Annotated in this window: 48 protein-coding genes, 1 other RNA gene and 1 pseudogene (2 of these 50 only partly in view); 21 read left to right on the top strand and 29 right to left on the bottom strand. The window is 61.5% G+C overall.

The genetic code is table 11. The features are described 5' to 3' along the window. On the bottom strand, positions 1 to 341 hold the beginning of the coding sequence (gene dnaX / locus NR164_RS10180) for a DNA polymerase III subunit gamma/tau (protein WP_046489423.1). Its footprint begins 1714 nt before the window's first position; the window shows 341 of its 2055 coding nt (coding positions 1-341); its start codon is at positions 339 to 341; its stop codon lies beyond the left edge, outside the window. Positions 342 to 474: 133 nt separating this feature from the next. On the opposite strand from dnaX, the gene NR164_RS10175 reads away from it, so the two are divergent. Next, on the top strand, positions 475 to 1236 hold the full coding sequence (locus tag NR164_RS10175) for an ABC transporter substrate-binding protein (RefSeq protein WP_256822712.1): 762 nt from the start codon (positions 475 to 477) through the stop codon (positions 1234 to 1236). Between the two features lie 51 nt (positions 1237 to 1287). Next, positions 1288 to 1659, top strand: coding sequence for a VOC family protein (locus NR164_RS10170; RefSeq protein WP_256822745.1), 372 nt, complete (start codon positions 1288 to 1290; stop codon positions 1657 to 1659). On the opposite strand, the pseudogene NR164_RS10165 reads toward NR164_RS10170, so the two are convergent. After that, a pseudogene (locus NR164_RS10165) lies at positions 1576 to 2538 on the bottom strand (DMT family transporter); the annotation flags it as partial. The gene NR164_RS10170 and the pseudogene NR164_RS10165 overlap by 84 nt on opposite strands. 102 nt (positions 2539 to 2640) lie before the next feature. Here NR164_RS10165 and NR164_RS10160 point away from each other — a divergent pair. Beyond that, positions 2641 to 3510, top strand: a complete 870-nt coding sequence (locus tag NR164_RS10160) for a LysR family transcriptional regulator (RefSeq protein WP_017845241.1) — start codon at positions 2641 to 2643, stop codon at positions 3508 to 3510. A gap of 7 nt (positions 3511 to 3517) precedes the next feature. Here NR164_RS10160 and NR164_RS10155 read toward each other — a convergent pair whose 3' ends face one another. The 8 genes from NR164_RS10155 to NR164_RS10120 all read right to left on the bottom strand — a co-directional run bounded on the left by NR164_RS10155 (position 3518) and on the right by NR164_RS10120 (position 14641). Continuing rightward, positions 3518 to 4108 carry a hypothetical protein gene (locus tag NR164_RS10155; RefSeq protein WP_017845240.1) on the bottom strand — a complete coding sequence of 197 codons (591 nt, stop codon included), beginning with the start codon at positions 4106 to 4108 and terminating at the stop codon, positions 3518 to 3520. Between the two features lies 1 nt (position 4109). Beyond that, the gene (locus tag NR164_RS10150; protein ID WP_046382448.1) at positions 4110 to 5156 is read right to left on the bottom strand and encodes an N-acetylmuramidase family protein; all 1047 of its coding nucleotides are present in this window, start codon (positions 5154 to 5156) and stop codon (positions 4110 to 4112) included. 244 nt (positions 5157 to 5400) lie between these two features. Continuing rightward, positions 5401 to 5497, bottom strand: an RNA gene (gene ffs / locus NR164_RS10145) — signal recognition particle sRNA small type. 133 nt (positions 5498 to 5630) lie between these two features. Then, positions 5631 to 6800, bottom strand: coding sequence for a putative zinc-binding metallopeptidase (locus tag NR164_RS10140; RefSeq protein ID WP_256822711.1), 1170 nt, complete (start codon positions 6798 to 6800; stop codon positions 5631 to 5633). A 117-nt stretch (positions 6801 to 6917) separates the two neighbouring features. Then, positions 6918 to 9284, bottom strand: coding sequence for an NAD-dependent DNA ligase LigA (ligA, locus tag NR164_RS10135; RefSeq protein WP_256822710.1), 2367 nt, complete (start codon positions 9282 to 9284; stop codon positions 6918 to 6920). A gap of 86 nt (positions 9285 to 9370) precedes the next feature. Further along, on the bottom strand, positions 9371 to 10231 hold the full coding sequence (zipA, locus tag NR164_RS10130; protein ID WP_256822709.1) for a cell division protein ZipA: 861 nt from the start codon (positions 10229 to 10231) through the stop codon (positions 9371 to 9373). Between the two features lie 259 nt (positions 10232 to 10490). After that, positions 10491 to 13979: a chromosome segregation protein SMC gene (smc, locus tag NR164_RS10125; RefSeq protein ID WP_046489415.1), complete on the bottom strand. Its 3489-nt coding sequence runs from the start codon at positions 13977 to 13979 to the stop codon at positions 10491 to 10493. A 2-nt stretch (positions 13980 to 13981) separates the two neighbouring features. Further along, a complete protein-coding gene (locus NR164_RS10120) occupies positions 13982 to 14641 on the bottom strand; it encodes a GntR family transcriptional regulator (protein ID WP_017845232.1) in 660 nt (219 codons plus the stop codon). A 280-nt stretch (positions 14642 to 14921) separates the two neighbouring features. On the opposite strand from NR164_RS10120, the gene xdhA reads away from it, so the two are divergent. The 4 genes from xdhA to guaD all read left to right on the top strand — a co-directional run bounded on the left by xdhA (position 14922) and on the right by guaD (position 21158). Further along, the gene (gene xdhA / locus NR164_RS10115) at positions 14922 to 16367 is read left to right on the top strand and encodes a xanthine dehydrogenase small subunit (RefSeq protein ID WP_256822707.1); all 1446 of its coding nucleotides are present in this window, start codon (positions 14922 to 14924) and stop codon (positions 16365 to 16367) included. Continuing rightward, entirely contained in the window at positions 16360 to 18759 is a 2400-nt protein-coding gene (gene xdhB, locus NR164_RS10110; protein WP_177029519.1) for a xanthine dehydrogenase molybdopterin binding subunit, read from the top strand. Before xdhA ends, xdhB begins: the two co-directional genes overlap by 8 nt. Before the next feature lie 242 nt (positions 18760 to 19001). Further along, positions 19002 to 19841, top strand: a complete 840-nt coding sequence (gene xdhC, locus NR164_RS10105; RefSeq protein WP_108524751.1) for a xanthine dehydrogenase accessory protein XdhC — start codon at positions 19002 to 19004, stop codon at positions 19839 to 19841. Positions 19842 to 19853: 12 nt separating this feature from the next. Beyond that, positions 19854 to 21158, top strand: a complete 1305-nt coding sequence (guaD, locus tag NR164_RS10100; RefSeq protein ID WP_057003812.1) for a guanine deaminase — start codon at positions 19854 to 19856, stop codon at positions 21156 to 21158. A gap of 66 nt (positions 21159 to 21224) precedes the next feature. Here the strand turns inward: guaD and NR164_RS10095 are convergent, their stop codons facing one another. Continuing rightward, positions 21225 to 21989 carry a GntR family transcriptional regulator gene (locus NR164_RS10095; protein WP_046382440.1) on the bottom strand — a complete coding sequence of 255 codons (765 nt, stop codon included), beginning with the start codon at positions 21987 to 21989 and terminating at the stop codon, positions 21225 to 21227. A gap of 226 nt (positions 21990 to 22215) precedes the next feature. Between NR164_RS10095 and NR164_RS10090 the strand changes: the two genes are divergently transcribed. Next, on the top strand, positions 22216 to 23406 hold the full coding sequence (locus tag NR164_RS10090; RefSeq protein ID WP_046489409.1) for a benzoate/H(+) symporter BenE family transporter: 1191 nt from the start codon (positions 22216 to 22218) through the stop codon (positions 23404 to 23406). A 37-nt stretch (positions 23407 to 23443) separates the two neighbouring features. Here the strand turns inward: NR164_RS10090 and NR164_RS10085 are convergent, their stop codons facing one another. Beyond that, positions 23444 to 23788: a YggL family protein gene (locus NR164_RS10085; protein WP_046382438.1), complete on the bottom strand. Its 345-nt coding sequence runs from the start codon at positions 23786 to 23788 to the stop codon at positions 23444 to 23446. Between the two features lie 237 nt (positions 23789 to 24025). Here NR164_RS10085 and dacB point away from each other — a divergent pair, with 237 nt between their 5' ends. After that, positions 24026 to 25486 (top strand): D-alanyl-D-alanine carboxypeptidase/D-alanyl-D-alanine-endopeptidase, encoded by a 1461-nt coding sequence (gene dacB, locus NR164_RS10080; RefSeq protein ID WP_046382437.1) that lies wholly within the window; start codon positions 24026 to 24028, stop codon positions 25484 to 25486. 57 nt (positions 25487 to 25543) lie between these two features. On the opposite strand, the gene NR164_RS10075 is transcribed toward dacB, so the two are convergent. Further along, positions 25544 to 27928 carry a diguanylate cyclase gene (locus tag NR164_RS10075; RefSeq protein WP_256822705.1) on the bottom strand — a complete coding sequence of 795 codons (2385 nt, stop codon included), beginning with the start codon at positions 27926 to 27928 and terminating at the stop codon, positions 25544 to 25546. A gap of 139 nt (positions 27929 to 28067) precedes the next feature. Continuing rightward, a complete protein-coding gene (rlmKL, locus tag NR164_RS10070; protein WP_017845222.1) occupies positions 28068 to 30338 on the bottom strand; it encodes a bifunctional 23S rRNA (guanine(2069)-N(7))-methyltransferase RlmK/23S rRNA (guanine(2445)-N(2))-methyltransferase RlmL in 2271 nt (756 codons plus the stop codon). A 530-nt stretch (positions 30339 to 30868) separates the two neighbouring features. Between rlmKL and rmf the strand changes: the two genes are divergently transcribed. Next, entirely contained in the window at positions 30869 to 31084 is a 216-nt protein-coding gene (gene rmf / locus NR164_RS10065; protein ID WP_002553055.1) for a ribosome modulation factor, read from the top strand. A 125-nt stretch (positions 31085 to 31209) separates the two neighbouring features. Here rmf and NR164_RS10060 read toward each other — a convergent pair whose 3' ends face one another. The 5 genes from NR164_RS10060 to sctC form a co-directional block, all read right to left on the bottom strand. Next, positions 31210 to 32238, bottom strand: a complete 1029-nt coding sequence (locus NR164_RS10060) for a quinone-dependent dihydroorotate dehydrogenase (RefSeq protein WP_256822704.1) — start codon at positions 32236 to 32238, stop codon at positions 31210 to 31212. Between the two features lie 86 nt (positions 32239 to 32324). Next, a complete protein-coding gene (locus NR164_RS10055) occupies positions 32325 to 32786 on the bottom strand; it encodes a transglycosylase SLT domain-containing protein (protein WP_256822703.1) in 462 nt (153 codons plus the stop codon). Positions 32787 to 32793: 7 nt separating this feature from the next. Then, positions 32794 to 33171, bottom strand: coding sequence for a winged helix-turn-helix domain-containing protein (locus NR164_RS10050; RefSeq protein WP_046382432.1), 378 nt, complete (start codon positions 33169 to 33171; stop codon positions 32794 to 32796). A gap of 168 nt (positions 33172 to 33339) precedes the next feature. Continuing rightward, complete coding sequence (locus NR164_RS10045) at positions 33340 to 33555, bottom strand: FliM/FliN family flagellar motor switch protein (RefSeq protein WP_017845218.1); 216 nt, start codon at positions 33553 to 33555, stop codon at positions 33340 to 33342. 14 nt (positions 33556 to 33569) lie between these two features. Further along, positions 33570 to 35036 (bottom strand): type III secretion system outer membrane ring subunit SctC, encoded by a 1467-nt coding sequence (sctC, locus tag NR164_RS10040; RefSeq protein WP_079444504.1) that lies wholly within the window; start codon positions 35034 to 35036, stop codon positions 33570 to 33572. A 273-nt stretch (positions 35037 to 35309) separates the two neighbouring features. On the opposite strand from sctC, the gene NR164_RS10035 reads away from it, so the two are divergent. The 5 genes from NR164_RS10035 (at position 35310) to cobA (ending at position 41012) form a co-directional block, all read left to right on the top strand. Next, positions 35310 to 36536 (top strand): CmpA/NrtA family ABC transporter substrate-binding protein, encoded by a 1227-nt coding sequence (locus tag NR164_RS10035; RefSeq protein ID WP_108524763.1) that lies wholly within the window; start codon positions 35310 to 35312, stop codon positions 36534 to 36536. 13 nt (positions 36537 to 36549) lie between these two features. Next, positions 36550 to 37125 (top strand): ANTAR domain-containing response regulator, encoded by a 576-nt coding sequence (locus NR164_RS10030; protein ID WP_046382429.1) that lies wholly within the window; start codon positions 36550 to 36552, stop codon positions 37123 to 37125. A 235-nt stretch (positions 37126 to 37360) separates the two neighbouring features. Then, positions 37361 to 38572 carry a NarK/NasA family nitrate transporter gene (locus NR164_RS10025; protein WP_017845214.1) on the top strand — a complete coding sequence of 404 codons (1212 nt, stop codon included), beginning with the start codon at positions 37361 to 37363 and terminating at the stop codon, positions 38570 to 38572. After that, positions 38572 to 40242 carry a bifunctional protein-serine/threonine kinase/phosphatase gene (locus tag NR164_RS10020; protein ID WP_079444506.1) on the top strand — a complete coding sequence of 557 codons (1671 nt, stop codon included), beginning with the start codon at positions 38572 to 38574 and terminating at the stop codon, positions 40240 to 40242. The genes NR164_RS10025 and NR164_RS10020 overlap by 1 nt, the downstream gene beginning before the upstream one ends. A gap of 26 nt (positions 40243 to 40268) precedes the next feature. Beyond that, positions 40269 to 41012 carry a uroporphyrinogen-III C-methyltransferase gene (gene cobA, locus NR164_RS10015; protein WP_256822702.1) on the top strand — a complete coding sequence of 248 codons (744 nt, stop codon included), beginning with the start codon at positions 40269 to 40271 and terminating at the stop codon, positions 41010 to 41012. A gap of 60 nt (positions 41013 to 41072) precedes the next feature. On the opposite strand, the gene NR164_RS10010 is transcribed toward cobA, so the two are convergent. The 8 genes from NR164_RS10010 to ppsA form a co-directional block, all read right to left on the bottom strand. Continuing rightward, positions 41073 to 42056 carry an OmpA family protein gene (locus tag NR164_RS10010; RefSeq protein ID WP_079444508.1) on the bottom strand — a complete coding sequence of 328 codons (984 nt, stop codon included), beginning with the start codon at positions 42054 to 42056 and terminating at the stop codon, positions 41073 to 41075. 107 nt (positions 42057 to 42163) lie between these two features. Further along, positions 42164 to 42754 carry an RNA polymerase sigma factor SigX gene (gene sigX / locus NR164_RS10005; RefSeq protein WP_046382425.1) on the bottom strand — a complete coding sequence of 197 codons (591 nt, stop codon included), beginning with the start codon at positions 42752 to 42754 and terminating at the stop codon, positions 42164 to 42166. Positions 42755 to 42841: 87 nt separating this feature from the next. Next, positions 42842 to 43666 carry a mechanosensitive ion channel domain-containing protein gene (locus NR164_RS10000; protein ID WP_017845209.1) on the bottom strand — a complete coding sequence of 275 codons (825 nt, stop codon included), beginning with the start codon at positions 43664 to 43666 and terminating at the stop codon, positions 42842 to 42844. 2 nt (positions 43667 to 43668) lie between these two features. After that, positions 43669 to 43914 carry a hypothetical protein gene (locus tag NR164_RS09995; protein ID WP_005790375.1) on the bottom strand — a complete coding sequence of 82 codons (246 nt, stop codon included), beginning with the start codon at positions 43912 to 43914 and terminating at the stop codon, positions 43669 to 43671. An 86-nt stretch (positions 43915 to 44000) separates the two neighbouring features. Then, a complete protein-coding gene (locus tag NR164_RS09990) occupies positions 44001 to 44996 on the bottom strand; it encodes a zinc transporter ZntB (protein WP_017845208.1) in 996 nt (331 codons plus the stop codon). 25 nt (positions 44997 to 45021) lie between these two features. Then, on the bottom strand, positions 45022 to 45513 hold the full coding sequence (gene rraA / locus NR164_RS09985; protein WP_017845207.1) for a ribonuclease E activity regulator RraA: 492 nt from the start codon (positions 45511 to 45513) through the stop codon (positions 45022 to 45024). Positions 45514 to 45701: 188 nt separating this feature from the next. Continuing rightward, positions 45702 to 46691 carry an alpha/beta fold hydrolase gene (locus tag NR164_RS09980; protein WP_046382424.1) on the bottom strand — a complete coding sequence of 330 codons (990 nt, stop codon included), beginning with the start codon at positions 46689 to 46691 and terminating at the stop codon, positions 45702 to 45704. A gap of 105 nt (positions 46692 to 46796) precedes the next feature. Beyond that, entirely contained in the window at positions 46797 to 49172 is a 2376-nt protein-coding gene (ppsA, locus tag NR164_RS09975) for a phosphoenolpyruvate synthase (RefSeq protein ID WP_026139809.1), read from the bottom strand. Between the two features lie 178 nt (positions 49173 to 49350). Between ppsA and NR164_RS09970 the strand changes: the two genes are divergently transcribed. Continuing rightward, on the top strand, positions 49351 to 50169 hold the full coding sequence (locus NR164_RS09970; protein WP_046382423.1) for a pyruvate, water dikinase regulatory protein: 819 nt from the start codon (positions 49351 to 49353) through the stop codon (positions 50167 to 50169). Positions 50170 to 50279: 110 nt separating this feature from the next. Here the strand turns inward: NR164_RS09970 and NR164_RS09965 are convergent, their stop codons facing one another. Next, the gene (locus tag NR164_RS09965; RefSeq protein WP_079444509.1) at positions 50280 to 51704 is read right to left on the bottom strand and encodes a PLP-dependent aminotransferase family protein; all 1425 of its coding nucleotides are present in this window, start codon (positions 51702 to 51704) and stop codon (positions 50280 to 50282) included. Positions 51705 to 51864: 160 nt separating this feature from the next. Here NR164_RS09965 and NR164_RS09960 point away from each other — a divergent pair, with 160 nt between their 5' ends. The 5 genes from NR164_RS09960 to NR164_RS09940 are packed head-to-tail and all read left to right on the top strand — an operon-like array spanning position 51865 to position 57343. Continuing rightward, the gene (locus NR164_RS09960) at positions 51865 to 52758 is read left to right on the top strand and encodes a DMT family transporter (RefSeq protein WP_256822744.1); all 894 of its coding nucleotides are present in this window, start codon (positions 51865 to 51867) and stop codon (positions 52756 to 52758) included. 23 nt (positions 52759 to 52781) lie between these two features. Further along, positions 52782 to 54644, top strand: coding sequence for a molybdopterin-synthase adenylyltransferase MoeB (gene moeB / locus NR164_RS09955; RefSeq protein ID WP_177031331.1), 1863 nt, complete (start codon positions 52782 to 52784; stop codon positions 54642 to 54644). A gap of 23 nt (positions 54645 to 54667) precedes the next feature. Then, positions 54668 to 55582 (top strand): PLP-dependent cysteine synthase family protein, encoded by a 915-nt coding sequence (locus NR164_RS09950; RefSeq protein ID WP_017845200.1) that lies wholly within the window; start codon positions 54668 to 54670, stop codon positions 55580 to 55582. A 37-nt stretch (positions 55583 to 55619) separates the two neighbouring features. Further along, entirely contained in the window at positions 55620 to 56612 is a 993-nt protein-coding gene (locus NR164_RS09945) for a serine O-acetyltransferase (RefSeq protein ID WP_046382420.1), read from the top strand. 2 nt (positions 56613 to 56614) lie between these two features. Then, on the top strand, positions 56615 to 57343 hold the full coding sequence (locus tag NR164_RS09940; RefSeq protein ID WP_046382419.1) for an alanyl-tRNA editing protein: 729 nt from the start codon (positions 56615 to 56617) through the stop codon (positions 57341 to 57343). Between the two features lie 73 nt (positions 57344 to 57416). On the opposite strand, the gene NR164_RS09935 is transcribed toward NR164_RS09940, so the two are convergent. Continuing rightward, positions 57417 to 57671 carry the 3' portion of a hypothetical protein gene (locus NR164_RS09935; protein WP_256822699.1) on the bottom strand. The gene runs 819 nt beyond the window's last position, so 255 of the gene's 1074 nt are visible here — the last part of the coding sequence; its start codon lies off the right edge, out of view; it ends in the stop codon at positions 57417 to 57419.

The raw sequence follows: 57671 nt of genomic DNA, 5'->3' as shown, positions 1-57671 counted from the left end.
GCGTACTGCACGTTATCGAGCAGCTCGCGGGTGTCTTCGACCTTGGTGCGGCTCGCGGCGTCGATCTCGATCAGGTCGACGAAACGCCCTTCGTCGATCTCGCGGCATACCGAGCAGGTACCGCAGGGCGTCGAGGTGATGCCCGTCTCACAGTTCAGGCACTTGGCAATGATTCGGGCAATGGTAGTCTTGCCGACACCGCGAGTACCGGTAAACAGGTAGGCGTGGTGCAGCCGTTGGCTGTCCAAGGCATTGATCAGAGCCTTGAGCACATGGGTCTGGCCGACCATTTCGCGGAACGAGCGCGGGCGCCATTTACGTGCAAGAACCTGATAACTCATCGAAAACCGTCGCAACTGAGAAGCGGAAGCCGGTAATGCTAGCGGAGCAAGGGGGAAATTGCATCCGGCACGCTTGCCTTATCTGCCTAAGATTGCCTGAGCGGCCCCGAAAAGGCCTGAACCCGGAGAGTGTATGCGCGTAGTCCTGGGCGCCTTATGGATGCTCACCACCGCCAGCCTTGCGGCGCCCGCGCCGTTGCGTTTCTCGGTTTCCGACAGTTGGGCGATGCCTATGGTGCAAGTGGAGGACGGCCAGCCCACCCAGGGTATTTTGTATGACCTGATGTCGAGCCTGGCCACCCAGGTCGGCCGCCCGGCCGAGTTCCACGTACTGGCGCGGGCACGCATTGCCGCAGCCATGGCCCATGGCGACATCGATGTGCGCTGTTATGTCGCCCAGGCCTGGCTCGACAACCTGTCTGGCGACTACCTCTGGAGCCTGCCGTTGCTGGTCCAGCGCAACGTATTGGTCAGCGTCCGCAACCAGCCGGTGCAATTGGCCCGGCTGGCGCCGCAGTCGATCGGAACGGTGCTCAATTACCGCTACCCCACGCTCGACCCATTGTTCGCCAAAGGCCAACTGAGGCGCGACGACGCCCGCAGCGAAGAACAAGTGCTGCACAAACTGGTGGCCGGGCGCTTCAAGTATGCGGTGAGCAATGAATGGATCGTCGACCGCTTCAACCAGCACCTGCCGATAGAACAGCGACTGCACAAAGTCGCCATCATCGAGGAGCAAAGCCTGGGCTGCGCCGTGCGCAACGACCCGGACCTGCCGGTGCAACAAATCCTGCGCACTCTGCTGCGGATGAAGATGTCAGGCGAAATCGACGACATCATCCAGCTGTACACCGGCGAAAACGCCGTGCCCCTGCACGCTCCTGACAAGAACTGACAGCGCCGCCTTTTAGACTGGGCTCAACCACCCCGTCCTCAAGGAGCCTCCATGAACGCCGTCGCCCAATACTTCCTGCTGTATGTCGACAGCCCCGCCACCAGCGCCAACTTCTACAGCCGCCTGCTGAACAAGCCACCGGTTGAATTGAACCCGACCTTTGCCCTGTTCATTCTCGATAATGGCGTCAAGCTCGGCCTGTGGTCGCGCCACAGCGTAGAGCCGGCCACCCAGGTCACGGGCGGTGGCGGCGAATTGGGTTTCCCCCTGCCCGACAACGCCGCCGTGGATGCCCTGCATGCCCAATGGCTGGCGCGGGGCGCCACGATCATCCAGTCTCCGACCGTCCTGGACTTTGGCTACACCTTTGTCGCCCAGGACCTCGACGGTCATCGGTTGCGCGCGTTCTGCATGAGCAACTGAGCCGCGCCGCCAACGGCCTTCGAGGCTGATGGCCGCCACACTGGCGAGCACGATCATCGCGCCGAGCATCACCTGCCCGGCGACGTGCTCGCCCAGCAATATCGCCGCCATCGCCATGGCCACCGGCGGAATCAAGTACATCGCCACCGATGCACGGCTGACCTCGATATGCTTCAACACATAAGCCCAGGCCAGGTACGCCAAGGCACTGGGGAAAATGCCCAGCACCAGCACCGCCAGGTTTTCCGGCCAGGGCGCCTGCGCCACGGCGGCGGGCAGGCCTGGCAGGTTCACGCAGAGCATCAAGGTGCCCGACCACACCATGTAGCACGCCAGGGTCAGCGGGCTGTAGCGGTGGGCACAGTGTTTCTGGATGGCGAAATACACGCTCCATGACACCGCCGCCAGCAGGATCAACAGGCCACGCGGGTCGATGTCGCCCACGCCCTGCTCACCCCAGATCACCACCAGCACGCCAAGCAACCCCAGCAACACACAGCTCCAGCGCCAGACACTGACCCGCTCCCTCAAGCAAAAAAACGCGATCAGCACACTGAACAGCGGCGCCGACTGCGCCAATACACTGGACGCCGCCGCCGTGACCCATTGCTGCCCATAGTTGAGGCAAGTGTGATGCAGGAACACCCCGAAAAAACCCAGCACCAGCAACCACGGCACATCTCGCAGGCGCGGCCGACCGATATCCAGCACCAACGCGACGCCGCCCATAAACACCGAGGCGATCAAAAATCGCAGCAACGCCAGTTGACCCGGACTGTAGCTGCGCAGCCCCATGTGTACGCCAATCGGCGAATAGGCCCAGCAGAGGATCACGCTGGCGATGACTAGCGTAAGCTTTAGGCGTGACGGGGAATTCATCAACGGCATCCAGAAACAGAGAAGGAATGCCGCCAGTCTTGGCCGGGTCACGTCGTAGGACAATTAAGCGTTTCTGACTTCTGAAATCAGTGGAACTGAGCAATGGAAATGGCCCAACTGAAGATGGTGCGAGCCGTGGCGCAAACCGGCAGCGTGGCTCAGGCCGCGGCGCAATTGCATTGCGTGCCGTCGAACATCACCACGCGCATCAAACAGCTGGAAAGCGAATTGGGCACGCCGCTGTTCATCCGTGCCGGACGCGGGCTGGCGATCAGCGCCGCCGGTGAAATCTTCCTCGATTACTGCGAACGCATCCTGGCCCTGGTGGACGAATCCAAACGCGCGGTGGACGCCAACGCTATCCCGCGGGGCACCTTGCGGATCGGCGCGGTAGAGTCCAGCGCCAGCGGCCGCCTGCCACCGCTGCTGGCGGAATACCATCGACGCTACCCCGACGTCAGCCTCGAACTGGTGACCGGCGCCTGGGGCCAACTGCTCGACGACCTGCAACACCACCGCCTGGACGTGGCGCTGGTGGCCGCCGGCAACAAACGCTCCAAGCTCGAACACAGCGTGGTCTACAGCGAACGCCTGGTGCTGATCGCCAGCGCCTGCAGCGCACCGATCAAGCGTGCCGAGGACCTGGCAGGGCGTACCCTGCTCGTCTGGCCGCCCGGCTGCCCTTATCGCGCCGCCTTGGAAAACTGGGTCAAGCCCCATGACTTCAAGCCGACCATCGCCAGCTATGCCAGTTGGGGCACGATCATCGGCTGCGTCAGCGCGGGGATCGGCGTGGCGCTGGCGCCGGAGGGCATTCTGGCGCGCTATGAGCAGGCCAATCAGCTGGCGTCATACCGGTTCGAAGAACTGGCGGCCGTGGATAACCTGCTGTTCTGGCACAAGGACACCCAGCGACATCTGGCCCGGGATGCATTCGCCGGGCTGCTGCGCGAAACCTTCGGCCAACCCTGAGCTAACATCAGCTTTTCGGGGCAGCCAATCGCGCGTACTGATCCTGGCTGATCCAGCCGATGAACGACCGATCCTGAGCATTGACGAACTCGACCTGGGCCCAGCCGTCCTTGAACGCCAGCACGCCGACCACATCCCCTTTGACGATATACGCACGCTTGGCCGCCTTGGCGCCCGGGGTCTTCAGCAAGTAGGCCTTGTCGGCGGACACGGTCACCAGGCCGATCCATGGCTTGTTGGCAGTCTGGCTCAGGTCCAGGCCGGTGGCGATTTCCGGCATCAACACACTGATGCAACCGGGATGCTGACGACCCTGTTCGACGGTCAGGGTCACACCGTCGGACGAAGGCGCCACGCTGCCGGGGTAGGCATCGTCAAGCCAGGTGGTCAACGCGTCGGGCTGGCCTTGCAGGTAGAACGCACAACCACGGGTCACGCCCTCGCCCAGTTCTTCGGCGTAGAAACCTTCGACCTGATGCTCGGGCGTCACCGCCAGCATCAACCCTTCGTACTTGCCCGAATGCAACACAGCGGAACCGGCGAATACCGGCGCCACGGCACACCACGACAACACACCCATCGCGAGATAACGGATCATCTTATTTTTTCCTCTCAAGTGCGTCGTAGGCTTTTTTCATGAGGTCATCATAGTTGCCGTAGTCCTCGCCGTTATAGTTACGGGCCATGGCGGTAAAGTCTTTGGCTTTCATGGCTTTCATCAATGCCGGGCTGTGGCTGCACAAGGCGAGGAAAGCCTTTAGTTGATTACCGGCATTAACTTTTAATGCGGCAACGAACTCAAATACGCTTGTGTAACCGCATGCCGCGAAATTGAACCCCATGATCTGAAACATGCCCCATGACGCCGACATCAAGGCAGCTTCCTGATTCAGCGCAAATGCGGTGGCCATGGTTTCCCAGGCCTTGATCTGATCCTTGTTATTGACCTGCCACTGCGGCCCGGCCTTTCTGACGTAGGGGTACGACAGCAACGGGTGCGCCTGGTCGTAGATACGCTTGGTGTACTTGCGAAACTGGTGCCCCTCAAAGGCGATCACCGGCAACTTGGCCGGGCCGAACCCGGAACGCCCACCCGATTCCACGGTGGCAAAGGCCCTGATGATATTGACGGAAATACCATTGCCCAACTGCGTAGCGGCGTTCTGGAAGTCGCTATCGCTCAGGGTAATGCCCCCGTCGCACGTGGCCTGAAGTATCAACTGCCGATTGCGCCGCTCGGCCTCGACCATCGCGCGCATGCGGTCCAGGTACACATTGACCGTGGCCTGTACCGCATCGCCGCTGTTGTTGCCGAACACATTGAGAAAGCTCGGGATACGCATCGTCGGGAAGGCCTTCACCGGCACCTTCACCGCTTCCTCGATCAGGCTGTTGAACGTGCGGCCGGTGGGGTCGATCACGCCATCGGGATGGGCGTACTTGAGATGGCGGAACTGATACTGGCTGATGCACTGCACCAATTGGCCGTCGCACTTGCCGTTTTCAGCCAACGGAAACCCCATCTTGGGGATGATCAAATTGAATAAATACTGAATGCACTGAACATCGGCGGGCAAGTTACGGGCTTTACCGGGCGCGCCAACTGAAGCACTGATAAGACGGGGTAACCCTTGCAGGCTTTTCATCACAGACATCCTTGTTAGTTAAAGAAGTGATAGCACTTCAATATCAAATCAGCGCCATTGTCATACTCTGAAACAAGTGGCCGGCGGAAACTAACAAGGTGGTTTGAGGTTGTCCAGCAGGGCTTTTTAACGGTGTGAAATAGCCGTCATACGCTGCGCAGTAAAACAACGGCAGATGACTGAAAAGAAGCTGGAAGGATGTGAAACAGAAGAGGTACGGCAAGGAGGAGCGTTATGGAGGCAACCCCACCAGCCACACCCCGGCACACAATGTTCCCGCTGTGGCTGCTGCCTTCCGGCTCTGACCAGGTTCACGGGTAATCGTTGCGGGGGGACCGATGGGGTCACCATAACGACGCTGGCCTCTCGGCAAGCCGCGCCATTGTACCGATCTGATCGGAAGTTACAACCGTTAGTGCGGGATTAAAAAATGAAGAGGTTCAAGCACTTGCCCTAACCGCCCGGATCTCTCCTTCATGCCTGTGCCTGCAGGGCCTCATCCGCCCTGCCGCCCTCTTCCTGGATGACCAGGTGAATGAAGTGCAGCTTGGCGATCACTGCCGGTGGCAGTACGAAGGGGTAGAAATCCGGCTGGCCCATGGCGCGGGACAGTTCGTTGAGCATGCCGGCCAGTTCGATCCAGGCGTTGACGAATGACAGGAACGCCGCGCCGCCGGGGTGTTCGGGGTCGTAGAGGGTGGTGCGGGGGAACGGCTGGTAATCCAGGTCCATTTCGCGGGCGCTCATGCCGAAGCCCAGGGCGGTGTCGACGGCGTCCATCATGTGCAGATAATGCGCCCAGGTTTCGGCCCAGTCTTCCCAGGGGTGCATGGTGGCGTAGGCGCTGACGCAGGTGTGGTGCCAATCCGCGCGCGGGCCGTTCTGGTAGTGCTGGTCGAGGGCGTCGGCGTAACTGGCGCGTTCGTCGCCGAACAGGTGGCGAAACGCTGGAAGCCAGTGGCTGTTGGCGATCAGCCGATCCCAATAGTAATGGCCGACTTCATGGCGAAAGTGGCCGAGCAAGGTGCGGTACGGTTCGCGCATCTGCACACGGATTTTTTCGCGGTGGGCGTCGTCGGCTTCCTTGATGTCGAGGGTGATCAGGCCGTTGGCATGGCCGGTGGTCGGCGCATTGCCTTCCAGGTCGATGCCAACGAAGTCGAAGGCCAGGCCGTTGTCTTCGTCGACGCTTTTGGGCACGACCTGCAAACCCAGGCTGATCAGTTGCGCCACCAGCCGGCGCTTGGCCGTCTCGACCTTGCCCCAGCGCTCGGGGTTTTCTGCGATCGACAGGTCGGGAATGGTGCGATTCAGGCTGCACGCCACGCACAGCGCGGCGGTGCTGTGGGCGGGAATCAGCCAGTTGCAGGCGGCCGGGCTGTCGAGGTTGGCGCAGCGGCGGAAAGCGCCGGCGTCGGGGTTGTCGTCCAGCAGCCAAGTGTCGACGACCGGGCCCGCCTGCAATGAAGACAGGCGGCTTTGTTGCGGTGGGTAGCCGAGCAGCGCCGAGCAGGCCAGGCATTGGCTGTTGCGAAAGAACAGCGACTGGCCACACCGGCACTGCCAGACCTTGCTGTTGCGCGAGGATTCGGCCATGAACGGTGCGGCGATGCGCGAACTGAGTTGCTCGAAGAAGCGGTACATGGCGATCTCTCCCGGGGTGACGAAGACTAGATCATTTCGCGCCCGGGATCGTTCCACTTTCTTCGAAGGGCCGCTTCGCAGCCCAGCGGGAGCAAGCGCCCGCGCCACAAGAAGTTGTCAGACAGTGATGTTGTGCCGAGCCAGAAAGTCCACGAAGGCGTCTTCGTCCAGAACCTTCAGGCCCAGCTCGCTGGCCTTGGCCAACTTCGAACCGGCACCCGGCCCGGCCACCACGCAATAGGTTTTCGCCGACACCGAACCGGCCACCTTGGCGCCGAGGCTTTCGAGCTTGTCCTTGGCCACGTCGCGGCTCATCCGCTCCAGCGAGCCGGTCAGCACCCAGGTGTGCCCCGCCTCCGGCAAACCTTCGATCACTTTTTTCGCGCTCTGCCAGTGCATGCCGAATTCCTCGAGTTGCTGCTCGATGGCCAGGGCACGCTGGGCGTGGTCGGGGTTATCGAAGAACTCGCGCACGGCCTTGGCCTGCTTCTCGGGCAGCGCCTGGCGCATATCGAGCCAGTCGGCCTTGATCACGCCTTCGAGGGAGCCGAACTTGTCCGCCAGTTTCTGCGCGGCGCCGGGGCCGACGCTGGGCACGTTGAGTTTGTCGAGCAAACCGCCGAGGGTGGTGCTGGCGGCGAACTCCGCGCTCAGGTCGCCTTGGTCCTGCAGTTGCAGGCCGCACTTTTCCGGCGCCAACAGCGCGCCGATCACGTCCTGGTTGTGGCGGTCTTCAAAGAAGCTGTGGATCTCGTGCGCCACTTCCAGGCCCACGTCCGGCAGGTACGTCAGCACTTCCGGCAAAGCGCGCTGCACGCGCTCCAGGGACGCCAGGGAGCGCGCCAGCACCTTGGCGGTCTCCTCGCCCACGTCGGGAATGCCCAGGGCGTAGATGAAACGTGCCAGGGTCGGCGTCTTGCTGTGTTCGATGGCGCTGATCAGCTTTTTGCTGGAGACATCGGCGAAGCCTTCCAGGTCGATGATCTGTTCGTACTTGAGCATGTACAGATCCGCCGGCGAGGCGATGAGTTTTTCGTCGACCAATTGCTCGATGGTCTTGTCGCCCAGGCCGTCGATGTCCATCGCCCGGCGCGAGACGAAATGGATGATCGCCTGCTTGAGCTGCGCCCCGCAGGCCAGGCGACCGACGCAGCGGTACACTGCGCCTTCGCTGACGGTTTCCTTGCCCTTGCTGCGCTTGACCAGTTGCGTGCGCTCGACGTGGGAGCCGCACACCGGGCAGCTTTCCGGGATATGCACCGCGCGGGCGTGTGCCGGGCGGCGCTCGGTGACCACTGAGACGACCTGCGGGATCACGTCCCCGGCGCGGCGGATGATCACCGTGTCGCCGATCATCAGGCCCAGGCGCGCCACTTCATCCATGTTGTGCAGGGTGGCGTTGGACACGGTCACACCCGCGACCTTGACCGGTTTCAGACGCGCCACCGGGGTGACGGCGCCGGTGCGGCCGACCTGGAATTCCACGTCGAGCAGCTCGGTCAACTCTTCCATGGCCGGGAATTTGTGCGCGATCGCCCACCGCGGCTCACGAGCGCGGAAACCCAGTTCGCGCTGGGAGGCAATGCTGTTGACCTTGAACACCACACCGTCGATTTCATAGGGCAGGTTACTACGCCGCTCGCCGATATCGCGGTAGTAGTCCAGGCATTCCTGGATGCCCTTGGCCAGTTTCAGCTCATGACTGATCGGCATGCCCCACTTCTGCAACTGCTGCAAATTGCCGATGTGGGTGTCGCTGATATCCGCCGTCACCTGGCCAATGCCGTAGCAGCAGAACTCCAGCGGGCGGCTGGCGGTGATTTTCGAATCCAGCTGGCGCAGGCTGCCGGCGGCGGCGTTGCGCGGGTTGGCGAAGGTCTTGCCGCCGACTTCCAGTTGCGAGGCGTTCAGGCGCTCGAAACCGGCCTTGGACATGAACACCTCGCCGCGCACTTCCAGGGTCGCCGGCCAGCCGCTGCCGTGCAGCTTCAACGGGATATTGCGCACGGTACGCACATTCACGCTGATGTCTTCGCCGGTGGTGCCGTCGCCCCGGGTGGCGCCGCGCACCAGTTCGCCGTTCAGATACAGCAGGCTGACCGCCAGGCCATCCAACTTCGGCTCGCAGCTGTATTCCACCGCGGCACCGCCGCCAAACAGGTCGCCGGCCGGCAGGTCGAGGCCTTCGGTCACCCGGCGATCGAACTCGAGCATGGTGGTTTCATCGAAGGCGTTGCCCAGGCTGAGCATCGGAATCTCATGCTTGACCTGGGTGAACGCCGACAACGCCGCACCGCCGACCCGCTGCGTCGGCGAATCACGCGTGACCAGCTCCGGATGCTCGGCCTCCAGGGCCTTGAGTTCCTGGAACAAGCGATCGTACTCGGCGTCCGGGATGCTCGGCTCGTCGAGGACGTAATAACGGTAGTCGTGCTGATCCAGTTCAGCGCGCAATTCGAGGATGCGGGTGTGGGCGGCGGTCATGGGTGTTCTCTCATAAAGCAAAAGAGCAGCCGAAGCTGCTCAAATGTTGGTGCGCTTATTCTATCGACAACGCTTGAGGCCAAACCTCAGCGTTTCTGTGTCAGGGCGCGACGCTCGAACTCGACGATGCGCTGACGGTAGTGTTCGATGGTCTGGGCGGTCAGGACGCTGCGCTGATCGTCCTTCAGTTCGCCGTTGAGCTCCTGGGACAGCTTGCGCGCTGCGGCAACCATCACGTCGAAGGCCTGTTTCGGATGACGCGGACCCGGCAGGCCGAGGAAGAAGCTCACGGCCGGGGTGCTGAACAGGTCGATGTCGTCCAGGTCGAAGGTGCCCGGCTTGACGGCGTTGGCCATCGAGAACAGCACTTCGCCATTACCGGCCATGCTTTCGTGGCGGTGGGAGATATCCATCTCGCCAAAGCGCAGGCCGCTTTCCAGGATGTTCTGCAACAGTGCCGGGCCCTTGAAGCCAGCGGCGTCGCGGCAGATCACGCTGATCACCAGGACTTCTTCGGCGGCCGGCTGATCGTTCACCGACTGGCGCGGCGCACTCTTGGCCGGGCTCTCGTCAGGGAAATCGTCATCGCGGCTGCTGAAGCTCGGGCCGTCGTCCACGCCCAGGTTCAGGTCGCCCTGATGCGGCTCGGCGGCGGCACTGCCACGTTTGCCACGCTTGGAAGACGGCTCGCGGGCTTCGCGCACAGGGGCGCTCATGGACGGCAAGTCATGTTCGTCCAGTTGCGGTTCCTTGTGGGTATCCAGCACACGGGGCGGCCCCAGCAGCTCGGCGCTGCCGTCGTCGTCGGGCAAGTTGGACAGGTTGCGGTCCAGACGGAACTTGAGCTTGCCCTTGCCGCCGCGCATACGGCGCCAGCCATCAAAAAGAATACCGGCAATGACAATAATGCCGATGACGATCAGCCACTCGCGCAGACCGATTTCCATGTAATCCCGTGCCTCTAATAAAAAATGCTGAAAAATAAGGGGTTTAGCACCGTGCAAACCGCTTTAAAACGTGGCGCCAACTCTATGTTCTGACTGACGTTTTGCCCACGCATACGAAAAATTGACATTAAACTAGCACGACCAAAGATAACTTTACACCGTCTGTCAAAATGCCTTGAACAAATATGCCAATTTGCCACTTTCGTCAGACCGGTAAACCGCCCTACATCGCGCTGATAATCTTCGTTGCCGGCATGGCTCAGGAATCCACCATCGCCATCGCCTCTTCGACATCCACCGCCACCAATCGCGAACAGCCCGGCTCGTGCATCGTCACCCCCATCAACTGATCCGCCATTTCCATGGCGATCTTGTTGTGGGTGATATAGATGAACTGCACGGTCTGGGACATCTCTTTGACCAGGCGTGCGTAACGTCCAACGTTAGCGTCATCCAGTGGCGCGTCAACTTCATCGAGCATGCAGAACGGCGCCGGGTTCAACTTGAAGATGGCAAACACCAGGGCCAATGCGGTCAGGGCTTTTTCGCCGCCGGACAACAAATGGATGGTGCTGTTCTTCTTGCCCGGAGGCCGCGCCATGATCGTTACCCCTGTATCGAGTAGATCTTCGCCCGTCAGTTCCAAGTAAGCGCTGCCGCCACCGAAAACTTTTGGGAATAACGCCTGTAAACCGCCGTTAATCTGATCAAAGGTATCTTTGAAGCGGTTGCGGGTTTCCTTGTCGATCTTGCGGATCACGTTTTCCAGGGTGTCCAGGGCTTCCACCAGATCGGCGTCCTGAGCGTCCAGATAACGTTTACGCTCGGACTGTTGCTGGTATTCGTCGATGGCGGCGAGGTTGATCGCACCGAGTCGCTGGATACGCGCGGCAATCCGCTCAAGTTCTTCTTCGGCGTCTTTCTCGTTGGCCTGGGCGGTCAGGGTGTTGAGCACGCCGTGCAGGTCGTAGCCGTCTTCGAGCAGTTGGTCCTGCAGGGTTTTGCGCCGCACGGTCAGGGCCTGCCATTCCATGCGCTGTTGCTCGAGCTGGCCGCGAATCAGTTGGGATTGCTGCTCGGCCTGGGTGCGGCGTTTTTCCGCGTCGCGCAGTTCGCGGTCGGCGTCTTCCAGGGCGATTTGCGCGGTCTTGAGTTCTTCGTCGACGGTCATGCGCTTGTCGAGCAGTTCTTCGAGCTTGAGCCGCAACTCTTCCAGGGGCGCTTCGCCCTCCTCCAGGTTGAGGCTCAGTTGCTCACGCTTTTCGGTCAGGCGCTCGGACTGCATCTCCAGGCGCTCCAGGGCCTGGCGCGTGGAATCGTGCTGGGCGCGCAGGGAGCCGAGGCGTACCGCCAACTGGTGGGCGTGGTCCTTGTGCTGGCGCGCTTCCTGGCGGACCCGGTCGAGGCGTTCGCGCAGGCTGTCGCGCTGGGCCAGCAGCAATTCGCGCTGCTCGGTGTCGACGGCCATGCTGTCGAGGGCTTCCTGCAATTGCAGGCGCGCCTCGCCGATCTGTTCGTGTTCGAGGGCGCGCTGCTCGCCCATCTCGGCCACTTCTTCGTCGAGGCGAGTGCGGCGCAGGGTCAGTTGCTCGACCTTGGCCTTGCTCGCCGACAACTGGGCTTTCAATTCGCCCTGCTGGCGCGCTTCGTCCTGCAACAGGCGGCGCAGGTGTTCGCGGCCGGTCTCTTGCTGGCGCTGGGTGGCGCGCAGGGTCTGCAGTTCGGTTTCCAGGCTTTCCAGGGTGGCTTCGCGCTCTTCACGCTCGGCGATCAGCTTGACGATTTCCTGGCCACGGGCCAATACGCCACTTTCCGCCTCACTGGCGCGGCGCACCCGCAGGAAGTGGCGGCCGACCCAATAACCGTCGCGGCTGATCAGGCTTTCGCCGGCGCCCAGTTGACCGCGCTGGGCCAGCGCCTGCTCGAGGGATTCCACCGGTTTGACCTGGCCCAGCCACGGCGCCAGGTCAAGCGCGGCCTCGACTTTATCCAGCAGGCTGCCCGGCACACGCGCGCCATCGGCGGCGGGGCTGAGCAAGCGCAGATCGCCCTGGGCAAAACCGGCCAGGTCGAAGCCGGCAAAATCATCCACCAGCACCGCTTGCAGGTCGGCGCCGAGCACGGTTTCCACCGCCAACTCCCAACCGGCCTCGACCTTCAAGCCCTCCGCCAGACGCGGGCGTTCGGCCAAGTGCTGGTCACGCAGCCATTCGGCGGTGCCGGTGCCAGGGTCCAACGCGGCCTGCTGCAAGGCTTCGAGGGACGCCAGGCGCCCGTTGAGCCGCTGCAGATCGCCCTGGGCCTGTTGCTGGGCCTGGGTCGCCTGTTGCAGTTGCTGACGCAATTGCTCCAGGCGCTCCACTTGCTGTTCTTCGCTGGCTTCCAGCTCTTCGAGGGTCATTTCGCTTTCGGCGAGTTGCTCGCTCAGCTCCAGGATCGCCGCGTCTTCCGGGTCGGCGGCGAGCAGCACGCGCTCTTCCTGCAAGCGACGCTGGCGCTCGGCCAGGCGCTCCATGCTGGTTTCCAGTTGCTGGATGCGCGACTGCTGCACCTCAGCCTGGCGGCGCGGTTCGGCGGAGCGCAGGTTGAAGGTGTCCCACTGCTCCTGCCAGCCGTGCATGGTGGTCTCGGATTCTTCCAGAGTGGCGGCGGCTTCTTCGGCAGCAGCGCTGGTGATTTCCTGTTCGGGGGTGAGCATGTCCAGCTCTTCGCCGAGGGTCAGCAGCAAGGTGCGGTCGTGGCCGAGGTGGGACTCGGTCTCCAGGCGCGCGCGCTCGGCTTCCTTCAGATCGTCCTGCAACTGGCGCAGACGTTGCTGGCCGTGCTGGATGCTCTGCTCAACCCGGGCGATGTCGCCGCCCACCGAATAGAAGCGGCCCTGCACCAGATTGAAGCGCTCGGACAGGTCATGATGCCCGTCGCGCAGGCGCTCGATGCTGGCGTCGGCGTTGCGTTGTTCGGCCACCAGGGCTTCGAAGCTGATTTCCTGGGTGCCGATGATCGCTTCGCGCTGGCCGACCTGATCGTTCAGCGCCTGCCAGCGCAGGGCCGACAGTTGTGCCTTGAGCTGACGCTCTTCGCCCTTGTATTCCTGATACTTCTCGGCGGCCTGGGCCTGGCGGTGCAGGCGCTCCAACTGGCGCTCCAGCTCTTCGCGCAGGTCGGTCAGGCGGGCGAGGTTTTCATGGGTGCGGCGGATACGGTTTTCGGTCTCGCGACGGCGCTCCTTGTACTTGGAGATGCCGGCAGCTTCTTCGATAAAGTTACGCAGGTCTTCGGGCTTGGCTTCGATCAGCTTGGAGATCATGCCCTGTTCGATGATCGAGTAGCTGCGCGGGCCAAGGCCGGTGCCGAGGAAGATATCGGTGATGTCCCGACGGCGACACTTGGTGCCGTTGAGGAAGTAACTGTTCTGGCTGTCGCGCGTCACTTTGCGGCGGATGGAAATTTCCGCGTAGGCCGCGTATTCGCCGACCAGGGTGCCGTCAGAGTTGTCGAACACCAGTTCGATGCTGGCCTGGCTCACCGGCTTGCGACTGGTGGAGCCGTTGAAGATGACGTCGGTCATCGACTCGCCACGCAGGTTTTTTGCCGAGCTCTCGCCCATCACCCAGCGCACGGCATCGATGATGTTCGACTTGCCGCAGCCATTGGGCCCGACCACCGCCGCCATGTTACTGGGGAAGTTCACCGTGGTCGGGTCGACGAAGGATTTGAACCCCGCCAGTTTGATGCACTTGAGCCGCACGCTTAGGCGTCCGCCAACGCAGCGATCACCAGCGAGCAACTGCGCTGGCCGTAGGCCGACAGCACCAGGCGAATCTGCGGCAGGTCACGGGCGAGCACGGCGGCGAGCAATTGCTCGAACAGCGCGAGGTATTCGCTCATGGAAGCCTTGCGTTGATCCAGGGCCAGGTAATAGGCGCGGTTCATCGCCGGCTGCAGGTTCTCGACGGTTTCCTGCAAATACGGATTGTTGGCGAAGGGGTACGCGGCACGCATCACATTGAAGCTTTCTGCGACGAAGGCGCGGATGTCCTGGCGTTCGAAATTGCTCACCAGGCGCTGCTGGATCTGCACGAACGGCGCCATGTCGGCCTGGGTCTGCCAGCCCTGCGCCACCGCATTGCCGAGCAGGATGTACAGCTCGGCCATCAACGTACACAGGCTCTGCACCTTGTGCGCGGTGAGTTCGGTGACGTGGGCGCCACGGCGCGGCAGGATCGCGATCAGGTGGCGACGTTCGAGGATCAGCAAGGCTTCACGCACGGAACCGCGGCTGACATTGAGTGCCAGCGTAACCTTCTGTTCCTGGATCCGTTCCCCAGGCTTGAGATCGCCGCGAATGATACGTTCGGCGAGGTGGTGAGCGATTTGCTCGGCGAGACTGTCCGGCGCCTTGAACGTCATGTTTTCCCTTCAAAATCTTCTATCGATACAAGCGCGCCAGTGTAGCGCAAATGCCCGCTGATGGCGCTCGGCCCACCTTCAAGAATTTGGCATGAAATAAGCAACGATGAACCGCCAGAAGCCCCCAAAAACGCCGGTTCCAGAAGACTGGACCATAATTGATAGGGTTGTGACCGCATTTTCTTGACCTTTAGGTCAGAAAATCATTGACCGAAAAGTCAGACATGACTAGATTCGGCGCAAAGCGGTTAACAACAATAATGAGTCTGCGAGGCCTTCCGTGATCCAGTTTTTACTTAACCAGGAACTCCGTAGCGAGCACGCCCTGGACCCCAACCTGACCGTGCTCAACTACCTGCGCGAGCATGTGGGCAAACCCGGCACCAAGGAAGGCTGTGCCAGCGGCGATTGCGGCGCCTGCACCGTGGTGGTCGGCGAACTGCACAGCGATGAGCAGGGCGAGCGGATTCGCTATCGCAGCCTGAATGCGTGCCTGACGTTCGTGTCGTCGTTGCACGGCAAACAGTTGATCAGCGTCGAAGACCTCAAGCACCAGGGCCAACTGCACAGCGTGCAACAGGCGATGGTGGAGTGTCACGGTTCGCAATGCGGCTTCTGCACCCCCGGTTTTGTGATGTCGTTGTTCGCCCTGCAAAAAAACAGCGACGCGCCCGACCGCGACAAAGCCCATGAAGCCCTGGCCGGCAACCTGTGCCGCTGCACCGGCTATCGCCCGATCCTCGCCGCCGCCGAACAGGCCTGCTGCAACAAACCCCAGGATCAGTTCGACAGCCGCGAGGCCCAGACCATCGCCCGCCTCAAGGCTATCGCGCCGACGCACACCGCTGAACTCAACAGCGGCGACAAACGCTGCCTGGTGCCGCTGACCGTCGCCGACCTGGCCGACCTCTACGACGCCTACCCCCAGGCCCGCCTGCTGGCCGGTGGCACCGACCTGGCGCTGGAAGTCACGCAGTTCCACCGCACGCTGCCGGTGATGATCTACGTCGGCAATATCGACGAGATGAAGCGCATCGAGACGTTCGACGATCGCCTGGAAATCGGCGCTGCCGCCGCCCTCTCCGATTGCTACACCGCGCTGCGCCACGAATACCCGGACTTCGGCGAACTGCTGCAGCGCTTCGCCTCCCTGCAAATCCGCAACCAGGGCACCCTGGGCGGCAACATCGGCAACGCCTCGCCGATCGGCGATTCGCCGCCGCTGCTGATCGCCCTCGGCGCGCAGATCGTGCTGTGCAAGGGCAACGTCCGTCGCACCCTGGCGCTGGAAGATTACTTCATCGACTACCGCGTCACCGCACGCCAGGACAGCGAGTTCATCGAGAAGATCATCGTGCCCAAGGGGCACTCGGGGTTCCGGGCGTACAAGGTATCCAAGCGCCTGGACGACGATATTTCCGCGGTGTGCGCGGCGTTCAACCTGAAGATCGACGACGGTGTGATCAGCGACGCCCGCGTCGCCTTCGGCGGTATGGCCGCCACGCCCAAACGCGCACAGCACTGCGAAACCGTGCTGATCGGCGCGCCCTGGAATGCCGCCACCGTGGAGCAAGCCTGCGCCGCCCTGGCCGAGGATTTCACCCCGCTGTCGGACTTTCGCGCCAGCAAGGAATACCGCCTGCTCAGCGCGCAGAACCTGCTGCGCAAATACTTCATCGAGCTGCAAACGCCGCACATCGAAACTCGGGTGACCGCTTATGTCTAACCATCACGCCGTGGCAAAAACCCAGGCCGAACTGGCCGAGCTGTTTTCTCAGGACCTGACCTCCGGCGTCGGCCGCAGCGTCAAGCACGACAGCGCCGCCAAGCACGTATCCGGCGAAGCGCAGTACATCGACGACCGCCTGGAATTCCCCAACCAGTTGCACCTGTATGCGCGCCTGTCCGACCGCGCCCACGCCAAAATCCTCAACATCGATACCGCGCCCTGCTACGCCTTCGACGGCGTGCGTATCGTCATCACCCACGAAGACGTGCCGGGGCTCAAAGACATCGGCCCGCTGCTGCCGGGTGATCCGCTGCTGGCCATCGACACCGTGCAGTTCGTCGGCCAGGTGGTGCTGGCCGTGGCCGCCCGCGACCTGGAAACCGCGCGCAAAGCGGCGCTGGCCGCAGTGATCGAATACGAAGACCTGGAGCCGGTGCTGGACGTGGTCGAGGCCTACCGCAACCAGCATTTCGTGCTGGACAGCCACACCCATCAACGCGGCGATTCGGCGACAGCGCTGGCGGCCGCGAAGCATCGCATCCAGGGCACGCTGCATATCGGCGGCCAGGAACACTTCTACCTGGAAACCCAGATTTCCTCGGTGATGCCCACCGAAGACGGCGGCATGATCGTCTACTGCTCCACGCAAAACCCCACCGAGGTGCAGAAGCTGGTGGCCGAAGTGCTCGACGTGTCGATGAACAAGATCGTCGTCGACATGCGCCGCATGGGCGGCGGTTTCGGCGGCAAGGAGACTCAGGCCGCCAGCCCGGCGTGCCTGTGTGCGGTGGTCGCGCGCCTTACCGGGCAGCCGACCAAGATGCGTCTGCCGCGCGTCGAAGACATGCTGATGACCGGCAAGCGCCACCCCTTCTATATCGAATACGACGTCGGCTTCGACGACAGCGGGCGCTTGCACGGCATCCAGTTGGAGCTGGCGGGTAACTGCGGCTGCTCGCCGGACCTGTCGAACTCGATTGTCGACCGCGCCATGTTCCACGCCGACAACGCGTATTACCTGGGCGACGCCACGGTCAACGGCCATCGCTGCAAGACCAACACCGCGTCCAACACCGCGTACCGCGGCTTCGGCGGCCCGCAAGGGATGGTCGCCATCGAAGAAGTGATGGACGCCATCGCCCGTCATCTGGCCCTCGACCCGTTGGCGGTGCGCAAGGCCAACTATTACGGCAAGACCGAGCGCAACGTCACCCACTACTATCAGACCGTCGAGCACAACCTGCTCGAAGAGATGACTGCCGAGCTTGAGGCCAGCAGCCAATACGCCGAGCGCCGCGAAGCGATCCGCCGCTACAACGCGCACAGCCCGATCCTGAAAAAAGGCCTGGCGCTGACCCCGGTGAAATTCGGCATTTCCTTCACCGCCAGCTTCCTCAACCAGGCCGGTGCGCTGATCCATATCTACACCGATGGCAGCATCCACCTGAACCACGGCGGCACCGAGATGGGCCAGGGCTTGAACACCAAGGTTGCGCAAGTGGTGGCCGAGGTGTTCCAGGTGGACATCGACCGCGTGCAGATCACCGCCACCAACACCGACAAGGTGCCCAACACCTCGCCGACCGCCGCCTCCAGCGGTGCCGACCTGAACGGCAAGGCCGCGCAGAACGCCGCCGAAACCATCAAGCAACGCCTGGTGGAATTTGCCGCGCGCCACTACGCGGTGAGCGAAGCGGACGTGGCATTCCACAATGGCCATGTGCGCGTGCGCGAGCAGATACTGAGCTTTGAAAGCCTGATCCAGCAGGCGTATTTCGCCCAGGTGTCGTTGTCGAGCACCGGCTTCTACAAGACCCCGAAAATCTTCTACGACCGCAGCCAGGCACGCGGTCGGCCGTTCTACTACTTCGCGTTCGGCGCGGCCTGCTGCGAAGTGATCGTCGACACCCTGACCGGCGAATACAAGATGCTGCGCACCGACATCCTCCACGACGTCGGCGCTTCGCTGAACCCGGCCATCGACACTGGCCAGGTCGAAGGCGGCTTTATCCAGGGCATGGGCTGGCTGACCATGGAAGAGCTGGTGTGGAACGACAAGGGCAAGCTGATGACGAACGGTCCGGCCAGCTACAAGATTCCGGCCGTGGCCGACATGCCCTTGGATTTGCGCGTGAAGCTGGTGGAAAACCGTAAGAACCCGGAAGACACGGTGTTCCATTCCAAGGCCGTGGGTGAGCCGCCGTTCATGCTCGGGATTGCCTCGTGGTGCGCGATCAAGGATGCGGTGGCGAGCCTGGGTGACTATCGCCACCAGCCGAACATCGATGCGCCGGCGACGCCTGAGCGGGTGTTGTGGGGGTGTGAGCAGATGCGGCAGTTGGCTGCTGCGAAGGCGGTTGAGGCTGAAACCGAGATGGCTTCGCTGTAAATCGAGGTGCTGCCATCGGGGGCAAGTCGAATCGTCGCACCGCCCCTCCCACATTTTTCACCTGTGAATACATTCAAGTATGGGAAGGGGCTTGCCCCTCCCACATTTTTGATCTGTGAATACATTCAAGTGTGAGAAGGGGCTTGCCCCTCCCACATTTTTGATCTGTGAATACATTCAAGTGTGGGAGGGGGCTTGCCCCCGATGACGGTAGAACTGACAACAGAAATGTTGAGGTAGACATGAACAACTGGATCAGCGCCCTCGCCAACCTGCAAAACCAGGGCGAGCCCTGCGTACTGGTCACCATCATCGAAGAGCTCGGCTCCACGCCGCGCAATGCCGGTTCGAAGATGGTCATCAGTGCCGCACACACGTTCGACACCATCGGCGGCGGGCACCTGGAATACAAAGCGATGCAGATCGCCCGCGACATGCTCGCCCGCGGCCAGCAACACACCCATCTGGAGCGCTTCAGCCTCGGCGCGAGCCTGGGCCAGTGCTGCGGCGGCGCGACCGTGCTGCTGTTCGAACCCATGGGCCAGGTGCAGGCACAGATCGCCGTATTTGGCGCCGGCCACGTCGGCCGCGCCCTGGTGCCGTTGCTGGCGAGCCTGCCGTGCCGGGTGCGCTGGATCGATTCGCGCGAGCAAGAGTTCCCGGAATACATCCCACAAGGCGTGCGCAAAATCGTCAGCGAAGAACCGGTCGACGAAATTGCCGACCTGCCCGTAGGCAGTTACTGCATCGTGATGACCCACAATCACGCGCTGGACCTGGAACTCAGCGCCGCCCTGCTCAAGCGCAATGACTTTGCCTACTTCGGCCTGATCGGTTCAAAGACCAAGCGCGTCAAGTTCGAACACCGCCTGCGGGATCGCGGCGTCGACGCCGCACAACTGCAACGCATGCGCTGTCCCATGGGCCTTAGCGAAGTGAAGGGCAAATTGCCGGTGGAAATCGCCATCTCCATCGCCGGCGAAATCATCGCCACCTATAACGCCCATTTCGGCCAGCACACCGCGAGCGCCGAACCCATTGCCCAACTGCTGCCGGCTTCGCGTCGCAGCCAAGCTATCTAAATTGAGATCACCATGCCTTCGACTCGCAAAGCCTACCGCGCCGCCATCCTGCACAGCCTCGCCGACCCCGCCGAAGTGGGGATCGAGGCGTCCTATGAGTATTTCGAAGACGGCCTGCTGGTCATCGACAACGGCCGGATCAGCGCCCTGGGCCACGCCCACGACCTGCTGCCGCACCTGCCCGCCGAGGTCGAAATCACCCACTACCAGGACGCGCTGATCACCCCCGGGCTGATCGATACGCATATCCACCTGCCGCAAACCGGCATGGTCGGCGCTTATGGCGAACAGTTGCTGGACTGGCTCAACACCTACACCTTCCCCTGCGAGCGCCAGTTCGCCGACAAGGCCCATGCCGAGGACGTCGCGGAGATTTTCATCAAGGAACTGCTGCGCAACGGCACCACCACCGCGCTGGTGTTCGGCAGCGTGCATCCGCAATCGGTGCAGGCATTCTTCGAGGCCGCCGAAAAACTCGACCTGCGCATGATCGCCGGCAAGGTGATGATGGACCGCAACGCCCCCGACTACCTGACCGACACCGCCGAATCCGGCTACCAGGAGAGCAAGGCGCTGATCGAACGCTGGCACGGCAAGGGCCGCCTGCACTATGCGGTGACGCCGCGCTTCGCACCTACCAGCACGCCGCAGCAATTGGCGCTGGCCGGGCAACTGCTGGGCGAATACCCCGACCTGTACATGCAGACGCACATCAGTGAGAACAAGCAGGAAGTCGAGTGGGTCAACGAGCTGTTCCCCGAGCGCAGCGGCTACCTGGATGTGTACGACCACTACCAACTATTGGGCGAACGCTCGGTGTTTGCCCACGGCGTGCATCTGTGCGATGACGAATGCGCGCGGTTGGCGCAGACCGGCTCGGCAGTCGCATTCTGCCCGACCTCGAACCTGTTCCTCGGCAGCGGGCTGTTCAACCTGCCGATGGCCGAGAAGCACAAACTCAACGTGGGCCTGGGCACTGACGTCGGCGGCGGCACCAGCTTCTCGTTGCTGCAGACGTTGAACGAAGCCTACAAGGTCATGCAACTGCAAGGCGCGCGACTGAGCCCGTTCAAGTCGCTGTACCTGGCCACCCTGGGCGGTGCGCGGGCGCTGCGGTTGGAGGACAAGATCGGCACGTTGCAGCCGGGTACCGATGCGGACTTCCTGGTGCTGGATTACAACGCCACGCCACTGCTCAGCTATCGCATGAAGCAGGCCAAGGACATTGCCGAGAGGTTGTTTGTATTGATGACGTTGGGGGATGACCGGGCGGTGTTGCAGACCTATGCGGCCGGTAATCTGGTCCACCAACGCTAATTTCAGATATGCCACAAACCCAAATGTGGGAGGGGGCTTGCCCCCTCCCACATTTTTTGATCGGGCTTAGAGTTTGACCGACGAACGCCCCGGCTTCTTGCTCTGCAACAAATGCGAGAACACCGCATGCAAATCATCCGACGCGCTTTCCTCGTCGAGGTTGAGCTTGCTGTCGATATGATCCATGTGATGCATCATCAAATTCACTGCCAGCGCCGCGTCCCGGGCTTCGATCGCATCGATCAACTGGCTGTGTTCATCGTAGGAACAGTGCGAGCGGTTGCCGCTTTCGTACTGCGCGATGATCAATGAGGTCTGGGACACCAGGCTGCGCTGGAAGCTGATCAGCGGCGCGTTCTTCGCCGCTTCGGCCAGCTTCAGATGGAATTCGCCGGAAAGGCGGATACCGGCACCGCGATCGCCGCGGGAGAAGCTGTCGCGTTCGTCGTTGACCATCTGCCGCAACTCGGCCAACTGCTCCGCCGTGGCGTGCTGCACCGCCAGCTCCGTGATCGCCCGCTCGACCAGGCGCCGGGCCAGGAACACCTGGCGCGCTTCTTCGACACTCGGGCTGGCCACCACCGCGCCGCGATTGGGCCGCAGCAGTACCACGCCTTCATGGGCCAGGCGCGACAGCGCGCGGCGAATGATGGTGCGGCTCACGCCAAAGATTTCGCCGAGTGCCTCTTCGCTCAATTTGGTACCGGGTGCCAGGCGTTGTTCGAGAATCGCCTCGAAGATATGCGCGTAGACGATATCGTCCTGGGTTCCGCTGCGGCCGGTCTTGCTGGCTCGCGGTTGTTTCTTGAGAGGTTGCAACTGTTCGTTCATGGGCACTCGGATCGGGAGAACGGCGGCGAATTAACGGTAATACGGCAACAAAGAGGCGCTGGCAAGTATCAGCTAAAATCAGCGCACATTGTACACAACCCCATGCGCCAACACACTGTACGGCTGTTTGCGAGCCCGGCTGTATTGCAATGAGTCGTTACGTTTGAGTTTAGGCTTGAATCTGCGCCTTCACTGGCAAACTCCCAGGTAAAAGGAACACCTCGCCATGACCGACGCCACCCAAGCGCCCTTGCGCCCACTGGCCGACACTTCTCCCTCGGCCATCGTCGCCGGTTTCATCGCCATGATGACCGGCTATACCAGCTCCCTGGTGCTCATGTTCCAGGCCGGCCAAGCCGCCGGTTTGACCAGCGCGCAGATTTCCTCGTGGATCTGGGCGATTTCCATCGGCATGGCGGTGTGCAGCATCGGCCTGTCCCTGCGCTACCGCACACCGATCACCATTGCCTGGTCGACACCCGGCGCAGCGCTGTTGATCACCAGCCTCGGCGGCGTCAGTTACGGCGAAGCCATCGGCGCCTACATCACCTGCGCGGTGCTGGTGACGCTCTGCGGGCTGACCGGCAGCTTCGAAAAACTGGTCAGACGCATCCCGGCGTCGCTGGCGGCGGCCTTGCTGGCGGGGATTCTGTTCAAGATCGGCAGCGAGATTTTCGTCGCCGCGCAGCATCGCACCGGCCTGGTGCTGGGGATGTTTTTCACCTACCTGCTCATCAAACGCCTGTCGCCGCGGTATGCGGTACTCGCCGCGCTGGTGATCGGCAGCGTGCTGTCCGGGCTGATGGGGCTCCTGGATTTCAGCGGCTTTCACCTGGAAGTGGCAACGCCGGTCTGGACCACACCGCACTTCTCGCTGGCGGCGACCATCAGCATCGGCATCCCGCTGTTCGTGGTAGCGATGACCTCGCAGAACATGCCGGGTGTCGCAGTGTTGCGCGCCGACGGCTATAACGTGCCAGCGTCGCCGCTGATCACCGCCACCGGCCTGGCCTCGCTGGTGTTGGCGCCGTTCGGCTCCCACGGCATCAACCTGGCGGCGATCAGTGCGGCGATCTGCACCGGGCCCCACGCCCATGAAGACCGTAACAAGCGCTACACGGCGGCAGTCTGGTGTGGCGTGTTCTACGGCATTGCCGGGGTGTTCGGCGCCACATTGGCGGCCTTGTTCGCAGCGCTGCCCAAGGAACTGGTGCTGTCGATTGCGGCGTTGGCGTTGTTTGGCTCGATCATCAATGGCTTGAGCATCGCCATGAATGAGCCGAAGGAACGGGAAGCGGCGCTGATCACCTTTATGGTCACCGCGTCAGGCTTGACGTTGTTTTCCATCGGGTCGGCGTTCTGGGGGATCGTGGCGGGGGTGTTGACGCTGCTGATTCTGAACTGGCGCAAGGCATAAAAAAACGGCGACCCTCAGGTCGCCGTTTTGTTTAGTATCACTTAGCCGCGTTGATCGGCTTTTCCGGATACCACACGTCCATCAACGGGCTGACTTCAGCCTTGGTCAGCTCGGAACGGGTTTTCAGCCAGGCGTCAACGGCAGCACGCTGCGCTTCGGAGACCGAGCCACGCTTCTGCAGGCAAACCAGACCGTAGTCATCGCCGCCGACATAGCCCAGACCGTTGGCTTCCATGGCTTCTTTGATGAATGCTTCGAGGAAAGCGTCGATAGCTTCTTCACTCAGGCCTTCGTTGAAGTCCAGGTTCAGTTCGAAACCCAGCTCTTGAAATTCATCAACGCACAGTTTTTTGCGCAGACGCTGGGAACGGTTAGTCGCCATTGGAACAATCCTCATAAGTAATAACGGGCGGCACTTTAGCAGCTTAAGGCAGCGATTGCCCGACTCTCTGGGACAGGCGGCGAAATGCCTGGAAAAAAAACCCCGATTAGCAGCTATCGTTCAGCTACAAGTGGTTCCAGCTTGGGGCATAATGCCGACACTTTCATGACTACTGAGGGATTTTCTTACATACCCCTCGCCTTTTTCACCCTCCTCAGCAGTAGGGTTTTATTCCTTATGATCAAATCTTTGCGTCCATTGCTCCTTGCCGGCGTTCTCCTGCCGCTGGCTTTTTCCGCCACCGCCGCCCCGATCAATAACACCCTGCCACCCAACGTTGCACAGGCCCTGCAGAAGGCCAAGTTGCAGAACACCGCATTGTCCCTGGTGATGCTGCCGTTGAACGGCCCCGGCACCCCCACCGTCTTCAATGCCGACGTCTCGGTGAACCCGGCCTCCACCATGAAGCTGGTCACCACCTACGCAGCCCTGGAAATGCTCGGCCCCAACCACCAGTGGAAGACCGAGTTCTACACCGACGGCACCCTCAGCGGTGGTGTATTGCGCGGCAACCTGTACCTCAAGGGCGGCGGCGATCCCAAGCTGAACATGGAAAAACTCTGGCTGCTGATGCGCGACCTGCGGGCCAATGGCGTGCAGCAAGTCACCGGCGATCTGGTGCTGGACCGTAGCTTCTTTATCCCGCCGCAACTGCCGGAATTCAATGACGACGGCAATGACGAGAACAAACCGTTCCTGGTCAAGCCCGATGCCTTGCTGGTCAACCTCAAGGCCCTGCGCTTCGTGACCCGCAACGATTCGGGACGCGTGATCGTGTCGGTCGAGCCGCCGATCGCCAGCATTCGCATCGACAATCAGGTCAAGGCGTCCAACGCCAAGCAATGTACCGGCGACGTGCGCTACAACCCGGTGACGGCGGCGGATGGCAGCATCACCGTGACCGTCAGCGGCCAGTTGGGCGATGGCTGCAGCTCGCAGACCTACTTGTCGTTGCTCGACCACGCCACGTACACCGCCGGCGCCGTGCGGGCGATCTGGCAGGAATTGGGCGGCACCATCCAGGGCCGTGACATCCAGGCACCGGTGCCCAAGGACGCCAAGGTACTGGCGCGGGCCTTCTCGCCGGACCTGGCGGAAATCATCCGCGACATCAACAAATACAGTAACAACACCATGGCCCAGCAGTTGTTCCTGAGCCTGGGCGCGCAGTTCCGCAACGACGCCGACGGCGACGATGCCAAGGCCGCGCAACGCGTGGTACGCCAGTGGCTGGCGAAAAAAGGCATCACCTCACCGCACCTGGTGATGGAGAACGGTTCGGGCCTGTCCCGTGCCGAACGCGTCAGCGCGCGTGAGATGGCGGCCATGTTGCAAGCCGCGTGGAGAAGCCCCTACGCCGCGGAATACATCAGCTCGATGCCAATCGCCGGCACCGACGGCACCATGCGTAAACGCCTGAAGACCACCGCCATGCGCGGTGAAGCCCACGTCAAGACCGGTACCTTGAACACCGTGCGCGCCATCGCCGGGTTCAGCCGCGACAACAACGGCAATACCTGGGTGGTGGTGGCGATCCTCAACGATCCGAAGCCGTGGGGTGCGTCGTCGGTGCTCGACCAGGTGCTGCTGGACCTGTACCGCCAGCCAAAGCTGGCGGCAGCGGCGCCAGTCCTCTAGACACCGCCACAACCTGTGGGCAAACCCGCGCCCACAGGTTGTGTACGACGTCGACATTCACACCGGCAAGCGTTCCGCTTCGACCCGATCCCTGCCCGCCTGCTTGGCCACGTACACCGCCGAATCCGCGCGCAGCAGTAACCCGTCGATCCCCTCATCGACTCGCCAACTGGCCACCCCGAAGCTGGCGGTGACGACTCCCACCGTCCCCATCGGCGCATCGCGCAGCGCCCGCCAAAGCTCCATCGCCAAACCGTAGGCCTGGGCGCCGTCGGTGTTGGGGCACAACACCATGAACTCCTCGCCACCCAGGCGACAGAACACATCGGTGCGGCGCAAGCGCTGGCTGATGCGCTTGCACAGTTCCTGCAACACCGCGTCGCCAACCGCATGGCCGTACTGGTCGTTGATACGCTTGAAGTGATCGATATCCAGCATGATCACCGACAACGCCCCCGAGGTGCGATTGAGGCGGACCATCTCAGCCTTGAGACGATCCTGGAAATACCGACGGTTATGGATTCCGGTGAGGGCATCGGTGATGGACAGCGCGCGCAGTTCTTCTTCCACGCGCTTGAGATCGGAAATGTCCGACACATAGCCATGCCACAGCGTACCGCCGCCCGGCAGTTCTTCCGGCGTGGCCTCACCGCGAATCCAGCGCAGGCCCCGTTGCGGCAGTTGCACGCGGTACTCTTCGCGCCAGTGGCTCAATTGCAGCGCGGATAAGCGGATCGACGCACGCACCCGCTCGACATCCAGCGGGTGGATGCGCTCCAAGACCTGCGTTGCATCCCGTTGCAGCACCCCTGTGTCGATCTCATAGATATCGCGCATGCCATCACTGGCGTAGACAAACCGCCACTTGTCCTGGGGTTCCAGAGTGAATTGGAAGATCCCGCCCGGGACATGGGCGCTGAGCTTTTTCAGCAGACGGTCGCGCACGGCCAGGGCCTCATAGGCGCGTTTTTGCTCGGTGACATCCAGGTACATCGCCAGGTGCCCGACCCATAAGCCATGGTCATCCAGCAACACGGTGCCCAACATATTCACCGTCAACCGGCTGCCATCCTCGCGCACCAAGGTCCACTCGCGCGCCTCGTGCGAGCTGCCCGGACTCTCCACCAGCATCGCCTGGCTCGGCGGGATTCGCCGGCCCAACGCAATGCTCAGACTCGCCGCACGCACATCCAGCTCCGCCGCCACATGCAGGCTCTCCAGGGTCGAGCGGCCGAGTATGTGCTCGGCCTTGAACCCCAGCATCTGCTCGGCACCGGCGTTGAAGGTGTTGATCACGCCGTGCAAGTCGGTGGCAATGATCGCAACCTGCGTCGCGGCGTTCAGCACACTGCGTAACTGGCCATGGGCGCTGCGCAGTTCCTGCTCGCGCAGGCGTAGCTGCACGGTACGCTGCTCCACCAGTTTCAAGGCGCGCTGACGCTGGCTGACCAACATATAGAGCAAGACACTGAGCAACAGGCTGAAGAGCCCGCCCACGGCCAGGATCGGGACCAACGACGAGCCGTTGCCCTGTTCGAACACCTGGCTGGGGCGCAGGTTCAGGGCGTAGACATGATCGCCGAGGGTGAGGCGACGCGCGGCGACCAGATCGCTGTCGGCCAGGGCATTGCTGGATTCGTACAACAGGCGCCCTTGCTGGTCGGAAGTGTCGACGATCTGCGTCACCAGATTATCGCGATCCGACTTGGGCAAGCCGTCGGCCATCAACTGGCGCATGCTGATCACGGCCATCACAAAGCCGTAGGGTTCTGTTCCGCCCGGGGAGACGACCGGCGCGACCAATAACACCCCGGTGGCATAGGCCGGTTCCACCCCCACCAACTGCATGGGCTGGGACACGGCCAGCTTGCCGCTCGCTTGTGCGCGCTCCAGGGTCGAGCGCCGCAGCGGCTGGGCCAGCAGGTCAAAGCCCAGCGGCGAACCGAGCAGGCTTCGGGTCTGGCTGTACAGGACCGGCACGTATTCATCGCGCTCCACCGCCGGGGCCAACTCACCGTGTGAATTCAGTTCCCGTATGCTGAACGGCAGACCGCGCTGACGCGATACGTCCTGTTCAAACTGAGCGCGCTGATCACGCATAACCCGCGGCGCCCAGGCATAGGCCCGGGAACGCAGCAGCAAAGGCTGGGCGAAACCGTCGAACTCGTCGCGGGACACATCATTGGAATTGACGAAGAAGCGTTGCAGGCTGGTCAGGCGTTGCTCCTGGTCCTCGAAACGCTCCTGCAGACGGGTGAATCGCTCATTGACCAACAGCTGGAAACGCTGGCGCCCTTGCTGTTGATAGAGGTCGGATGTCGCCCAGGCGACGATGATCGTCAAGGCGCTACCGCCCAGAAACACCACCAATGCCATCAACCAAGCCGATACCTGCTCATTGATAAAACCTAGGATCTTCGGGCGAACGGCTTGCAACGGCATAGGCAACACTCACAACGCCAGCGTGTGGGGGGATCACTTTGGCCGGACATTTAGTTATAGCGAGCGGCCCTCCGTTTGACCAGCGTAAAAAAGCCGCAAGACCGGATAATTCCAGGCTTGCGGCTGATGAGTGGAGCAATCAGCGAGCAGTGATTTTCCAGGCCCGATGGATCTTCGCGTTACGCGCAAAATCCGGGTCGAGGGTCTTGTCGCTGATCTCCTCGACCGCGTAGCGTTCGCTGAGGTTGTCCTCAAGCACGAACTTGCGGAAGTTGTTCGAGAAGTACAGCACGCCGCCCGGTGCCAGGCGCGCCATGGCGAGGTCGAGCAGTTGCACGTGGTCGCGCTGCACGTCGAAGATCCCTTCCATGCGCTTGGAGTTGGAGAAGGTCGGCGGGTCGATGAAGATCAGGTCGAACTCATCGCGACTGGCTTCCAGCCACGCCATCACATCACCCTGCTCCAGGCGGTTCTTGTCGGAGAAACCGTTGAGGGAGAAGTTGCGGCGCGCCCAGTCCAGGTAGGTCTTGGACAGGTCGACGCTGGTCGTGGTGCGCGCGCCGCCCTTGGCCGCATGCACGCTGGCGGTGGCGGTATAGCAATACAGGTTGAGGAAACGCTTGCCGGCCGCCTCTTTCTGGATACGCATACGCATCGGCCGGTGGTCGAGGAACAGGCCAGTGTCGAGGTAGTCGGTGAGGTTGACCAGCAGCTTCACGCCGCCTTCGCTGACCTCGGTGAACTTGCCCTGGGCGCTCTGGCGTTCGTACTGCTTGGTGCCGCTCTGACGCTCGCGGCGCTTGACCACCACGCGGCTCTTGTCGATGTTCAGCGCCTGGGGAATGGCCGCCAATGCGTCGAACATGCGCGCGGAGGCTTTTTCCGGGTCGATGGATTTCGGCGCGGCATATTCCTGCACGTGGACCCAATCGTGATACAGGTCGATGGCCATGGAATATTCCGGCATGTCGGCATCGTAGACGCGGTAGCAATCCACGCCCTCACGCTTGGCCCACTTGCCCAGTTGCTTGAGGTTCTTTTGCAGGCGGTTGGCAAACATCTGCCCGCCTTCGCTCAGGCGCGCCTGTTCGACCACAGGGGCCGGCGCCGGTGCAGGTTTGATCGGGTTGCCGTTCTTGTTGTACTGACGCTCTTGCGGCTCGGTCGGGGCCTGGTCGTAGGCGGCTTGTTCACGTTCGGCCTGGCGCTGCTCCGGGGTGCGGCGCTCGCCGGTGACGAACTGGTCCGGGTTGACCTTGATCAGCAGCAATTTGCACGGCAAAGCGCCGTTCCAGAACGAATATTGCTTGTGACTGCGGATGCCCATGCGCTTGCCCAGGTCCGGCGCGCCGGTGAACACCGCCGCCTCCCAGCCCATGCACGCCTGGCGCAGACGCTCGCCGAGGTTCTGGTAGAGGTACAACAGGCTCGCTTCGTCGCCCAGCCGCTCGCCGTAGGGCGGGTTGCAGATCACCAGGCCTTTCTGGTTCTGGTCCGGGCGCGGCTCGAACGTGCCGACTTCGCCCTGGTACACCTTGATCCAATGGCTGAGACCGGCACGCTCGATGTTGTTGCGAGCAGGCTGGATCAAGCGCGGATCGGCTTCGTAGCCACGAATCCACAACGGCGGCTTGTTCATGCCGATGGCAGCGCGCTCGCTGGCCTCGGTGTGCAGTTTCTTCCACAACGCCGGGACGTGACCGAGCCAGGTGGTGAAACCCCACAGTTCGCGATTGAGGTTGGGCGCCATATCGGCGGCGATCATCGCGCCTTCCACCAGGAAGGTGCCGACGCCGCACATCGGGTCGGTCAACGCGCCGCCTTCCGCGGCGATGCGCGGCCAGCCGGCACGGATCAGGATGGCTGCAGCGAGGTTTTCCTTCAACGGTGCGGCGCCCTGCTGCAGGCGGTAACCGCGCTGGTGCAGGCTGTGGCCGGACAGGTCGAGGGAGAGGATCGCTTCGCCACGGTCCAGGCGCAGGTGGATGCGCAGGTCCGGGTTGATCTTGTCGATGGACGGACGCTCGCCGGTCGGGGTGCGCAGCTTGTCGACAATCGCATCCTTGACCTTCAGCGCGCCGAAGTGGGTGTTGTCGATGCCCGAGCCGTGACCGCTGAACTCCACCGCCAGGCTGCCGTCCGGGACCATGTGATCGGCCCAGTCGATATCCAGCACGCCATGGTAGAGGTCTTCGGCGTCCTTCATCGGGAAGCGCTTGAGGACCAGCAACACGCGGTTGGCCAGGCGCGACCAGAGGCACAGGCGGTAGGCGGTTTCCATGTCGGCCATGCCGCGCACGGCCGAGGTGTGCTCGCGGGCTTCCTCAAGGCCAAGCCCGACGGCTTCCTCGATCAGCAGGCCTTCGAGGCCCTTGGGGCAGGTGAGGAAGAGTTCAAAACGGTCCGACATGGGCAATCCAGGCTTTTCAGCAATAAATGAACGGGCGACGCATCGCCGGCTCGGTTTTCAATCAAGCACTTTTCTTGAAGAGTGCCCGCGTGGCACGAATGTGCCGTCCCACCCCGTCTGGCGGGCCTGTGGGCCTTGATTGACGGGGCAGAGAGATAAGTGATGCAACAAAAAGAAATATTCAGACCCTTCGTCGAATAATAACCGACTGCAACGGGCGGGCTTTTTCAGCAAGGGATTAAGCCATTCTCTTCGTAAGGCACATCATAGCCGGCTTTGCCCAATAAAAGGGGCGAAAAGCCATCCCAGCTTATGGCTATAACATCGTTATTGTTACGTGCTTATGACAAAACGATCATTGAATCCATGTGACCTATTGGTTAGAACTCAACACAGGTCAGCGCCACAACGGCACTGGCACATTGGCTCGCCACGCCGGCAGCGGGCCGCACCAACGGCAGAAAAACTCTGCCCGGCCTCAGACGAGGCCGAAGGATATCAAGACAGTCAACAAGTGAGGGAAACACCCTATGAGAAGACTTAAGCGTGATCCGTTGGAAAGAGCATTTTTACGCGGATATCAATACGGCGTTCATGGCAAATCCCGTGAGCTTTGCCCATTTACTCTACCGTCGGTACGCCAAGCCTGGATCAACGGCTGGCGAGAAGGACGCGGCGACAACTGGGACGGTATGACAGGCACTGCGGGCATCCACAGACTCAACGAACTTCACGCGGTCGGCTAATCAAGGGCATTCAATTCCGACACCAGCACGAATATAGCTAACGACTTAACCACGCACGCCCTATCCAGGCGGCGGGCTTCGGCCCAGGGGCTCCTCTTGAGGAGCCCTTTTTATTGGGCGTGTGTTCAGGCCTTTTTGGGCAATGCCGCAATCGCGTCCACCGCCTCGCGAATCAGCGCCGGGCCTTTGTAGATAAAGCCGGAATACAGCTGCACCAGGCTCGCGCCAGCGGCGATCTTCTCGGCCGCGTGCTTGCCTTCGGTGATACCGCCGACCGCGATGATCGGCAAGCGCCCGGCCAGCTCGGCGGCCAGCACCTTGACGATGTGCGTGCTCTTGTCACGCACTGGAGCGCCCGACAAGCCGCCCGCTTCGTCGCCATGGGCCAGGCCTTCAACGCCGACACGGCTGAGGGTGGTGTTGGTGGCAATCACCGCATCCATGCCTGACTCCACCAGCGCCTGGGCAACCAGCACGGTTTCTTCATCCGTCATGTCCGGGGCGATCTTGATCGCCAACGGCACACGCTTGCCATGGCGCACGGCGAGGTCTTCCTGGCGCAGGCGCAAGGCTTCGAGCAATTGCTTGAGGGAATCACCGAACTGCAGGCTGCGCAGGCCCGGGGTGTTGGGCGAGCTGACGTTCACCGTGACGTAGCTGGCGTGGGCATAGACCTTTTCCAGGCAGATCAGGTAGTCATCCACCGCGCGCTCCACCGGCGTATCGAAATTCTTGCCGATATTGATCCCGAGGACGCCCTTGTACTTCGCCGCCTGGACCCGCGACAGCAGGTGATCGACACCGAGGTTGTTGAAGCCCATGCGGTTGATGATCGCCTCAGCCTCCGGCAGGCGAAAGATGCGCGGCTTGGGGTTGCCCGGTTGAGGGCGCGGGGTCACGGTGCCGATTTCGACGAAACCGAAACCCAACTGCGCAAAGCCATCGATGGCCGTACCGTTCTTGTCCAGGCCGGCAGCCAGCCCGACCGGGTTGGGAAAGTCGAGCCCCATCACCGAAACCGGCATTTTCGCCGGTGCCTTGCATACCAGGCCATTGAGCCCCAGGCGGCCACCGGCACCGATCAGGTCCAGGGACAGATCATGGGAAGTCTCCGGGGAGAGTTTGAACAACAGCTGGCGGGCCAGGGTATACATGGGCGGGCTAGACTCGGATGGCGGCGATAAGTGGCGGCGATTATAGCCGGGCTGGCGGCCTGCGTGCGAGGCGTGCCGCCCAATCGTCAGTAGCGATGCGCGACCAACGCTTCATAGCGGGCCCAGACCTTCTGTGCGTACTGCAAGCGCAACGCCTCACGCTGTGGACCCGGCCCCGGGCCTGCGTTGTAGGCGCCGATGGCCGTCCAGTTATAGCCGAAGCGCTGAACGAACTCGGCAAGAATCGAGGCCCCGACCTCTATAGACAGGCACGGCTCACTCAACAGCCGGTCTTCGGTGATGCCTAATTTGAGCAAGCGTGGCAAGTGAACGCTGTTGATCTGCATCAGGCCGATATCGCGGGAGCCGTTGCGATTGTTGTAATTCATCGCGCCCGCACGGTAACCCGACTCTACGGCAGCAATGGCCTGCAGCAATTCCGGCTCAAGATCGTAGCGACTGGCCACCTCGTCCCAGCAATACGCCAGCGCCTTATTGCTGCCCATCAGCACCACCAGCAACAGGCCCTTGCGCCACGCCTTGCGCATCCCGAGGCTACCTGCCACAGGCCGAACAAACATCGATGGGCTGCAACGAGGCGCGCTCGGCTGGCCGCACCGGGCATGTAAAGCGATAGCCCCTGCCATAGATCGTCTTGATAAACCCTTTGTCGGCGCGCAGATGTTTACGCAACGAATAAATGCAGCGTGTCAGCGATTCCTCCGACACCTCCCCCTGGCGCCAAGCCATTTCAAGCAAACAGTCTTTGGTCATCAGCGCACCACCGGACACCAACAACAAGCGCAGCACTTGCCATTCCTTGGGCGGCAACTGGATATCCACGCCCTCGCCGGTCAAGCGTCCATCGCCATGCAGGGTCCAGCGGCCAAAGACCAGGGAAATCGTCATCCCTCCATCATTCACCACGGCCATACACACCTCTGCATCCAACCACTGACATTGAAATCCTGATTTCCAGAAATGGCGCATACGCCGACTGCACGACTATAAAAAAAGCCTCCCCGAGCCACCCTAGGAGAAAGCCCATATCAGCAGGGCTTTCCGGAATCGCCTTGTAAGAAATCTCACTGGAACTGATAACTAAGGCGATACCCACTCCTGGTAGACCTCAAGCAGCTCAACCCCCAGGCGGTCTTCCAACTGCACCAGTTCGCCCAGAGCCAGTAACTGACCGTTGACGCGCACTTCCACGCAATGGATGACCTCCGGTGCCAGCGGCAGCACTTTCCCCGGTGCAAACAACGCCAGCCGCTTGCGCGTGATCAGTTGTTCCTGCAAAAGAATTTCCAGATGCATGACGAGCGCCTACCTCATTGATCGACATCGCGAATCGACCGCACAAACGCACGGTGCACCCGTTCGTATTGCGGCTGAGTCAGCGGTGGCGGCCCGACGGTGCCATCCAGGGTCTTGAGCTCGTTGCCCACGGCCCGGGCCTGAATCACAAACAGCCGTACTTCGGCACGCTGGCCACGCGCAGTGGCACGCCCCTGCGCATCAACATCCCGGCGAAACCCGCCCAACCACAGGCGTTTCCCCTGCGGCATCCGAACGACACTGCTGACGCTGACCCGCCCGACTGCGGTCATTTTCTGACGCCGCCCCGCCTCGCCCATCTGGCGGTCATCCTCAAGGCTCAGCAGCATCTCGATCTCGTTCGCCTCGGCAAACCGCGGCAACGCGCTGACCTGGGTGCCATAGCGTATGGGTTTCCAGTCGGTGCGAGCGACGGCGGGCCCCGGCACGTAGAGTGTGTGGTTATCCTGGAACACCGCAGGAACGTTCTCCTGGGTGAGAATCACCGGCAGTGTCACCACCCGCGCGCGCCGTCGTCGCTCCAGCACGGCGATCTGCGCCATCAGGCGATTGTCCTCCAACGGCTCCAACACCCGGGTCGCCGAAGTTGATGTGTGGGTTTCCTCGGCCCAGGCCTGGTCGATTTTCTTCAGTTCGTCACGGTCCACGTCCACCAGCCACAGCGAAACCTCGATCGCGCGCTTGGGCACATCCAGCTCCGCCACCAATTGTTCGATAAAACGCACCTGGGCAGGCTTGCCCTTGATCAGCAGGCTGTTGGTATCCGGGTAAGGAATCACGGCCAGGCTCTTGTCGGCCAGCAAGCCGGGCGGCCGTTGCGCGGGCGCCTGTTGTTCGCGGGAAAGCACGGTCTCGATCAGCGACGCCATGCCCGGCACATTGACCTTTTCCTCGCCCATGACGTACTCGCGGTCCGCCACATGGGTATTGAGCACCTGCACCACGCCAAACGCCTGCTGGCCCACACGGAGCGCGGCCCGCTGGCGGTCCATCAATTGCGTAAGGTGCAGCACCTGGTCGACATAGTTCGCCGGCCCGGACACATAGAACATCCGGCCCCCGCTCTCCCGCAGCGGGTAGCGGGACTCATCGAGCCCCGAGCGACGCATGAACTCGCGCAGCCTTGAGACGGAAATATGCCGCAGCGTCACCGCCGAGCTCTTCGCTTCATCTGCTGCGTAGAGGTAGAGCACCTGCCCGTCGCTGTACCAGATCAGGTGATGCTGCTCGGCTACCGCCTCCAGCACCTGCTGTGCCCGGCTGAAATCGTAGGTTCCGTCAACGCGTTGCCGAGCCGCCGCCCGGCTGACAACGACCGGCAGGCCGAGAGGCAGCGACAACGCGCTGAAAAACGTGTGCAGGCTTTCGTCCCGCGCCTGGTAAGTCTCACCCCGGGCAGACGCACAGCCCAGCATCAACACCGCGTAAAACAGCCAGCGGCACAGCCGATGGGCGGCCATCGTTGTCGGAGAATCAGCGTACACCGTGGGGTTTCCTGGGCAGTCTGGCATAGGGAAGCGGCCATACTGAAAGCCTGTGGCGTTTCAATCTTGATGGAAAGTTGACGGCGTAACACGCCGTTCCGCCCGTGGCATGTGCCTTGCTATGCACTCTGTATCAGAGCGCGCGCCAACGTCGGAGCGGGCTTACGGACAAAGGCGTCGTTACCCGCAATGGCTCGCGCCGCCATCTGAGGGAGCGACGCTTTTTTTTGAACGAAAAGGTAGGTGTTGATGAACGATTCGGACGGCAACAGCCCGATAAACGACCCGCTGGCCTGGGTCAACGGCAGTGACGCCCCGGAAAAGAGCAGCCTCGACCTGGGCTTCATGGCCTTGAGCGATTGCGCCTCGCTGGTGGTCGCGGCCACCCAGGGCTTCGCGCAACCCTATGGCTTGACACTGAACCTCAAGCGTCAGTCGTCGTGGGCCAACCTGCGCGACAAACTGGTCAGCGGCGAACTGGATGCCGCCCACAGCCTGTATGGGCTGATCTACGCCGTACACCTGGGCATCGGCGGCGTGGCCGCCACCGATATGGCGGTACTGATGGGGCTGAACCAGAACGGGCAGAGCATCAACCTGTCCCACGACCTGCAACAGCAAGGGGTGGTCACTCCTGAGGCACTGGATCGCCACGTGCACCAAAGCCGAACAAAACTGACCTTCGCCCAGACGTTTCCCACAGGTACCCACGCCATGTGGCTGTATTACTGGCTGGCGAGCCAAGGTATCCATCCATTGCAGGATGTGAACAGTGTGGTGGTACCGCCGCCGCAAATGGTGGCGCACCTATTGGCCGGGCGCATCGACGGTTTTTGTGTCGGCGAACCCTGGAGCGCCAGTGCGGTGAAGCAGAACCAGGGCTTCACCCTGGCGACCAGCCAGGCGATCTGGCCGGACCACCCGGAAAAGGTGCTCGGCTGCACCCAAGCGTTCGTCGACCAATACCCCAACACCGCCCGCGTACTGGTGATGGCGATTCTGGAGGCCAGCCGCTTTATCGAGGCGAGCCAAGAAAACCGCCGTTCCACCGCGCAGCTGCTCAGCGCCCGCGAGTACCTCGACGCGCCACTCGACTGCATCGAGCCGCGTCTGCTCGGGACTTACGACGATGGGCTTGGCAACCAGTGGCAAGATCCCCACGCACTGCGCTTTTTCGCCGATGGCGAGGTGAACGTGCCCTACCTCTCCGACGGCATGTGGTTCATGACCCAGTTTCGCCGCTGGGGCCTGTTGCGCGAAGACCCGGACTACCTCGGCATTGCCCGCCAAGTGCAGCAGCTGGAGCTGTATCGCCAGGCAGCCGATGCCGTCGGCGTCACCGCGAACGCCCAGGACATGCGCAGCAGCCAACTGATCGACGGCAAGATCTGGGATGGCTCCGCCCCCGCCGCCTACGCCCGCAGCTTCCGCCTGCATGCCCTGGCCGACCACACCAGCCGCCACGCCTTGCGCTGACAGGAGGACCGATATGTTGCGAATCCTGTTGATCAACGACACACCGCGCAAGGTCGGGCGCCTCAAGGCGGCACTGACCGAGGCCGGGTTTGAGGTGATCGATGAGTCGGGCCTGACCATCGATCTGCCTGCGCGCGTCGAAACGGTGCGGCCGGACGTAATCCTGATCGATACCGAGTCACCCGGCCGCGATGTGATGGAGCAAGTGGTGCTGGTCAGCCGCGACCGACCGCATCCGATCGTGATGTTTACCGACGAGCACGACCCGGACGTCATGCGCCAGGCCATCAAATCCGGCGTCAGCGCCTACATTGTCGAAGGTATCCAGGCCCAACGCCTGCAGCCGATCCTCGACGTGGCCATGGCCCGCTTCGAAAGCGACCAGGCCCTGCGCGCCCAGCTGCAGGCCCGCGATCAACAGCTGGCCGAGCGCAAGCGCATCGAACTGGCCAAAGGCATGCTGATGAAAATGAAGAACTGCAACGAGGAAGAGGCCTACACCCTGATGCGCCGCCAGGCCATGAGCCGCCAGCAGAAACTGATCCAGGTGGCGGAGCAGATCATCGCCATGAGCGAGTTGCTGGGCTAACCCTCCTCGACAGCGGCTACGGCAGATTGGCCCAGGACTTGCTAAGTATTCAACACAGGTAACCAACGGCGGTTGCCCCTTCACGACAAAGACGTCGCACACCCGGTTTGCCCTCGCGGACCCGGTGGCGGCGTTTTTTTGTTTTGGCCCTTTGACACGGGGCCGGTGGGGCGGCCGTAGCCGGCTGTTCCATCACCAGGCCTTCTTACAAGACTCCCAACCGTTGAGGTGCGTGATGAAATCAAGCTTCTGGAAATCCGGGCACACCCCGACCCTGTTTGCCGCGTTCCTGTATTTCGACCTGAGCTTCATGGTCTGGTACCTACTGGGCCCGCTGGCGGTGCAGATCGCCGCCGACCTGCACCTGACCACGCAACAACGCGGCCTGGTGGTGGCGACCCCCATCCTGGCAGGCGCAGTGCTGCGTTTTCTGATGGGCATGCTGGCGGACAGACTCTCGCCCAAGACCGCCGGGCTGATCGGCCAGGTGATTGTGATCGCCGCACTCTTCGGCGCCTGGAAACTCGGCATCCACAGCTATGAACAAGCCCTGTTGCTGGGGCTGTGCCTGGGGATGGCCGGAGCGTCCTTCGCGGTCGCCCTACCGTTGGCGTCCCAGTGGTATCCCGCGGAGCACCAGGGCAAAGCCATGGGCATCGCCGGCGCCGGCAACTCGGGCACTGTGTTCGCAGCCATATTGGCACCGGTGCTTGCAGCGGCGTTCGGCTGGAGCAATGTGTTCGGTTTCGCCCTGATTCCGTTGATCCTGACCCTGATCATCTTCGCCTGGCTTGCGCGCAATGCCCCCGAACGCCCGAAGGCCAAATCCATGGCCGATTACTTCAAGGCCCTCGGCGACCGTGACAGCTGGTGGTTCATGTTTTTCTACAGCGTGACCTTCGGCGGCTTTATCGGCCTGGCCAGCGCCCTGCCCGGCTACTTCAACGACCAATACGGCCTGAGCCCGGTGACCGCCGGCTACTACACCGCCGCCTGCGTGTTCGGCGGTAGCCTGATGCGCCCACTCGGCGGCGCCCTGGCCGACCGATTCGGCGGGATTCGCACGTTGCTGGGCATGTACAGCGTGGCGGCGATCTGCATCGCTGCGGTGGGTTTCAACTTGCCCAGCTCCTACGCGGCCCTGGCACTGTTCGTCTGCACCATGCTCGGCCTTGGCGCCGGTAATGGCGCGGTGTTCCAGTTGGTGCCCCAGCGTTTCCGCCGTGAGATCGGCGTAATGACCGGCCTGATCGGCATGGCCGGCGGTATCGGCGGCTTCGCCCTGGCGGCGGGTATGGGTGCGATCAAACAAAGTACCGGCAGCTATCAACTGGCCCTGTGGTTGTTCGCCAGCCTCGGCGTACTGGCCTGGTTCGGCCTGCACGGCGTCAAGCGCCGCTGGAGAACCACCTGGGGCTCGGCTGCCGTGACCGCCGCGCGCGTCTGATGAGCCTGCACCTGAGCGTCGCCCAGGCCAGCACCATCGGCCCGCGCGCCGAGAACCAGGACGCCCTGCGCGTGGTCACGCCCCTGGCGGAGCTGGCCGCGAGCAAGGGTTACCTGTGCGCCATCGCCGACGGTGTCAGCCAATGCGCCGACGGCGGTCTGGCCGCACGCTCGACCTTGCAGGCGCTGGCCCTGGACTATTACGCCACGCCGCAAACCTGGGGTGTGGCCCAGGCGCTCGAACGTCTGTTGCTGGCGCAGAATCGCTGGCTGCGGGCCAATGGCGGTGGCCAGCCGTTGCTGACCACCCTCAGTGCCCTGGTGTTTCGCGGGCAACGCTTCACCTTGGCCCACGTCGGCGATTGCCGGGCGTATCGCTGGCTGGACGGCGAATTGCAGCGCATCAGCGAAGATCATGTATGGGAACAGCCGGGCATGCAGCATGTGCTCAAGCGCGCGCTCGGCCTGGATCAACACCTGGTGCTGGATTTTCTCGACGGCCAATTGCGCGAGGGCGAATGCTTCCTGCTGCTCAGCGACGGTGTGTGGGCGACTTTGGGTGATCACAGCATCAGTGCGATCCTGCGCGAGCAGACCGACCTCGATCTGGCGGTACACACCCTGGTCACCACCGCACACCTGGCTGGCAGCCAGGACAACGCCAGTGCCCTGCTGGTACGCATCGACAAACTCGGCGCCGCGACCCTGGGCGACGCGCTGGTGCAATTGCAGCAATGGCCGCTGCCACCCGCGCTGAAAGCCGGGCAACAGTTCGAAGGCTGGCAGGTGGAAAGCGTATTGGCGCAGAGCCGCCAGTCGTTGCTGTACCGGGTCCGCGATGCCCAGCAGCAACCCTGGTTGCTGAAAACCCTGCCCCTCAGCCGTGACGATGACAACGACGCCGGTCAAGCCTTGCTGTCGGAGGAATGGTTTCTGCGGCGGGTGGCCGGGCGCGCGTTTCCTGAAGTCCACGCGGCCAGCGGGCGTCAGCACTTGTACTACGTGATGCGTGAATATCCGGGGCAAACCCTGGCGCAATTATTCCTGCAACAGGGCCCATTGCCCCTGGCGCAATGGCAATTCGTGGCCGAACGCTTGCTGCGGGCGGTGGGCCTGTTGCATCGTCGGCAAATACTGCACCGTGACATCAAACCGGAGAACCTGCTGCTAGGTGACGATGGTGAGTTGCGCGTACTGGATTTCGGCCTGGCCTACTGCCCGGGTCTCTCCGAGGATCGCGCGCATGTACTGCCCGGCACACCAAGCTTTATCGCGCCCGAAGCGTTCCAGGGCGACCGTCCCACAGCCCAACAAGACTTATACAGCGTAGGTGTCAGCCTGTATTACTTGCTGACTGGGCATTACCCCTACGGTGAAATTGAGGCTTTCCAACGGCCCAGATTCACCCAACCGGTCAGCGCCAGCCGCTACCGCCCCGACCTGCCGGACTGGTTACCGCTCAGCCTCGAGCGCGCGGTGGCGGCTCAACCTGCACAACGCTATGAAACCGCCGAAGAATGGCTGCTGGTGCTGGAGCAGGCAGACCGACGGGAACTGAGTGTCCGCCCCCGGCCGTTGTTGGAGCGGGAACCCTTGAAGGTCTGGCGCACCCTGGGGTTGCTCTCGATGCTGATCAATCTGACGCTTCTTTACTTACTCTTTCACCGCTGACGTCATCTCTAGACGAGGGAAAACACATGAACGCAAAAGTCTGGCTGGTGGGCGCGGGCCCTGGCGACCCGGAGCTGTTGACCCTCAAGGCGGTTCGGGCGATGAACTGGGCCGATGTGGTGCTGATCGATGATCTGGTCAACCCGCAGGTACTGGAACACTGCACGGCAGCGCGGGTGATCACCGTCGGCAAGCGTGGGGGCTGCCGCTCAACGCCGCAGGACTTCATCCACCGCCTGATGTTGCGCTACGCCCGCCAGGGCAAGTGCGTGGTGCGGCTCAAGGGCGGCGACCCGTGCATTTTCGGGCGCGGTGGCGAAGAGGCGATGTGGCTGCGCGAACGCGGCGTCGAAGTCGAGTTGGTCAACGGGATCACAGCCGGGCTGGCGGGCGCGACGAACTGCGCGATTCCACTGACCTTGCGTGGTGTCAGCCGCGGCGTGACGCTGGTCACAGCGCACACCCAGGACGACAGCAGCCTTAATTGGCGCGCGCTGGCGGAAGGCGGGACGACGCTGGTGATCTATATGGGGGTGGCGAAGCTGGAAGAGCTTCGTCAGCAGTTGCTGGAAGGTGGGATGGCCGCGGATATGCCCGTGGCAATGATCGAAAATGCCTCATTGCCGCAGCAGCGGGAGTGCCGTAGCCATTTGTCGCAGATGCACGAGGATGCACAGGCGTTCGCCCTGAAGAGCCCGGCGATCCTGGTGATCGGCAGTGTCGCCGCCACCTCGCAAGCAGCGAGCGTCGCATCGGCAGCCAGCGCCTGAGGCAAACCCCAGGCGAAAAAAAACCCGGCCGAAGCCGGGTTTTTTTCTACTACTCAGTAATTACTGAGCAGCTTGAGCTTCAACAGCAGCTTCTACGCGACGGTTGATAGCGCGGCCAGCTTCAGTTGCGTTGTCAGCAACTGGGCGGGATTCGCCGTAACCTACCGAGCTAATGCGGCTAGGAGCTACGCCGTCTTTAACCAGGACTTGCTTAACAGCGTCAGCACGACGCTGGGACAGCTTCTGGTTGTAGGCGTCTGGGCCCACGGAGTCAGTGTGACCAGCCACTTCTACGTGGGTAGCTGGGTACTGATTCATGAAGTCAGCCAGGTTTTTCACGTCGGCGTAGCTGTTAGGCTTAACCACGGACTTGTTGAAGTCGAACTTAACGTCCAGCTCAACACGAACAACGTTGGCAACCGGTGCTTCTGGCTCTGCAACTGGCTCTGGAGCTGGTGCTGGGGTAGGAGCTGGAGCAACTGCGCCAGCGTTACCGCCGAAGTTCACACCCAGGCCGACCAGTGCGGAGTAATCCCACTTGCCGTTGTCCAGTGCGTAGTCAGCTTCAACACCGGCACGAGCGTACAGGTTGTTGGTGAAGTAGTACTTCACGCCAGTACCAGCGATGAGCTGGGTAGTTTGGTCGCGACCGCTGTGGCCGTCAGCACGAACGTTGCCGCGGCTCTGGTGACCGACACCGCCTTCTACGTATGGACGCAGGGAGTCGACGCCAGCTTGACCGAAGTGATACTGGGCCACGAGGCTGGTGGTATCGCCTTTGATCTTCTGGCTACCGGTACCGTCGTTCGAACGGGTGTGGTTGGTCTTGTCGTAGGACAAGTCCAACGACAGGTCGTCGGTCAGGAAATAACCAATGCGAGCGCCTGGGTTGAAGCCGTCTTCGATATGATTGACGCTATCGTTGTACTGCTTCTTGTAGAACAGCTCGCCTTCAACTGCGCCTTGGCCTTGTGCCAGAACGCCGAAAGAAGTAGCGGCAATAAGAGAACCAATGGCCAAGCCCAAGGTGTTTTTCAGTTTCATCCGTTAAATCCCCATCTGGTGATTGTAAAGCAGTCCCACAAACCGGGGGACAACTCGGCGACAAGTCTAACAGAACTTGCCTACACGTAAGAGATATTTGCCACGCACTAAGTTTCAGTCTCGCCCGCAAATTTCTCACGTAATTTATCAAGAGCACGTTTGTAACGCATTTTTGTAGCACTCAAACCCATATGCATGATGTCAGCGATTTCCTGAAATTCCAGCTCTGCGACAAAACGTAGCACCAGAATTTCGCGGTCAATCGGGTTCACATGCACCAACCAGCGATCAAGTCCGCCCTTCTCCTCGGGTGCCGGCGTCTTTTCTTCAGACGCCTCCTCAAGGGGGTCCAGACTCAAGGCGTCCATCAAGCGACGCTTTCGCCGTTCCTTACGATACTGCGTGATGCACTCGTTGTACGTGATGCTGTAGAGCCAGGTCTTGAACTTCGATTTGCCCTCGAAGTTCTTCAGGCCATACAACACCTTGAGCATCACTTCCTGACAGACATCATCCGCATCTCTATCGTTCCCTAAATACCTTGAACAAACGTTGAACAGAGTGCGTTGATATCTGCGCATCAATTCTTCATACGCGCGTGTTACGTGAAACAGCTCCGTGTGCGAGCGCGCGACCAACTCCTCATCAGAGAGCTCACGGGGGTCATAGCGCGTGGACAGCGTTTGGGCTTTATTCAAAACAAGTCGTGCCGACAGTCAGGTCAATGTCCGCCACAGCCCGGTCACCCGGGTTCGCGGCGGCGTACATTAGCAGGGTTTGCCGGGTTAGCGGCTACTGACCTGCTGCTCCAGGAGAATCCGATTGGACAGCGACACCAGGTCGCCGTCATCGGTCAGCACAGTTGTCTTGACCGTACCGATCTCCTCGATTTGCCCCTCGACCTCGCCCACACGCACGTGCTGCCCTACCTGATACAACTCACGCACATAGATTCCCGCCAGAATCTGACCGGCAATTTCCCGACTTCCCAGACCCATGGCCAGCGCAACGGCCAGACCAACGGTAATCAAAACAATCACAATCACGTGGTTGAGCAGGTCAGTCTTGACCTCCAACTGGCTGATCGCGACGGAAATACTGATGATGATCACGAGCCCTTGGGCGATTCGCCCCAGGCCTGCCGCGTAGTCCAGCCCGACCCCTTCAGCGGCCCCGCGTACCAATCCGTTGGCCAATTGCGCAAGCAGAACGCCGACGAGAAGCACCAGCGCGCCGCCGAATACCTTCGGCAAATACAGTGCCAGCATGTCCAGCGTAGCTGAAACTCGCTCAAGGCCAAGGGATTGAGCCGCAGAAACCAAAAAAATCAACAAAACGAACCAGTAAACGATCTTGCCGATCAAGGTCGAGATCGGCACCTGCAGCCCGGCGCGGCCGAGCAGCTTGGTCAGGCCGGTGCCTGCCATCAAGCGGTCCAGACCGAGTTTGGCGAGCAGCTTGGACAGCAGGGTGTCGAGCAGCTTGGCCACGACAAAACCCAGCAATACCAAGACCAGCGCCCCAAACAGGTTGGGAATGAAATTCGCCACCTTGGTCCACAATGCGGTCATCGCGGTGACCAGGCTCTGGGTCCAGAGATCAAGTTCCATATTCAATCAGCCTTATCAGCAGTGCGAGCAAGAGGTTTACGACGGGAAACCGGCGAGACGTGGGCCGAACCATTGTTCAGGGCCATCATCAACGCCGGCAGCCAACGACCGAGCAGACCGAACAGATCCCCCGCCCCGACCTGACGGTTGGCGGTTTTCAACACGCGGCCCAGGCAGGCATCGTCATCCCGGTTGGATGGCGAAGCATTGAGCATGTCACGCAAAGACTGTTCGAACGGATCGTGCATAAAGACCTCTCGCAAGTGTTTTAAAAGACGAGGGTTAAATTCCTGAGGTCACATCGGCCCCTTCCTACGTTCAGGTCATATTCAGCTCAAACCCAGCGCAATCGTCGAAATAGCCACCATTGTCCGAGCGCCACCGAGACCATCAACAGGCAGGCAATCACAAATCCATAAGGGCTGGCGGAGAACGGTATGCCCCCCACATTGATACCTAACAAGCCGGTCAGAAAACTCATCGGCAGGAAGATCCCGGTGATGATCCCGAAGCGGTACATTGTACGGTTCATGCGTACGCTCAAGCGCCGATCTTCGGCCTCCAGCACAAGCCCCACGCGCTCCCGGGTCAATTCGAGTTCTTCCAGGTAGCGGGTCAGGCTGTTGTTCAATTCGTTCCAATAGTCGGCATCGTCATCACAGAACCACGACAATTTGATCCGCGTCAGTTGGGCAAAGATATCCCGCTGCGGCGCCAGGAATCGCTTGAGCCCGGCCGCTCGCCGACGGATCTGCAAAATGCTGCCATGCTCCGGGGTATACCGTTCGTCGGTATCGAGTTTTTCTTCCTCTACGTCGACGATTTCAGACAGGTCGGACACCAGGTCCTGGACTTTGTGCGTCAGGTACTGCGCCATATACAGGATGAGTTCAGACGCGGTTTTTGGCCCCTTGCCATCCGCCAACTGCACCAGCAACTCATCGGTGGCGCGTAGCGGGCGCAAGCGCAGGGAAATCACCCGGCTGGCAGCGGCGAAGATACGCACCGAAACCATGTCTTCCGGCTCGGCGCCAGGGTTGAGGTTGACCCCGCGCAGGAACAGCAGGAGTTCCGCGTCCGGCAACGGCAACAGGCGCGGGCGGGTGTTCTCCTCCAGCAGCAGGTCACAGGCGAACTCACTCAAGCCACTGGCCTTGCGCAGCCAGGTCTGGGTTTGTGGGTGGCTGCGATCCCAATGCAGCCACAGGCTTTCCTGGGGCTGCAGTTGCAATTGGTCAAGCTCAGTTCGGGCAATCGAACGCGCACCGCCTTTACCATCCAGCACCAGGGCATGCACCAGGCCCCACTGCGCGTTTTCTTCCTCGAACATCCTCACCCCTGTCGGTTATTGCGGTTTATTCAGGCATTTTCAGCGGGCTGGGCGACACGATCACGCCATTATTGTCGGCGTAGATGTATTCACCCGGACGGAATGTCACACCGGCAAAGGTCACTGCCACGTTCAAGTCGCCAATGCCGCGCTTGTCAGTCTTCATCGGGTGGCTGGCCAACGCCTGCACGCCGAGGTCGGTCTGGGCGACGACGTCGACATCCCGGATGCAACCGTAGATCACCAGCCCTTCCCAACCATTTTTCGCGGCTTTCTCGGCGATCATGTCGCCCAGCAGCGCGCGACGCAGGGAGCCACCACCGTCGACCACCAGCACCTTGCCGGCGCCTGGCTGGTCGGCCTGCTCCTTGACCAGGGAGTTATCTTCGAAGCATTTGATGGTGACGATCTCGCCGCCAAAGGAATCGCGGCCGCCGAAGTTGCTGAACATCGGCTCGGCCACCTGCACCAGTTCCGGGTAGGCGTCGCAAAGATCGGGAGTGACGTAGTGGTTCATTGAAAATTTCCTTTCTGTCAAAGACGTGTCTTTCGAAAGAGGCGCCGGCCGAAGCAGCAGCAAAACATCCCATCCGTTTCGCCGTTACGCAATAGCCACTGCGCGACTGAATATGACCAGAAGCATTTAACGCGTCATATCTTAGCCGCAACCAAAGACGAGCGAAACGCCCTTGGCAGAGCGCTGCGTCAAACTACGACCAATGCATCAGCCTGAGCACCCAACAATGGTGTCAGCGGATCTTTCAGCCATTGCGCCACCAACGGCCAGACCTCGGCCTGGGCCGCTTTGCTGACCAACATCTCCACATGCCCGAAATCCCCGGTAAAACCTTGTTGGCGCCCCAGGCGCAGGTATTGCCGCGGCGCCGAGCCGACTTGTTCGTACAGCTTGCGGCAGGCCCAGTCCGGGTCCTGCTGGTCGCCGGCGGCACTGACGACCAGCAGCGGCACGTCGACTTCCGCCAGGCCTTTCCACCAATCACGGCCGGCCTCGCCAAACCGGCCGAAGAGGCCATGCCAGCGCATGCTCTCGATCATCACGCCCACCGGCTCGTCCTCGGGGCCGCGCTTGAGCCGCGGGCCGGACAACTGGCCAAAGCGCTTCAGGAGCAAGCGAGCGCCCCACTCCAGCGGTGGAATTTTCAACGGCCAGTAGGTGCGACTGACCTGGCTGCCGAACAGCGCCACTGAAGCCACCGCCGGCGCACCGAGGTACTGGCCACCCAAGGCCGCCGCCAGGGTGGTGCCGCCCAGGGAATGCCCGATCCAGTGGGGAATCTGCGCGCTCTGTTCGCGCACGAACGCACCGATGGCCGGCAAATCGTAGCGGGCGTAGTCCGCGACCCGATTGCGGGTGTAGTCCTGGTTGCGCTTGGACAGGCCGTGGCCGCGCATTTCCGGTATCCACACATCGAACCCCTGGCGTGCCAGGTAGGCGCCCAGGCCGACACCTTTGGGCGAGTACCAGAAGCGCCGGTTGGAAAAGCTGCCATGTAACAAAATCACAGGGATGCCGCGGTTTTGCGCGACATCGGCCAGGCCCAGACGCGTCACGGCCAGCTCGACGGTGCCGTCGGGGCTGTTGCCGGGTTTGAGCCGGTACACATCTTCACTCAGGTCGCCACGACGTTCAGCGCTGATCAGGGCGACGGGAAACAGGTTGCTGCTGCTTTGCATAATGCTCTTGCACAAAAAAGGGCGGCGTCCGGAAGGAGTTCCGCCCTGTACAGATAAGAATGCCGGCCAACCTGACGATTGACCGGCACTTTTGACGCGTCGACCTTAGGCGGACGCTTGGCCTTCCGCCAGGAAGAACCAGGTTTCCAGCACCGAATCGGGGTTCAGCGAGACGCTTTCGATGCCCTGCTCCATCAGCCATTTGGCCAGGTCAGGGTGATCGGAAGGGCCTTGGCCGCAAATGCCGATGTACTTGCCGGCCTTGTTACAGGCCTGAATGGCGTTGGCCAGCAGCTTCTTGACCGCAGGGTTACGCTCGTCGAACAGGTGCGCGATGATCCCCGAGTCGCGGTCCAGGCCCAGGGTCAGCTGGGTCAGGTCGTTGGAGCCGATGGAGAAACCGTCGAAGAACTCCAGGAACTCTTCGGCCAGAATGGCGTTGGATGGCAGCTCGCACATCATGATCACGCGCAGGCCGTTTTCACCACGGGACAAGCCGTTTTCGGCCAGCAGGTCCACCACCTGGCTCGCTTCGCCCAGGGTACGGACGAACGGCACCATGATCTCGACGTTGGTCAGGCCCATCTCGTTGCGCACGCGCTTGAGGGCGCGGCACTCGAGTTCGAAGCAATCACGGAACGCTTCGCTGATGTAACGCGAGGCGCCACGGAAGCCCAGCATCGGGTTTTCTTCTTCCGGCTCGTAGAGCTTGCCGCCGATCAGGTTGGCGTATTCGTTGGACTTGAAGTCCGACAGACGCACGATGACCTTTTTCGGGTAGAACGCCGCGGCCAGGGTGCTGATGCCTTCCACCAGCTTCTCGACATAGAAGCCCACCGGGTCGTTGTAGCCAGCGATGCGCTTGTCGACGCTGTCCTTGATTTCCGGCGGCAGGCCGTCGTAGTTCAACAGGGCCTTGGGGTGGACGCCGATCATGCGGTTGATGATGAATTCCAGGCGAGCCAGGCCCACACCGGCGTTCGGCAGTTGCGCGAAGTCGAAGGCACGGTCCGGGTTGCCGACGTTCATCATGATCTTGAACGGCAGGTCAGGCATCGCATCGATGGAGTTTTGCTTGATGTCGAAGCCCAGCTCGCCTTCGAAGATGAAGCCGGTATCGCCTTCGGCGCAGGACACGGTCACACCCTGGCCATCCTTGAGCAGTTGGGTGGCGTTGCCGCAACCGACTACCGCAGGAATCCCCAGTTCACGGGCGATGATCGCCGCGTGGCAGGTGCGCCCGCCACGGTTGGTGACGATGGCGCTGGCGCGCTTCATCACGGGTTCCCAGTCCGGGTCGGTCATGTCGGAGACCAGCACGTCACCGGGCTGGACCTTGTCCATCTCGGACACGTCCTTGATGATCCGCACCTTGCCGGCGCCGATGCGCTGACCGATGGCGCGGCCTTCCACCAGCACAGTGCCGGTTTCCTTGAGCAGGTAGCGTTCCATGACGTTGGCCGAAGTGCGGCTCTTCACGGTTTCCGGACGCGCCTGCACGATGTACAGCTTGCCGTCGTCGCCGTCTTTGGCCCACTCGATGTCCATCGGGCACTGGTAGTGCTTCTCGATGATCATCGCCTGTTTCGCCAGCTCGCTGACTTCAGCGTCGGTCAGGCAGAAGCGCGCGCGCTCGGCCTTATCCACGTCGACGGTTTTCACCGAGCGACCGGCCTTGGCCTCGTCGCCGTAGATCATCTTGATGGCCTTGCTGCCCAGGTTACGGCGCAGGATGGCCGGGCGACCCGCTGCGAGGGTGCCCTTGTGTACGTAGAATTCGTCCGGGTTTACCGCGCCTTGTACGACTGTTTCGCCGAGGCCGTAGGCGCCGGTGATGAACACGACGTCACGAAAGCCCGATTCGGTATCCAGGGTGAACATCACACCGGCGGTGCCGGTTTCCGAACGCACCATGCGCTGCACGCCGGCAGACAGGGCCACCAGCTTGTGGTCGAAACCTTGGTGTACGCGGTAGGAAATGGCGCGATCGTTGAACAGCGAAGCGAACACTTCCTTGGCTGCGCGGATCACGTTTTCCACGCCGCGGATGTTGAGGAAGGTCTCCTGCTGGCCCGCGAAAGAGGCGTCGGGCAAGTCTTCGGCGGTGGCCGAGGAGCGCACGGCGACAGCCATGTCCGGGTTGCCGGCCGACAGCGTGGCGAACGCCGTGCGGATTTCTTCGTTGAGTTTCTCGGGGAACTCGGCTTCCATGATCCACTGACGGATCTGGGCGCCGGTCTTGGCCAGGGCGTTGACGTCATCGACGTCCAGAGCGTCCAGCGCGGCGTGGATCTGGGCGTTGAGGCCGCTCAGTTCGAGAAAATCACGGTAAGCCTGGGCGGTGGTGGCAAAACCACCTGGCACCGAGACGCCAGCGCCTGCAAGATTACTGATCATCTCGCCGAGGGATGCGTTCTTGCCCCCTACGTGCTCCACATCATGGACGCCGAGCTTATCGAGGGAAACTACGTACTCTACCAAGGTGATCTCTCCACTTTCTGTATTGGAAAAGCTCAGGACGCCGGCTGCTCAGTAGGAGCATTCGCCAGCGCTTGTGGCCTGGACCTGGAAAATAAGTGAGAATGCGGCCCACAGAGGGACGGCAAAATCGCGCCTATCATATCCAAGATTCGCCATCAGCTTAAGGCCCAGGGCTCAAATGAAACGATCTGCTTTCTTTATTTCCGACGGCACCGGCATCACAGCCGAAACACTGGGCCAAAGCCTGCTCGCGCAGTTCGAAAACGTTACTTTCGCCAAATTCACGCGGCCGTATATCGACAACGCGGATAAAGCGCGGGCCATGGTACAACAAATCAATCTGGCGGCAGAAAAAGACGGCTTTCGTCCGATCATTTTCGACACCATCGTCAATCAAGACATTCGTGAGATCCTTGCTACGTCCAATGGTTTCATGATCGACATTTTCTCGAGCTTCCTGGCGCCGCTGGAACAAGAGTTGAGTGAACATTCCTCCTATTCCGTCGGAAAGTCCCATTCCATTGGGCATAACTCCAACTACATGGAGCGTATCGAGGCGGTGAACTTCGCCCTCGACAACGACGACGGAGCCCGCACCCACTACTACGACAAGGCCGACATCATCCTGGTGGGCGTGTCGCGCTGCGGCAAGACCCCGACTTGTCTGTACATGGCCATGCAATTCGGCATCCGCGCGGCCAACTACCCGCTGACCGAAGACGACATGGAACACCTGACGCTGCCGACGGCCCTGCGCGCGCATTCGCACAAGCTGTTCGGGCTGACCATCGACCCGGACCGCCTGACGGCCATCCGCAACGAGCGCAAGCCCAACAGCCGCTACTCCAGCTATGCCCAGTGCGAATTCGAAGTGCGCGAAGTGGAAAATCTGTTCCGTCGAGAGAACATTGCGCACATCAATTCCACGCATTTCTCGGTGGAAGAGATCTCGGCGAAAATTCTGGTGGAGAAAGGCGTCGAACGCCGCTTTAAATAATCTGTTTGTCTGAACCGACACCATCGCGAGCAAGCCCGCGCCCACAGGAAAATGCATTCCAAAGGTGGGAGCGGGCGTGCTCACGATGAACGATAACTCGGCGAACCCGCCTAAAGGTGGAAGCGCCCACCGCCCTGCCCCAACGCAGTGGCCAGCGCATCAAACCCCGCCCGCAACAACTGATCATCTCCCGACGTATTGCAAATACTCGCCCGGATAAACTGCGGCACTGCGGTCTGCCCCACGGCAAACGCCTCGGCGGTGGCGATCAGGTAATTATTCTGCTTGAGTTCGGCCTCGATTTCCGACGCTCGCCAAGGCTCCGGGACTTCAATCCAGAAGTGCGGGCTATTGAGGTGCGTGCGGTATTCCAGGCCGGCCAACAGGCCCTGCACCAACACCTTGCGTCGGCTGATCTCGTTGATCTGCTGGCGCAGCAGGTATTCCGCCGTGCCGTTCTCGATCCACTGGGTCGCCAGCTCCAGGGTCACCGGCGTGGCCATCCAGCAGGTCGAACGCAGCGCCGCCGAAATACGGCTGACCAATGCCGGCGGCGCATGCACATAGCCGACACGCAGCCCCGCCGACACGGCCTTGCTCAAGCTGCTGATCAAAATCGTACGCTCGGGCGCGAAATAGCTCAGGGGCGGCGGTCGGTCTTCCACCAGCACACCGTGGGCTTCATCCTCAAGAATCAGCAGGTTGTGCTCACGACAGACTTTGACCAGCGCCTCGCGGCGTGCGACCGATAACACGGCAGTGGTCGGGTTCTGGATGGTGGGCGTGCAGTACAACGCCGAAACCCGGTGATTGCGACAGACTTCATCGAGTGCCCCGGGCAGCACACCTTCGTCATCCATCTCCAGGCCGATCAGGCGCACACCGAGCATGCGCGCGGCGGTGATCAGCCCCGGATACGTCAGTTGCTCGGTGACCACCGTGTCGCCGGCGCGCAGCAGCGCCATCATCGCGCAGAGCAACCCGTGCTGGCCGCCGTTGACGCAAATGACCTGCTCGGGGATGGGATGAAAATCGCGCTGCACCAGCCACTGCGCACCCGCTTCGCGGTAACGCGGCAGGCCGGCGTCCGGCGTGTAGGCACTGATATCCTGGAGAAACTTGGCGTTGGTCGACAGGGTCTGGAAACTCTGCGCCAGGAACACCGTCTCCTGCCCCGGGATATGCATGTTGCGGCTCATGTCGAAGTATTGGCGCGGCTCCTCGCTGAAGTTGCGGAAACCTTCATCCCGTTGGCGCTCCATCCCACGCTTGCGCACGAACGTGCCGTCACCTACCCGTGCCACCACCAACCCCAGGCGTTCCAGCTCGCCGTAGGCCCGGCTGATGGTGCCGATGGTCACCCCCAGATTGTCGGAAAGTACCCGATGGGGCGGCAGTTTCCGTCCCGGTTCAATCAAGCCCTCGAGGATGCCCCGTTCCATGACATCGGACAGGCGCTTGTACTTGACGCCCTGCCCATTGGACAACCCCTCACGCATAATTGACACCATGTCAATATTTGTTTTGACAGCCATCTTTAGCCCTAATAGTGTGCTTTTACGGGTTCAATCGCCGAAAAAAATAACTCATTACAAGTTCAATATAGAGTTCAATTCCGGCTCAGGGAAGCAATAAACGATGCCAATGTCCGCCGTTCTCGAAAACGCTGCAAAAACCAAAACTCAAAAACAGTGGTTGGCCGGCCTGGTGACCAGTGTGATGTTTCTCATCGTTTGCCTGAGTTGGGGTACCACTTGGCTCGGCATCAAAATCGCCGTGGAGAGCGTGCCGCCGCTGACCTCCGCCGGCTTGCGCTTCCTGATCGCGTTCCCGCTGTTCCTGTGTTTTGCCATGGTGCGCCGCGAGCCGATCCTGTTCCCCCGGGAAAGCCGTTGGTTCTTCGTGTTCGTGACCCTGTCCTACTTCAGCGTGCCCTATTACCTGCTCAACTACGGCGAAATGCATGTTTCGTCCGGCCTCACCGCGCTGCTGTTCAGTTGCATGCCGGTGTTCATCCTGATTTTCTCCGCGCTGTTCCTGCGCGAGCGCATCTACTTTTCCCAGGTGGTCGGCATCGGTATCGGCTTCGGCAGCCTTTACATGATCATCAGGAGCCAGGGCCTGCACCTGGACCACGCCGAGTTCTTCGGGGTACTGGCAATTCTGAGCGCCGCGATCATGCATGCCTTGTGCTACGTCATTACCAAGCAAAAAGGCAGCGCCATCAGCGTGATCACTTACAACACACTGCCCATCGGGATCGCCGGGCTGATGCTGTTCGTCGCCGGCCTGTGGTTTGAAACACCGACTTTCGAAGCCATCACCCTGCGTTCGTGGGGCGCCCTGTTCTACCTGGGCCTGGTCGCATCGGTGGGCGGGTTCATCGTGTATTTCATGCTGCTCAAGCGCCTGAGCCCGATCATCCTCTCGTTCGTGTTCATCATCTTCCCGGTGTTCGCGGTGATCATCGGCGCCTGGTACGAAGGCGTGACGATTTCCCGCGACCTCATGCTGTATTCGGCCATTCTGCTGGCCGGTTTTGCGATCACCAAGTTGCCCATCGAAAAACTCATGGCCAAGAAAAATTGAGCCTCTTTGAACGCGAGAGAAACATGGACGTCCTCCGCCCAGAAGCCCTGGAACAGATCTATGCCCACGCCAGCCGCAGCTACCCCGAGGAATGCTGTGGCTTCGTCTTCGCCGACGGCAGCGTGTACCTGGGCCGCAATATCCAGAACGATCTGCACCGCAAGAACCCCGAGATGTACCCACGCAGCGCGGCCAACGGCTACACCTTTTCCGTGGCCGACACGCTGCTGCTGAACAAGGCACTTCGCAGCGACAACCCGGTGGTGGTGATCTACCACTCCCACCCTGACGTCGGTGCCTATTTCAGCGACGAGGACCAGGACAAGGCGCTGTTCATGGGCGAGCCGATCTACCCCGTCAGCTACCTGGTGGTGGATGTTCGCCAGGGCCAGGCCCTGGGCTCGAAGCTGTTTGCCTGGGATGGCAAGCATTTCGCCCTTCAACCCTTCAACGACCTGCACACGGAGTTGTCCATGAACGCTGTCTCTTTCCCCGACATTCTGGTTCGCGTGGCCAAGCTGCCGGAATCGACCCTTGAGGGCACCGGATCGACATTGCGCGAAGTCATTGAAAACCTCTGCGACAGCCACCCTCAGTTGCGTATGCACCTGTTCCACGAGAACAACAACCAGCTCAAGGAACACTTCCTGTTTACCGCCGAGGAAGCATTGATCGAAGCGGACGACCGGCTACCGGAAAAGGCCAGGATCGAAGTGTTGCTCGCCACCTCCGGCGGCATCGACGTCGACAGCCTGAGCAATGAAGAAGTGCAGCGTTACGTGCGCCATATCACCCTGCCCGGCGTCGGTCGCGAAGGCCAGTTGAACCTGAAAAAAGCCAAGGTGCTGATCATCGGCACCGGCGGCCTGGGCTCGCCCATCAGCCTGTACCTGGCGGCAGCCGGCATCGGCACCCTGGGGCTGGTGGATTTCGATGTGGTCGAGAGCAGCAACCTGCAACGCCAGATCGTCCACGGCAACAGCACCCTGGGCATGTCCAAGGTCGCGTCCGCCAAGCAACGCTTGCAAGACCTCAACAGCCACATCCAGATCAATGCCCACGACACCGCGCTGACCGCCGACAACGCTCTGGAATTGGTCGGCGCCTACGACCTGGTGATCGACGGCACCGACAATTTCGACACGCGCTACCTGGTCAACGACGCCTGCGTGCAGTTGGGCAAACCCCTGGTGTTCGGCGCCATCTACCGTTTCGACGGGCAGATCAGCGTGCTCAATTACAAAGGCGGGCCCTGCTACCGCTGCCTGTTCCCCAAGGCACCACCGGCGGAACTGGCGCCCAATTGCAGCGCTGGCGGAGTGATCGGCGTGCTGCCGGGGGTAGTCGGGATGATCCAGGCGACCGAGGCGATCAAGTTGCTGATCGGCATCGGCGAACCCTTGTCCGGCCGCTTGATGCGCTTCGATGCGCTGGCGATGAAATTCAGCGAGATCCGCTTCAAGCGCCGCGCCGACTGCCCGTGCTGTTCGGAACTGCGCCACAGCGCACCCCTCGCGCCGACAGTCTGCGCCGACGCCGTACCGAGCAAGCCCAGCCTGGCCGAAGAGCGCTACATCAAGCCGCGGGTACTCAAACAACTGCTCGAACGCCACAGCAGCGCCGACGTACTGCTGGACGTGCGCGACGCCAGCGAACTGGAGGTCTGCAAGTTGCCGGGCGTGGTGCATATCCCCCTCGCCGAACTGGACGGTCAGCTCGACAGCCTCAGCCGAGACAACACTCACTACCTGATCTGCTACGCCGGAACCCGCGCCGAGCAAGCGGCCAGCACCCTGCTGGCGGCCGGCTTCGCCAACACCAAAGTTCTGCAAGGCGGCATGAAACATTGGGTTCGCGACGTCGAACCCGATATGCCTTTGTACTGATCACGGCCCTGGGTAACGACCTGATGTTGCATAACTCAATTCTCGACGCCATCGGCCACACACCGATCGTGCGCCTGGCGCAGTTTTCCGAAGACCTCGGCATCGAGGTCTACGCCAAACTGGAATCGCTCAACCCCGGCGGCAGCCACAAGGCGCGCATCGCCTTGGGCATGATCCTCGACGCCGAGCGTCGCGGCGTGCTGATGCGCGACTCCGGGCAAACCATTATCGAACCCAGCGGCGGCAACACCGGCATTGGGCTGGTGATGGCTGGCAACGTGCTCGGCTACAAAGTGGTGCTGGTGATCCCGGATAACTACAGCCCCGAAAAGCAGAAACTGCTGCGCCTGTATGGCGCCAAGGTGGTGCTGTCGGACAGCCGCCTCGGCAACAATTCCCATGGTGAGAAATGCATGGAGTTGCAGTTGGAAAACCCCAGCTACGTGATGCTCAACCAGCAACGCAACGGCGCCAACCCGCAGACCCACCGCGACACCACCGCGCCGGAGATCCTTAGCGCCTTCGGTGAGCAGCGCGTGGATTACTTCGTCAGCGGCATCGGCACCGGCGGCCATATCACCGGCATCGGCGAAACCCTCAAGGCCGCCTGGCCGGCCCTGCGCGTGATGGGCGTGGAACCGGAGGAATGCGACCTGCTGAAAAACCAGCACGCCCCCCACCATATCCAGGGCCTGTCGATCGGCTTGATCCCGAGCATCCTCAACCTGGACGTGCTGGACGGCATGCTCAAGGTGTCGCGCGTGGAATGCCTCGACATGATGAAACGCATCATGCGTACCGATGCCATCAGCCTGGGCCTGTCCTCGGCCGCCAATATGGTGGCCATCGCCAAGCTCGCCCCGGAGTTACCGCCCGAAACGGTGGTGTTGACCATGGTCTACGACAATGCCGACAGCTACCTGCCCAGTTTCGAATAACCGGTTATCCAACCATCCAGAATGCGGGGGTGCCTCCATGGGCGGCTTTATCGACATGCAACATCTGCACGATGAATTGCTTACCCACCTCATCAAGACCCTGACGCCCACGCAGATGAAGCAGCTGGAGCCGCACTTGGCGCCGTTGGTCCAGAGCGCCGCCCAGGCGGTGGCCGAGGACCTGATTGCCTACGCCTACCGCGACCCGGCGTCGCGCGGACGCGGCGAGTTGATCCTGGAATCCTATGCCTCGTTCAAGGCGGTGCTGTTCTACCGGCTGGCGCACCGGGTGTGGCATTTTCCCGACCAGACCAACGGGATGTTTTCGCGCATTGCCCTCAAGCTCAGCAACCAGGGCAAGATCCTCTCCGGCGCGGAGATTCACCCGGCAGCGCGCATCGGTCGGCGCTTTGTGCTCGACCATGGCTACGGCACGGTGATCGGTGAAACCTGCGAGATCGGCAACGACTGCTACATCCTCTGCGGCGTGACCCTCGGCGCTCGCGGCATCGCCAACAACCCCGACGGCAAGCGCCACCCGCGCCTGGGCAACAACGTCGAAATCGGCTCCGGCGCCCGCGTGCTGGGCTACGTGCAGATCGGCGACAACGTGTTCATCAGCCCAGCGTGCGTGATCACCCAGGACGTACCGGCGGGGACCAAGGTCAAGGTGGTCAACCAGATCCAATTGCAAAAGAACGACGAATCGGAGCACAGCAGCTACCTCGGCGCCTTCGCTCTCGATGAGCGCCTGCACGTGGTCGGCGAGATCAACGCCAACCACAAGGTCACGGTGCTGGACGCCGACTTTCACCCGTTGCAGGGGCTGATGCTCGAACCCACGGTGAAAGAACGCCATCACCTGCAATTTCGCCTGCGCCACATCGAAATGGGCGACCGCCTGCCACGCCTGCCGCTGAACCTGAAAGTCTGCGGGCCGGAATTTGAAATCACCCTGCTTTCCCCCCCTGGCTTGAGCGCAATGGTGCGTCACCTGCTGCAAGCCAGCCCATTGATTGTCGGAGGTTGAACATGTCTGTGCACACCATGGAAACCCTGGCGCTGTTTGACAGCGCGCCCTACCAGAACGCCTTCAGCGCCCGGGTGATTGCCGTCAGCGAACACGGCATCGCCCTGGAGCACACGCTGTTCTACCCTACCGGCGGCGGGCAACCCGGCGACAGCGGCCACTTCACCCTGGACGACGGCACGCGCGTGGACATCCTCGGCACGGTGCGCGACCCGGTGCAGCGCTCGATCATCTGGCACCAGGTGGAACACTGTCCCGAGCAGTTGAGCGCCGGGGCCCAGGTGGATGCCAGCCTCGATTGGGAACGGCGCTACCAGCACATGAAAATGCACACCTGCCTGCACCTGCTGTGTTCGCTCATCGACGCCCCGGTCACCGGCTGCAGCATCAGCGCCGACAAAGGGCGACTGGATTTCGACCTGCCGGAAATGACCCTGGACAAAGACAGCATCACCCGCGATATCAACGCGCTGATCGAACAGGCTCATCAGGTGAAAACCCTGTCGATGCCCGCGTCGGAGTACGCAACCCTGCTGCAGATCACCCGCACCCAAGCGGTAGCTCCGCCCGTGATCCAGGGCTCGGTGCGCGTAATTGAAATTGCCGGAATCGATATCCAGCCATGCGGCGGCACCCATGTGATCAACACCGAAGAAATCGGCCGGGTGTTTTGCGAGAAGATCGAGAAGAAGAGCAAGCATAACCGTCGGGTTATTTTGCGCTTTGAATGAATGTTCAGCAGAACGGGGTCGATGCAGGTGCGGGCTTACCGCCCCACATTGACCCGTTTTTCTATCGCTGAACTTAACCCTTCAGCGCTTTGATCTGGTTATTCAGCTGCTCGATTTGCTTCTGCAGTTCGGAAATCACCTTGGAAAATTCAGCCATCATCTGGTCGATGCGTGTGCGAAGTTGCTCATTGTCGCGTGCGAGATCCTCGAGGGTACGAGGCGCCTGGTTTGATTCATCGGACCGGGCCGACGGGTTGCTTTCGTTGGACTGCGCCGCGCCTTGCTTGCCTTGGCCCGAAGAAGCCCCCTGATTGGCCTGACCCTGACC

Source organism: Pseudomonas sp. Pse79, from assembly GCF_024519615.1.
GTDB classification, from domain to species: domain Bacteria; phylum Pseudomonadota; class Gammaproteobacteria; order Pseudomonadales; family Pseudomonadaceae; genus Aquipseudomonas; species Aquipseudomonas veronii.
The sequence above is the reverse complement of the archived record's forward strand: the minus strand, read 5'-3'. Positions and strand labels throughout refer to the sequence as shown.

Coding starts and splice junctions, on each gene's coding strand:
- NR164_RS10175 (WP_256822712.1), top strand. CDS start 475: ATGCGCGTAGTCCTGGGCGCCTTATGGATGCTCACCACCGCCAGCCTT.
- NR164_RS10170 (WP_256822745.1), top strand. CDS start 1,288: ATGAACGCCGTCGCCCAATACTTCCTGCTGTATGTCGACAGCCCCGCC.
- NR164_RS10160 (WP_017845241.1), top strand. CDS start 2,641: ATGGAAATGGCCCAACTGAAGATGGTGCGAGCCGTGGCGCAAACCGGC.
- NR164_RS10155 (WP_017845240.1), bottom strand. CDS start 4,108: ATGATCCGTTATCTCGCGATGGGTGTGTTGTCGTGGTGTGCCGTGGCG.
- NR164_RS10150 (WP_046382448.1), bottom strand. CDS start 5,156: ATGAAAAGCCTGCAAGGGTTACCCCGTCTTATCAGTGCTTCAGTTGGC.
- NR164_RS10140 (WP_256822711.1), bottom strand. CDS start 6,800: ATGTACCGCTTCTTCGAGCAACTCAGTTCGCGCATCGCCGCACCGTTC.
- ligA (WP_256822710.1), bottom strand. CDS start 9,284: ATGACCGCCGCCCACACCCGCATCCTCGAATTGCGCGCTGAACTGGAT.
- zipA (WP_256822709.1), bottom strand. CDS start 10,231: ATGGAAATCGGTCTGCGCGAGTGGCTGATCGTCATCGGCATTATTGTC.
- NR164_RS10120 (WP_017845232.1), bottom strand. CDS start 14,641: ATGACGTTCAAGGCGCCGGACAGTCTCGCCGAGCAAATCGCTCACCAC.
- xdhB (WP_177029519.1), top strand. CDS start 16,360: ATGTCTAACCATCACGCCGTGGCAAAAACCCAGGCCGAACTGGCCGAG.
- xdhC (WP_108524751.1), top strand. CDS start 19,002: ATGAACAACTGGATCAGCGCCCTCGCCAACCTGCAAAACCAGGGCGAG.
- guaD (WP_057003812.1), top strand. CDS start 19,854: ATGCCTTCGACTCGCAAAGCCTACCGCGCCGCCATCCTGCACAGCCTC.
- NR164_RS10095 (WP_046382440.1), bottom strand. CDS start 21,989: ATGAACGAACAGTTGCAACCTCTCAAGAAACAACCGCGAGCCAGCAAG.
- NR164_RS10090 (WP_046489409.1), top strand. CDS start 22,216: ATGACCGACGCCACCCAAGCGCCCTTGCGCCCACTGGCCGACACTTCT.
- NR164_RS10085 (WP_046382438.1), bottom strand. CDS start 23,788: ATGGCGACTAACCGTTCCCAGCGTCTGCGCAAAAAACTGTGCGTTGAT.
- dacB (WP_046382437.1), top strand. CDS start 24,026: ATGATCAAATCTTTGCGTCCATTGCTCCTTGCCGGCGTTCTCCTGCCG.
- NR164_RS10075 (WP_256822705.1), bottom strand. CDS start 27,928: ATGCCGTTGCAAGCCGTTCGCCCGAAGATCCTAGGTTTTATCAATGAG.
- rlmKL (WP_017845222.1), bottom strand. CDS start 30,338: ATGTCGGACCGTTTTGAACTCTTCCTCACCTGCCCCAAGGGCCTCGAA.
- rmf (WP_002553055.1), top strand. CDS start 30,869: ATGAGAAGACTTAAGCGTGATCCGTTGGAAAGAGCATTTTTACGCGGA.
- NR164_RS10060 (WP_256822704.1), bottom strand. CDS start 32,238: ATGTATACCCTGGCCCGCCAGCTGTTGTTCAAACTCTCCCCGGAGACT.
- NR164_RS10055 (WP_256822703.1), bottom strand. CDS start 32,786: ATGCGCAAGGCGTGGCGCAAGGGCCTGTTGCTGGTGGTGCTGATGGGC.
- NR164_RS10050 (WP_046382432.1), bottom strand. CDS start 33,171: ATGGCCGTGGTGAATGATGGAGGGATGACGATTTCCCTGGTCTTTGGC.
- NR164_RS10045 (WP_017845218.1), bottom strand. CDS start 33,555: ATGCATCTGGAAATTCTTTTGCAGGAACAACTGATCACGCGCAAGCGG.
- sctC (WP_079444504.1), bottom strand. CDS start 35,036: ATGGCCGCCCATCGGCTGTGCCGCTGGCTGTTTTACGCGGTGTTGATG.
- NR164_RS10035 (WP_108524763.1), top strand. CDS start 35,310: ATGAACGATTCGGACGGCAACAGCCCGATAAACGACCCGCTGGCCTGG.
- NR164_RS10030 (WP_046382429.1), top strand. CDS start 36,550: ATGTTGCGAATCCTGTTGATCAACGACACACCGCGCAAGGTCGGGCGC.
- NR164_RS10025 (WP_017845214.1), top strand. CDS start 37,361: ATGAAATCAAGCTTCTGGAAATCCGGGCACACCCCGACCCTGTTTGCC.
- NR164_RS10020 (WP_079444506.1), top strand. CDS start 38,572: ATGAGCCTGCACCTGAGCGTCGCCCAGGCCAGCACCATCGGCCCGCGC.
- cobA (WP_256822702.1), top strand. CDS start 40,269: ATGAACGCAAAAGTCTGGCTGGTGGGCGCGGGCCCTGGCGACCCGGAG.
- NR164_RS10010 (WP_079444508.1), bottom strand. CDS start 42,056: ATGAAACTGAAAAACACCTTGGGCTTGGCCATTGGTTCTCTTATTGCC.
- NR164_RS10000 (WP_017845209.1), bottom strand. CDS start 43,666: ATGGAACTTGATCTCTGGACCCAGAGCCTGGTCACCGCGATGACCGCA.
- NR164_RS09995 (WP_005790375.1), bottom strand. CDS start 43,914: ATGCACGATCCGTTCGAACAGTCTTTGCGTGACATGCTCAATGCTTCG.
- NR164_RS09990 (WP_017845208.1), bottom strand. CDS start 44,996: ATGTTCGAGGAAGAAAACGCGCAGTGGGGCCTGGTGCATGCCCTGGTG.
- rraA (WP_017845207.1), bottom strand. CDS start 45,513: ATGAACCACTACGTCACTCCCGATCTTTGCGACGCCTACCCGGAACTG.
- NR164_RS09980 (WP_046382424.1), bottom strand. CDS start 46,691: ATGCAAAGCAGCAGCAACCTGTTTCCCGTCGCCCTGATCAGCGCTGAA.
- NR164_RS09970 (WP_046382423.1), top strand. CDS start 49,351: ATGAAACGATCTGCTTTCTTTATTTCCGACGGCACCGGCATCACAGCC.
- NR164_RS09965 (WP_079444509.1), bottom strand. CDS start 51,704: ATGGCTGTCAAAACAAATATTGACATGGTGTCAATTATGCGTGAGGGG.
- moeB (WP_177031331.1), top strand. CDS start 52,782: ATGGACGTCCTCCGCCCAGAAGCCCTGGAACAGATCTATGCCCACGCC.
- NR164_RS09950 (WP_017845200.1), top strand. CDS start 54,668: ATGTTGCATAACTCAATTCTCGACGCCATCGGCCACACACCGATCGTG.
- NR164_RS09945 (WP_046382420.1), top strand. CDS start 55,620: ATGGGCGGCTTTATCGACATGCAACATCTGCACGATGAATTGCTTACC.
- NR164_RS09940 (WP_046382419.1), top strand. CDS start 56,615: ATGTCTGTGCACACCATGGAAACCCTGGCGCTGTTTGACAGCGCGCCC.